Annotated in this window: 47 protein-coding genes and 1 pseudogene (1 of these 48 only partly in view); 26 read left to right on the plus strand and 22 right to left on the minus strand. The window is 33.4% G+C overall.

The annotated features are described in order from the left end of the window. From ACFQ0I_RS08305 to ACFQ0I_RS08315, 3 genes are all read right to left on the minus strand, one after another. Window positions 1–57, minus strand: partial view of a dihydroorotase gene (locus ACFQ0I_RS08305; protein WP_379941174.1) — the 5' end (the start) only. Its footprint begins 1,200 nt before the window's first position; the window shows 57 of its 1,257 coding nt (coding positions 1–57); it begins with the start codon at window positions 55–57; its stop codon lies beyond the left edge, outside the window. Further along, complete coding sequence (locus tag ACFQ0I_RS08310; protein ID WP_379941176.1) at window positions 54–1,979, minus strand: BatA domain-containing protein; 1,926 nt, start codon at window positions 1,977–1,979, stop codon at window positions 54–56. The genes ACFQ0I_RS08305 and ACFQ0I_RS08310 overlap by 4 nt, the downstream gene beginning before the upstream one ends. Before the next feature lie 89 nt (window positions 1,980–2,068). Then, entirely contained in the window at window positions 2,069–3,091 is a 1,023-nt protein-coding gene (locus tag ACFQ0I_RS08315) for a glycosyltransferase family 2 protein (RefSeq protein WP_379941177.1), read from the minus strand. Window positions 3,092–3,180: 89 nt separating this feature from the next. Here ACFQ0I_RS08315 and ACFQ0I_RS08320 point away from each other — a divergent pair, with 89 nt between their 5' ends. Next, window positions 3,181–5,073, plus strand: a complete 1,893-nt coding sequence (locus ACFQ0I_RS08320; protein WP_379941179.1) for a M61 family metallopeptidase — start codon at window positions 3,181–3,183, stop codon at window positions 5,071–5,073. A 157-nt stretch (window positions 5,074–5,230) separates the two neighbouring features. Here ACFQ0I_RS08320 and ACFQ0I_RS08325 read toward each other — a convergent pair whose 3' ends face one another. From ACFQ0I_RS08325 to ACFQ0I_RS08335, 3 genes and pseudogenes are all read right to left on the minus strand, one after another. Further along, a complete protein-coding gene (locus ACFQ0I_RS08325; protein WP_379941180.1) occupies window positions 5,231–6,037 on the minus strand; it encodes a TIGR02757 family protein in 807 nt (268 codons plus the stop codon). After that, the gene (locus ACFQ0I_RS08330) at window positions 6,006–6,491 is read right to left on the minus strand and encodes a glycine zipper family protein (RefSeq protein WP_379941182.1); all 486 of its coding nucleotides are present in this window, start codon (window positions 6,489–6,491) and stop codon (window positions 6,006–6,008) included. Before ACFQ0I_RS08330 ends, ACFQ0I_RS08325 begins: the two co-directional genes overlap by 32 nt. A 77-nt stretch (window positions 6,492–6,568) precedes the next feature. Further along, window positions 6,569–6,754: pseudogene (locus ACFQ0I_RS08335) on the minus strand (DUF2400 family protein); the annotation flags it as partial. Between the two features lie 193 nt (window positions 6,755–6,947). Between ACFQ0I_RS08335 and ACFQ0I_RS08340 the strand changes: the two are divergent. Continuing rightward, window positions 6,948–7,751 carry a hypothetical protein gene (locus tag ACFQ0I_RS08340; protein WP_379941184.1) on the plus strand — a complete coding sequence of 268 codons (804 nt, stop codon included), beginning with the start codon at window positions 6,948–6,950 and terminating at the stop codon, window positions 7,749–7,751. A 290-nt stretch (window positions 7,752–8,041) separates the two neighbouring features. Next, entirely contained in the window at window positions 8,042–10,756 is a 2,715-nt protein-coding gene (locus ACFQ0I_RS08345; RefSeq protein WP_379941186.1) for a phosphoenolpyruvate carboxylase, read from the plus strand. 58 nt (window positions 10,757–10,814) lie between these two features. Here the strand turns inward: ACFQ0I_RS08345 and ACFQ0I_RS08350 are convergent, their stop codons facing one another. Next, entirely contained in the window at window positions 10,815–11,477 is a 663-nt protein-coding gene (locus tag ACFQ0I_RS08350; protein WP_379941187.1) for an ABC transporter ATP-binding protein, read from the minus strand. 38 nt (window positions 11,478–11,515) lie between these two features. After that, window positions 11,516–13,951, minus strand: coding sequence for a DUF5916 domain-containing protein (locus ACFQ0I_RS08355; RefSeq protein ID WP_379941189.1), 2,436 nt, complete (start codon window positions 13,949–13,951; stop codon window positions 11,516–11,518). 212 nt (window positions 13,952–14,163) lie between these two features. On the opposite strand from ACFQ0I_RS08355, the gene folE reads away from it, so the two are divergent. Both folE and ACFQ0I_RS08365 read left to right on the plus strand, forming a co-directional pair. Beyond that, a complete protein-coding gene (folE, locus tag ACFQ0I_RS08360; protein ID WP_379941191.1) occupies window positions 14,164–14,751 on the plus strand; it encodes a GTP cyclohydrolase I FolE in 588 nt (195 codons plus the stop codon). Between the two features lie 54 nt (window positions 14,752–14,805). Continuing rightward, a complete protein-coding gene (locus ACFQ0I_RS08365; protein WP_379941193.1) occupies window positions 14,806–15,081 on the plus strand; it encodes a hypothetical protein in 276 nt (91 codons plus the stop codon). A gap of 38 nt (window positions 15,082–15,119) precedes the next feature. On the opposite strand, the gene ACFQ0I_RS08370 is transcribed toward ACFQ0I_RS08365, so the two are convergent. The 8 genes from ACFQ0I_RS08370 to ACFQ0I_RS08405 all read right to left on the minus strand — a co-directional run bounded on the left by ACFQ0I_RS08370 (window position 15,120) and on the right by ACFQ0I_RS08405 (window position 22,977). Next, entirely contained in the window at window positions 15,120–17,336 is a 2,217-nt protein-coding gene (locus tag ACFQ0I_RS08370; protein WP_379941195.1) for a TonB-dependent receptor, read from the minus strand. Between the two features lie 92 nt (window positions 17,337–17,428). After that, window positions 17,429–17,761: a hypothetical protein gene (locus ACFQ0I_RS08375; protein ID WP_379941197.1), complete on the minus strand. Its 333-nt coding sequence runs from the start codon at window positions 17,759–17,761 to the stop codon at window positions 17,429–17,431. After that, window positions 17,761–18,018 carry a DUF6787 family protein gene (locus tag ACFQ0I_RS08380; protein ID WP_379941199.1) on the minus strand — a complete coding sequence of 86 codons (258 nt, stop codon included), beginning with the start codon at window positions 18,016–18,018 and terminating at the stop codon, window positions 17,761–17,763. Before ACFQ0I_RS08380 ends, ACFQ0I_RS08375 begins: the two co-directional genes overlap by 1 nt. Window positions 18,019–18,293: 275 nt before the next feature. Next, window positions 18,294–18,731, minus strand: a complete 438-nt coding sequence (locus ACFQ0I_RS08385) for a DUF6146 family protein (RefSeq protein WP_379941200.1) — start codon at window positions 18,729–18,731, stop codon at window positions 18,294–18,296. A gap of 213 nt (window positions 18,732–18,944) precedes the next feature. Then, on the minus strand, window positions 18,945–19,583 hold the full coding sequence (locus ACFQ0I_RS08390; protein ID WP_379941202.1) for a DUF937 domain-containing protein: 639 nt from the start codon (window positions 19,581–19,583) through the stop codon (window positions 18,945–18,947). A gap of 122 nt (window positions 19,584–19,705) precedes the next feature. Further along, complete coding sequence (locus ACFQ0I_RS08395; protein ID WP_379941204.1) at window positions 19,706–20,656, minus strand: D-2-hydroxyacid dehydrogenase; 951 nt, start codon at window positions 20,654–20,656, stop codon at window positions 19,706–19,708. Between the two features lie 122 nt (window positions 20,657–20,778). Next, entirely contained in the window at window positions 20,779–21,843 is a 1,065-nt protein-coding gene (gene serC, locus ACFQ0I_RS08400) for a 3-phosphoserine/phosphohydroxythreonine transaminase (protein ID WP_379941206.1), read from the minus strand. 75 nt (window positions 21,844–21,918) lie between these two features. After that, window positions 21,919–22,977, minus strand: coding sequence for an acyl-CoA reductase (locus tag ACFQ0I_RS08405; RefSeq protein WP_379941208.1), 1,059 nt, complete (start codon window positions 22,975–22,977; stop codon window positions 21,919–21,921). A gap of 66 nt (window positions 22,978–23,043) precedes the next feature. Between ACFQ0I_RS08405 and ACFQ0I_RS08410 the strand changes: the two genes are divergently transcribed. Continuing rightward, a complete protein-coding gene (locus tag ACFQ0I_RS08410; protein WP_379941210.1) occupies window positions 23,044–23,397 on the plus strand; it encodes a 4Fe-4S dicluster domain-containing protein in 354 nt (117 codons plus the stop codon). 81 nt (window positions 23,398–23,478) lie between these two features. Here the strand turns inward: ACFQ0I_RS08410 and ACFQ0I_RS08415 are convergent, their stop codons facing one another. Next, a complete protein-coding gene (locus ACFQ0I_RS08415; RefSeq protein WP_379941211.1) occupies window positions 23,479–25,017 on the minus strand; it encodes a hypothetical protein in 1,539 nt (512 codons plus the stop codon). 74 nt (window positions 25,018–25,091) lie between these two features. Continuing rightward, entirely contained in the window at window positions 25,092–26,567 is a 1,476-nt protein-coding gene (locus ACFQ0I_RS08420; protein WP_379941212.1) for a carboxypeptidase-like regulatory domain-containing protein, read from the minus strand. 164 nt (window positions 26,568–26,731) lie between these two features. Here ACFQ0I_RS08420 and ychF point away from each other — a divergent pair, with 164 nt between their 5' ends. The 6 genes from ychF (at window position 26,732) to ACFQ0I_RS08450 (ending at window position 35,089) form a co-directional block, all read left to right on the plus strand. Next, window positions 26,732–27,826, plus strand: coding sequence for a redox-regulated ATPase YchF (gene ychF / locus ACFQ0I_RS08425; RefSeq protein ID WP_379941213.1), 1,095 nt, complete (start codon window positions 26,732–26,734; stop codon window positions 27,824–27,826). A 154-nt stretch (window positions 27,827–27,980) separates the two neighbouring features. Next, window positions 27,981–28,502 (plus strand): SRPBCC family protein, encoded by a 522-nt coding sequence (locus ACFQ0I_RS08430; protein WP_379941214.1) that lies wholly within the window; start codon window positions 27,981–27,983, stop codon window positions 28,500–28,502. Window positions 28,503–28,534: 32 nt separating this feature from the next. Next, a complete protein-coding gene (locus ACFQ0I_RS08435; RefSeq protein ID WP_379941216.1) occupies window positions 28,535–29,233 on the plus strand; it encodes a hypothetical protein in 699 nt (232 codons plus the stop codon). Between the two features lie 146 nt (window positions 29,234–29,379). Continuing rightward, the gene (locus ACFQ0I_RS08440; RefSeq protein ID WP_379941217.1) at window positions 29,380–30,285 is read left to right on the plus strand and encodes a DMT family transporter; all 906 of its coding nucleotides are present in this window, start codon (window positions 29,380–29,382) and stop codon (window positions 30,283–30,285) included. A 116-nt stretch (window positions 30,286–30,401) separates the two neighbouring features. After that, entirely contained in the window at window positions 30,402–32,264 is a 1,863-nt protein-coding gene (locus ACFQ0I_RS08445; RefSeq protein WP_379941219.1) for a DNA topoisomerase IV subunit B, read from the plus strand. Between the two features lie 143 nt (window positions 32,265–32,407). After that, the gene (locus tag ACFQ0I_RS08450; protein ID WP_379941220.1) at window positions 32,408–35,089 is read left to right on the plus strand and encodes a DNA gyrase/topoisomerase IV subunit A; all 2,682 of its coding nucleotides are present in this window, start codon (window positions 32,408–32,410) and stop codon (window positions 35,087–35,089) included. A 131-nt stretch (window positions 35,090–35,220) separates the two neighbouring features. Here the strand turns inward: ACFQ0I_RS08450 and ACFQ0I_RS08455 are convergent, their stop codons facing one another. Next, window positions 35,221–36,021, minus strand: coding sequence for a TerC family protein (locus ACFQ0I_RS08455; RefSeq protein ID WP_379941222.1), 801 nt, complete (start codon window positions 36,019–36,021; stop codon window positions 35,221–35,223). A 60-nt stretch (window positions 36,022–36,081) separates the two neighbouring features. Continuing rightward, window positions 36,082–37,350, minus strand: a complete 1,269-nt coding sequence (locus ACFQ0I_RS08460; RefSeq protein ID WP_379941224.1) for a carboxypeptidase-like regulatory domain-containing protein — start codon at window positions 37,348–37,350, stop codon at window positions 36,082–36,084. A 266-nt stretch (window positions 37,351–37,616) separates the two neighbouring features. On the opposite strand from ACFQ0I_RS08460, the gene bshC reads away from it, so the two are divergent. The 6 genes from bshC (at window position 37,617) to ACFQ0I_RS08490 (ending at window position 45,235) form a co-directional block, all read left to right on the plus strand. Beyond that, window positions 37,617–39,215: a bacillithiol biosynthesis cysteine-adding enzyme BshC gene (gene bshC / locus ACFQ0I_RS08465; RefSeq protein WP_379941225.1), complete on the plus strand. Its 1,599-nt coding sequence runs from the start codon at window positions 37,617–37,619 to the stop codon at window positions 39,213–39,215. A gap of 3 nt (window positions 39,216–39,218) precedes the next feature. Further along, window positions 39,219–40,589 (plus strand): pyridoxal phosphate-dependent decarboxylase family protein, encoded by a 1,371-nt coding sequence (locus ACFQ0I_RS08470; protein ID WP_379941226.1) that lies wholly within the window; start codon window positions 39,219–39,221, stop codon window positions 40,587–40,589. 60 nt (window positions 40,590–40,649) lie between these two features. Next, window positions 40,650–42,185 carry a glutamine-hydrolyzing GMP synthase gene (guaA, locus tag ACFQ0I_RS08475; RefSeq protein WP_379941228.1) on the plus strand — a complete coding sequence of 512 codons (1,536 nt, stop codon included), beginning with the start codon at window positions 40,650–40,652 and terminating at the stop codon, window positions 42,183–42,185. 284 nt (window positions 42,186–42,469) lie between these two features. Next, on the plus strand, window positions 42,470–44,413 hold the full coding sequence (locus ACFQ0I_RS08480) for a LysM peptidoglycan-binding domain-containing protein (protein ID WP_379941230.1): 1,944 nt from the start codon (window positions 42,470–42,472) through the stop codon (window positions 44,411–44,413). A gap of 110 nt (window positions 44,414–44,523) precedes the next feature. Further along, the gene (locus ACFQ0I_RS08485; RefSeq protein WP_379941232.1) at window positions 44,524–45,003 is read left to right on the plus strand and encodes a DUF922 domain-containing protein; all 480 of its coding nucleotides are present in this window, start codon (window positions 44,524–44,526) and stop codon (window positions 45,001–45,003) included. 4 nt (window positions 45,004–45,007) lie between these two features. Further along, a complete protein-coding gene (locus ACFQ0I_RS08490) occupies window positions 45,008–45,235 on the plus strand; it encodes a DUF3820 family protein (protein WP_379941233.1) in 228 nt (75 codons plus the stop codon). Between the two features lie 131 nt (window positions 45,236–45,366). Here the strand turns inward: ACFQ0I_RS08490 and ACFQ0I_RS08495 are convergent, their stop codons facing one another. Continuing rightward, window positions 45,367–45,912 carry a GNAT family N-acetyltransferase gene (locus ACFQ0I_RS08495; RefSeq protein WP_379941234.1) on the minus strand — a complete coding sequence of 182 codons (546 nt, stop codon included), beginning with the start codon at window positions 45,910–45,912 and terminating at the stop codon, window positions 45,367–45,369. Between the two features lie 224 nt (window positions 45,913–46,136). Between ACFQ0I_RS08495 and ACFQ0I_RS08500 the strand changes: the two genes are divergently transcribed. The 3 genes from ACFQ0I_RS08500 to ACFQ0I_RS08510 all read left to right on the plus strand — a co-directional run bounded on the left by ACFQ0I_RS08500 (window position 46,137) and on the right by ACFQ0I_RS08510 (window position 50,562). Next, window positions 46,137–47,777, plus strand: a complete 1,641-nt coding sequence (locus tag ACFQ0I_RS08500) for a CTP synthase (RefSeq protein ID WP_379941236.1) — start codon at window positions 46,137–46,139, stop codon at window positions 47,775–47,777. Between the two features lie 74 nt (window positions 47,778–47,851). Then, window positions 47,852–49,750: a membrane protein insertase YidC gene (gene yidC, locus ACFQ0I_RS08505; RefSeq protein ID WP_379941238.1), complete on the plus strand. Its 1,899-nt coding sequence runs from the start codon at window positions 47,852–47,854 to the stop codon at window positions 49,748–49,750. 110 nt (window positions 49,751–49,860) lie between these two features. Further along, a complete protein-coding gene (locus tag ACFQ0I_RS08510) occupies window positions 49,861–50,562 on the plus strand; it encodes a toxin-antitoxin system YwqK family antitoxin (RefSeq protein ID WP_379941239.1) in 702 nt (233 codons plus the stop codon). An 87-nt stretch (window positions 50,563–50,649) separates the two neighbouring features. Here ACFQ0I_RS08510 and ACFQ0I_RS08515 read toward each other — a convergent pair whose 3' ends face one another. After that, entirely contained in the window at window positions 50,650–51,612 is a 963-nt protein-coding gene (locus ACFQ0I_RS08515) for a fasciclin domain-containing protein (RefSeq protein ID WP_379941241.1), read from the minus strand. A 161-nt stretch (window positions 51,613–51,773) separates the two neighbouring features. On the opposite strand from ACFQ0I_RS08515, the gene mnmA reads away from it, so the two are divergent. From mnmA to ACFQ0I_RS08540, 5 genes are all read left to right on the plus strand, one after another. Further along, window positions 51,774–52,982, plus strand: a complete 1,209-nt coding sequence (gene mnmA, locus ACFQ0I_RS08520; RefSeq protein WP_379941243.1) for a tRNA 2-thiouridine(34) synthase MnmA — start codon at window positions 51,774–51,776, stop codon at window positions 52,980–52,982. Window positions 52,983–53,008: 26 nt separating this feature from the next. After that, entirely contained in the window at window positions 53,009–54,625 is a 1,617-nt protein-coding gene (locus tag ACFQ0I_RS08525) for a S8 family serine peptidase (protein WP_379941245.1), read from the plus strand. Further along, window positions 54,626–55,567, plus strand: coding sequence for an NAD(P)H-dependent flavin oxidoreductase (locus ACFQ0I_RS08530; RefSeq protein ID WP_379941247.1), 942 nt, complete (start codon window positions 54,626–54,628; stop codon window positions 55,565–55,567). It abuts the gene before it with no gap. Between the two features lie 282 nt (window positions 55,568–55,849). After that, window positions 55,850–57,229: an MATE family efflux transporter gene (locus ACFQ0I_RS08535; protein ID WP_379941249.1), complete on the plus strand. Its 1,380-nt coding sequence runs from the start codon at window positions 55,850–55,852 to the stop codon at window positions 57,227–57,229. Between the two features lie 81 nt (window positions 57,230–57,310). Continuing rightward, window positions 57,311–57,538, plus strand: coding sequence for a hypothetical protein (locus ACFQ0I_RS08540; RefSeq protein ID WP_379941251.1), 228 nt, complete (start codon window positions 57,311–57,313; stop codon window positions 57,536–57,538). The last annotated feature ends 133 nt before the right edge of the window (window positions 57,539–57,671 follow it).

The following is a 57,671-nucleotide window of genomic DNA, read 5'->3' on the forward strand; positions in this document are numbered from 1 at the left end:
GTTGTGATACTCGCTTTTTGAATCTAGTATGGTGGCAGATTTTATAAGTATGTTCATTTAAAGTATTTTAAGATGAGCATTTCAATAATCAATAACGCTAGTGCAAAAATAACAAACCATTTCCATAGCGCGTTAACTTTTGTATCACTTTTTATTGTATCGAAAATCTCATTTATTGAATTACTAACCGTTATGTTTTCTATGTCTGAAAGATTTCTGTATACTAGATTACTTTCTTTTCTGTCGTAGTTGTAACTTACATTTTGAATGCTTTCAGTATTGTTTTTTACTGAATAGATTGAAGCTTCAGAGGGCATTTCTAGCGTAGAGACCAAAACCTTATTATTAAAATATTGTTGTTTTGGTATCAAGCTTGTAGTTTCGTTAGTTAATGTTAAAACGGCATCTTGTTGCAATTTTGTGGCAACATCAAACGAATTTTCTTTTCCAATATTAAAATAGATGGGCGGATTTTTAAAACTGAATTTTCCAATATTATAAAGGGTTGGAACAATTAAGGGTGAATTTTTAAAATTAGAATTCTCTGAATGTAACGCCGAAGAAAACACAAACACATTACTGCTTTGGTGCAAAAATGGTCTTTTATCTTCAAATTGTAAAACAGCAGCCGTTTGTTTTGAACTAATATTGTAAAAGCTATTGACTTTAGGGTACTGAAAATTAGTAACCTCTTTTTCGAATACATTATTGCTATATAAAGGATGCGAATAATTTATCGTGGTTACTTGTTTCTCGCTATTTATTAACGCATCAAATTTTATATTGTAGGTATTAAGCAGCGCGTTATAAGAATCGTTATCAATGTTGTTTGAAGGAATAACCATGAGTGTACCACCTTGGGTTACAAATGATTTTAATGCATTAGATAAGGCGTTAGGTACTACATCTAATTCGTTTAATACAATGAGTTTTTGTTCGTTTAAAATATTGTAATTCAGCTGATTTATTGCCGTAACATTGTAATTAAACTCGTCTTCAGAATAAATGCGTTTTAAAAACGAATCGTTTTCTGCATTTATTACAAGCACATTTATTTTAGCCAATTTATTAATGTTGAAAAATAAGGTATTGTCGAACTGTAAAAAGGAATCCTCTATTGTAATTTTTCCATTAATAATGTCGCCCACGGGAATTGAAAATGACGTTTCAGCCTTTTTATTTAAAGCAACAGATGTTTTTGCAATAAGCGTATTATTGTTAAACAACGACACTGGTAAATTATCTATCGGCGTGCCTGAATTTTTTAAAATAACTTTCAGCTCCATGTTGCTAGCAGTAGTTTCAGAAATATAAGCACTATCAATAGCAATGTTATTTACTGAAATTGGTTCAAGTTTTACCAAATGTAAATCGGTTAAAGAGTCGGTGGTAATGTTAAAATTGCTGTTATCTTGTTGAAAATCGGAAATAAAAACCAGATTTTTTATAATACCTTTTTGTTTGCTGAAAAATGTTTTACTTTTTAACAAAGCTGCTTCAAGGCTTAGGGTGTTGGCACTATAATCTAGTTGTAATAAATCATTTTTTATGTTTTTTATGCTGGTGTTGCGGTATTCTGCATCGTTAGTTAATAATGTTATATTATCGTCTTCAGCAACGTTGCTAATAATATCTTGTATGGCACGTTTAAACAATTCGCCCTGGCTACCTTTTGCCTGCATACTAAACGAATTATCTAAATAAATAACCGTTTCTTTTTTTGCATTAAACGTATGGGTTTTAGCAGTAAATGGTTGGGCAAATGCCAATACAATACAGGCAAGCAACAGCAGTCTTGTAAACAGTAAAAGCCATTTTTTTATTTGAGAACTTTTACGAGTTTGTTGTGTGGCTTCTTTTAAAAAAGCAACATTTGTAAAAGCGATTTTCTGAAATTTACGTAATTGAAATAAATGAACAATTATAGGAATAAGCAGTAAAAATAGCGCGTAAAGAAGTTCGGGGTTTTTAAACTGCATTTTGATTTAGATTTTTCAAAAATAAACATTTTTTTATCATTATTTTTCTTTTGATTGAAAATGAATCTATTTATACTAACAAACCGAAATTAACAAAAGAATAGATAATCTTCAACTGGTTTCATATTTATATTTTTTAAAAATGCTCGAATTTCTATTTGTGCTGTTTTATTAGCGACCGTTATTATACTTTGTGCATTCTTTATTTTAGAAAGCGCTTGAAACGCCTTTAATTCTTTACCATAAATAGCTTTTCCTATTTTTTTGGGGTTATCGCAAATCCATTCAAAAGGAATTTGCTTTTCTAACAATAGTTTCGCGATAATCTTCCCTTTAGTGCCTGCTCCCCAAATGGTTAATGTTTTGTTTTTATTGTAATCGATATTTAAAAAATGATTTATTTTCAATTCAGTAAAATGATTTTGCGCGTAATGCACATGGGTTCTCGAGGTTCTGGTATCGTAATCGCGCCATTTATGTAACATTATATCACATGGAATGCATTTTATGTTGTTTTTATAAAATCGGAATGTAAGGTCGTAATCTTCCGGGTAAATTTTGGGATTAAACCCATCACATGCTATAAAATCCGTTCTATAAACCATCCAACAAGGAGATGGTATAACGCATTCTTTATAAATTTCATTGTAGTTAGTGCCTGCTTTGGTTAAATTATTCAACCAGGTTTCATAACTTTTATACCCTTCTCCAACACCTGTTTCGCTAAAATATTCTACTAAACCAATGGCAACATGTTTTTCTCCAGCATTAATTAAATGTGTTACTAACACTTCTAATTTATTGGGGAGCATAATATCATCGCTATCCATTCTGGTAATAAAACGGCCTTTACTATGCTTAAAGGCTAATTGAAGCGCATCAATAATGCCGCTGCCTTTATTTTTAAAAAGTTGAATCCTGTTATCGGTTGCAGCAAATGTTTCAACTATTTTATAGCTGTCATCCGTAGAATGATCATCAACAATAAGTAGTTCCCAATTTGTATAGGATTGTTTCAGAATCGAGTTTATACAGTCTTCTAAATAAGCCGCTGTATTTTTAAAAGGCGTAATTATACTTATTAGCGATGGTTGCATACTGCGAATATACATATTTCATCTTTTTAACATAACCTTAAGAGCGGTATGTGTAACATATTGGTAAATTGGACGTCAATTAACAGAATCTAAAAAACTCATTAATGAATACTAAAACTTTAGCCGCTTTGTTTGCGGGTATTATTCTAGCAAGTTGTACCGCTACTAAAACTTCAAGTAACGATTTAGCTATTAACTTACCAATTGAAACGTCTATTAATTTATCGCAAGTAGAAAACGATAAAGCACCTGTAGTTATAAATCCAGGACGTTTTACTACCGAAACTGTAACATACCGGCTACCTAGAGTGATACAAGGAACGTATTCGGTGAGTGATTTTGGAAAATATATTGAAAATTTTAAAGCGATTGATTATAAAGGGAATGAAATGCCCGTTTTAAAAACCGATACGAATACTTGGACCATTAAAAATGCCAAACAATTAGACAAAATTACGTATTGGGTTAACGATACTTTTGATGTCGAAGAAGAAGGTGGCATAGGTAAAGAAGATCCGTTTTCGCCTGCAGGCACCAATATAGAACCTTCAAATTATGTACTTAATTTACATGGTTTTATTGGTTATTTCGATGTGTTAAAAAACAATCAGTATAAATTAGATGTTACAGCACCTGCAAGTTTTGTTCGTACATCTGCTTTGCAAACCGTAGGTTCTAAAGCAAGCGAAGATGGTAGCAGCATAACAACTAGTTATTTTGCTACACGTTATTTTGATATTACCGATAACCCGATGATGTATGGCGATTTAGATGTTGAAGAATTTGAAGTGGGCAACATTAAAATTGTTTTAAGTGTTTATTCTCCTAATAAAGTGCATTCTGCAAAGACTTTAAAAGAAACCGTTTATAAAATGATGGCTGCACAAAAAGCCTACCTTGGAGATATTAACTCTACCCCGCGCTACGATATTTACTTGTATTTATCTGAAGGAAAAGACGATTCTCCTAAAGGCATGGGCGCTTTAGAGCATCATACCTCTACCGTTGTGGTGTTACCAGAATCTATGGATGAAGAAGGTTTAGCCGAAAGTGTGGTAGAAGTTGTTTCTCATGAGTTTTTTCATATTGTAACGCCATTGAGTGTACATTCAGAAGATGTTCATTATTTCGATTATAATAATCCAACATTCTCAAAACATTTATGGATGTACGAAGGGGTTACAGAGTATTTTGCAAATCTGTTTCAAGTCAACCAAGGCTTAATAGACGAGAGCGAATTCTACAATAAAATGATGGAAAAAATTCAATATTCAAAAAATATGAATGACGCCATGAGTTTTACCGCCATGAGCGAGAATGTTTTAAAAGCACCATATAAAGACCAGTATTTAAATGTCTATCAAAAAGGCGCTTTAATTGGGATGTGCGTAGATATTTTAATGCGTGAAGAAAGCAATGGTAATCGAGGTATTTTGTCTTTAATGAAAGAACTTTCAAATAAATATGGAAAAAATAAACCTTTTGAAGACGATAAATTAATAGATGAAATTGTAGCCATGACCTATCCTTCGTTACGCGATTTTTTCGATAGTCACGTTATTGGCGATATTCCAATTAATTACAATAAGTTTTTTAACAAAGCAGGATTAGAAATAGGCGAAGGAAAAATTAAAACAAACTTTATTCAAAACGAAGGGAATTTAATAATTGGTGGCGACGGACAAAAAGGTACCATATTTTTCACCGATTTAGTTACCGATAACAGCTTTTGGGCAGAAAACGGGGTACAACCAAACGATATTATTAAAACTATAGATGGTACCGATTTAACAATGCTAAATGCCAATAAGGTTTTACAAGAAGTTTACATGTGGAAACCAGGCAGAGATGTAGAAGTAAAATTAGACCGAAACGGTAAAGAAATCGTTATTAAAACAAAAACCACACAATCGTACACTACAGGTGCTGGTATCTTAGAAAAAGCAGATGCAACACCTAAACAAATTGCTATCCGCGAAGCTTGGTTAAAAGCCTAAATTAAATTTACGATTTATTATAACCAATAACGATTGATGAACAATGTTCGTCAATCGTTTTTTTTTATTTTTTTATGGCGTTACCCAAGGGTCGCGCTTTCCGCTATATCTTTTTCTCGTGCCTCAAAAAAGGATGCCGCTGCAATCGCTAACGCACTCAAAATCCTTCAAACACGCCTAAACCAAACAGGGCAAAATCATATTTCACAGGGTCGTTAGGGTCAAGTTTTCTTAAAGCAGTATCTAATTCTAATAATGCTTTAGCATCATTTTGTTTACGTTTTAGCAACCCAAGTTTTCTAGCCACATTGCCAGAATGCACATCTAAGGGGCAAGACAGTTGCGTAGGCGAGAGGCTGTTCCAAATTCCAAAATCAACACCAGAATTATCAGTTCTCACCATCCATCTTAAAAACATGTTTATGCGTTTGGCTGCCGAATTTTTTAATGGGTCGCTAATGTGCTTTTGGGTTCTTTGTAAATGCTCAACTTCAAAAAAAGTGTTTTTAAATTGAGATATTGTTGTTTGTAGCGAACTAGTTTCAGCATGTTTAGCAAAAACAGTTTCCAGTCCGTTATGGTTTAAATAAATATGTTTTAGAGATTTTATAAACTGAATGGCATCATCGCCATTAAATGTTCTGTGCACAAAAGGGTGTAGCTTATCTAAATCGGTAGATTCATGATTCATTATAAAATCATAAGGCGAATTATCAAGTAGTTTCATCAAGCGTTTGGCATTATTAATAATGCTTTTTCTGTTTCCCCAGGCAATGGTAGCTGTTAAAAACCCCGATATTTCAATATCTTCTTTCAGAGTAAATTGATGCGGAATTTGTATGGGGTCACTTTCAATAAACTTCGGGTTGTTGTATTGCTCTACTTTTTGGTCTAACAATTCTTTAATACTCAAATCTACATATCCTTTACGTTTATGGGTTTCCTCTTTTATTCTTTTCGTCATTTTCTCTATATTCCAATATGACAGGTTTTGTGTAGATACTTTTTTGTTGTTTAGAATTTTTTATTAATTCTTCTTTTAAATCACTATAAGAATTAATCTTACTTTTTTTATGGGTATTCTTCTCGTTTTCAGTTTTATTTACTTTGTCTTTAGCAAAAGTGCTTAAAAATGATTCTTTTAAATTTTCGGGTATTTCAAAAGATGATTTACAAGAGGGACATTTTGGTTTGTCAAATTTATTTCCGAAATCTTTACCGAATATACTTCCTAATATAGCACCTGGAATTGTCCCTGCAATTGCTCCAAGTGGGCCTCCGGCAATACCTACTTTAGCACCCAAGAAAGCTCCAGATAATGCACCACCAGTTCCACCCGCTATTTTTCCAATAAAATTTGGAGAATGAGAAAATTTATTTCCACAGGTAGGACAAAATAATTTAATAGTCTGATTCATTTTTTATTTTATTAATAATATAAAAATACTGATTAATAGTTAAAAGAAAATTAGTTTTCTAAAAATCATTATGTAAAACTATTTTTTATAATGCTTTTTCTGTTTCCCCAGGCAATGGTAGCTGTTAAAAACCCCGATATTTCAATATCTTCTTTCAGTGTAAATTGATGAGGAATTTGTATGGGGTCACTTTCAATAAACTTCGGGTTGTTGTATTGCTCTACTTTAGCCTCTAGAAATTCTTTAAGTTCTGTTTTGTTCAATGTAAGCTGATTTTAATAATCAAAAGTAAGTTTATTTTTAATAATGCTATGTCAATTTTAGATGTACATCGAGTTATTTTCGTATAAAAATAACCGATAAACGGTAATTTTATACGTTAATCGATTAATTTTAATAACTAATCTATAACAATTTCAATTTTTTAACGTTATTTAGCAGATAAACAAATGTATTATGAGAAAAATTATAATTCCAATTATCGCACTTTTTTTTATAAGTTGTGAAGATGATTTAACAAAAACTGTCGATTCGGCAACTGCAATCGAAGCGTTAACCGAATATGCTACCATTAACAAAGTATTTCAAGACGTTGGTAATAATAGTGGCGACGGAGTTTTAAGCGCAGAAAACACCACTACTGGTAAAATGTATGGTACTAAAAACAATGGACCAATAATTACAATCGCGCCATTCGATTTAACAACATTTCCTAAAGAGATAACAATCGATTATGGCACTGGTATATTATGTGAAGATGGTATTACCCGCAAAGGAATCATTAATATCAGGTCAACAAATTGGTACGGTGTAGAAGGTAGTGAACATACAACAACGTTTACCAATTTCTATCATAACGATTATAAAGTAGAAGGCACACATTTCACTAAAAATTTGGGTGAAAATTCAGAAGGCTTTTTAGAATATAGCGTTATTATCGAAAATGGAAAAATTACCACTAAAGAAGGTAAAACTATTACTTTTAAAGAGAATACTACAAGAACATGGGTAGCTGGATTTAACACCCCATTTAATATTTGGGATGATGAATATAAGTTAGATGGTACCCAATCTGGAGTAAGTTCTAAGGGTGTGGAATATAGCTTAACTATCGAAGAATCGCTTCATTTTGTACTACTGCCAAGAAGTATAAAATCGGGTATCCTAGATATTGATGTTGCTAATTTAAAAGATATTAAAATTAATTATACCACATCTACAATTACCATATTAGGAGTTACTTTTCCATTTGATGTTTAGTACAATATAATTTAAAAGTTAATTTTAAAAAAAGGACTGGTTGCCACGTGTAACAAGTCCTTTTTTTATTTAGTAAGATTGAAAAAATCGGTTTTTTAATCTTACTTTCTTCAATTTAAAATACTGCTTTACGAAATATTTTTGTTACTGAAACTAATTTTTGTCACCCAAAGTTTTGGTTAAAATCAATTATTTCGCATAAATTTAAATCGAATTTATTATTACATGTTTCAAGCAACATATCAGATGTTGGTAAGGAAACATATTTAACAACTATACAGAGAGAATTAATGAAAGAAAAAGTGAAAACCAACGAATTTCAAAAAATTATTGATGATAGAAGTTTTATACTATCGTGTTATGAAGACATGTTAAAGCGTATAAATGAGCATGAAACTTTAAAGCTATTGCAATTAAATAATTTTTCTGAAGAGGAAATTAAAAAGCTCGCCGTTTCAGACGAAAAAAAGATACAAACCTTAGGAATCTATTTTCAGCTAATTAACTTGGTTGAAGAAAATGCCGCAACACAATATCGCAGACAATTAGAAAACCAAGAAGATGTGTCGGCAATTCGTGGTTCATGGGGCGAGACTCTAAAGATTTGGAAAAATCAAGGGTTGAGCGAAGACCAAATGGTAAACATTATTTCCAAGGTAAATGTCATGCCCGTTTTAACCGCGCATCCCACAGAGGCAAAACGAGTTTCTATAGTCGAGTTGCACAGAGAATTATATTTACTTTTGGTACAGAAAGAAAATACTTCCTTAGCAAAAACCGAGCAATATGCTATTCGCGAAAAAATTATCAACCTATTAGAACGCTGGTGGAGAACGGGAGAGATTTATCTTGAAAAACCAGATATAACCTCAGAACGCGATAATATTGTGTACTATCTGAGTCATATGTTTCCAGTTGTGGTTGAAAAAAGCGACCAGCAATTAAAAAATTCATGGGTTGCTATGGGTTTCGATTTGGAAAAATTGAGTTTACCCGAACAATTTCCACAATATAACTTTGGTAGTTGGGTAGGTGGCGATCGCGATGGGCATCCGTTTGTAACACCGAGTATTACACAAGATACGCTGTTAATACATCGTAAAAAAGCCCTAGAAATTATTCACGCCAAATTGGTAACATTAGCATCACGCTTAACATTGTCTGCTATTAGTAATCCTGTGCCTTATGTATTAACTGAAGCGGTTAATAAACTGGCCAAAGCCCTTGGTTTAGCTGGAGAACATGCATTAAAGCGAAATCCCTACGAACCATGGCGTCAATATATAAGTCTGTTAGTCATTAAATTAGAACATACCATTGCGCAAAATGATAGTGATTCTAATTCTTACTACAGATCGAGTAAGTTTTTACAAGACGATTTGAAATTCATTAGAAATGTCTTAATTGAAAATGGAGCCAAAGGTATTGCGGCAGATTTGGTATTTCCGGTAGAACGCGCAGTGCAGTGTTTTGGCTTTCATCTTGCCAAATTAGATATACGTCAGAATAGTACATTTTATGAAAAAGCTGTTGCTCAAATTTTAAGTAAGTCTGGATTTGAAAAATATGATTTTGATAAATGGGATGAAAAATCGAGAGTTGAGTTTTTAACTAAAGAGTTGAAAAATCCAGCGCCTATTAGCGATATTACGATTTCTTATGGTAATGAAGCCGACAATGTGTTAGATTGTTTTAGAGTTTTAAGGCAGCATATTAATTTATTTGGCACCGATGGTATTGGGTCTTTAATTGTAAGTATGACACGCAGTTTAAGCGATTTATTGGTCGTTTATTTATTAATGCGCGAAACACAATTACTCAACACCAATTTACGAGTTACTCCACTATTCGAAACCATTCCCGATTTAGAGTCTGGCGATACCATTTTAGAAGCATTTTTAAATCATCCTGTTACAATTAGCAGAAATAAATTAGTATCCAACACCCAAGAAGTCATGCTTGGATATAGCGATAGTAATAAAGATGGAGGTACTTTGGCAAGTAAATGGAATCTTTATAAAGCTGAAGAGCGTTTAAGTAAAGTAGGTGAGAAGTACAATGTAACGGTTTTCTTTTTCCATGGTCGAGGAGGTACTATAAGTAGAGGTGGTGGCAAGTATCATCGTTTTCTTGAAAGTATGCCACAAAACACCGTTAATGGTCAAATTAAATTAACAATTCAAGGAGAATCTATTGCGCAGCAATTTGGAAATCCACTTACAGCCACCTACAATTTAAATATGTTAACATCTGGGGTGGCGCGTCAAACTATGCCAGCTCCTGCGAATTTAAAAACTGAAAAATATCCTGCCGAAATTTTAGATGAGGTTACCGAAGCATCATTAAAGTATTATAAAATGATGATTGAAGATCCCGATTTTATACATTTTTTCAGTACGGTTACATCTATAGATGTATTAGAAAATAGTAAAATTGGTTCGCGTCCCGCAAGACGAACAGGACAAAGAACCTTAAACGATTTACGCGCTATTCCATGGGTGTTTAGCTGGAATCTGTCTCGATTTACATTAACGGGCTGGTATGGTGTTGGTCAAGCTTTAAAGGAACTTAAAACCGAAAAACCTTCAAAATTTAACGAGCTAAAACAGTTTATTGAAAAGTGGCCATTCTTGAAATTTTTATTTATTCAAATAGAAACCAATTTAATACTTGCAAATTCAGACCTCATGAAGCGCTATGCAGCGATGGAACCTGATACCAGTATTCGGAAAAAGCTTTTAGACATGATTCTGAAAGATTTTGAAGAAGGCATTGCAACTATTGAAGAGTTACTCGGAGAACCGGTAGAAGTTAGAAGATTAGGGCAAATAGATAATTTAAAACGTAGAGAAAAAGAGTTACAGGTGCTGCATGAACTTCATATAAAATATTTGAAGGAATGGCGTGAAATAAAAGATACCAACTCTGTTGATGGCGATAAATTATTAACCAGACTGTTATCTATAATTAACTCGCTTTCTGGCGGATTAAAGAATACTGGTTAAAAACAAAACACCCTTATTTTAAATAAAACATTATTAATTAGCTCGATAATATATTGGGCTAATTAATAATTTTACCATCTACCATAACCAATTTTCTATCTGCTAAATTGGCAAGTTCTTCGTTGTGGGTTACAATAACGAATGTTTGACCGAACTCATTACGAAGTTTAAAAAACAAGCTGTGTAAATTTTCGGCAGATTCGCTATCTAAATTTCCTGAAGGTTCATCGGCAAAAATTAAATCCGGGTTATTAATTAACGCTCTAGCCACGGCCACACGTTGTTGTTCACCACCCGAAAGTTCATTGGGCTTATGGTTATAACGGTGCGATAATCCTAAAAAGTCTAAAAGTTCTTTAGCGCGTTTTTCGGCTTCACTTTTTTTAGTGCCTTTTATAAAAGCAGGTAAGCACACATTTTCTAAGGCCGTAAATTCAGGTAATAATTGGTGAAATTGAAAAATAAATCCAATATGTTCATTTCTGAATTTTGCTAAAGCTTTATCGTTTAGTCCATTAATTTTACTATCGTTTATCGTGAGTTGGTAAGGTTCATTATTTGAAGCACTATCTAAGGTGCCTAAAATCTGTAGCAAGGTTGTTTTACCAGCTCCAGAAGCACCTACAATAGAAATAACTTCGCCCTTTTTTACCTCGATATCTACACCTTTTAAAACGTGTAAATCTTTATAATATTTATGGATATTTTTTGCTTGAATCATGCTCACAATTTAGCACTTTAAGTGATTACTGGCAATATTCAGGAGTTTTTCTTATTGAAAATATTTTTAACACTGTTGTAGTCGATATAATACTGTATTCGTAATGAAAATGTATGCTGAATGGGTTGATTAAATAAGGTGTCCAAACTTTGGCTATAAGAATCTGTAGAGTTATTGTCATAATTAAATAACTGATTTCTATATAATGCCGTTATAAAACTACCTGGAGCAAATTGCCATGAATAGCTGAGATCTAAATTCCATGTGTTAAAATTTACATTCGGATTATATTCTAAATCGCTTAAAGTATAGCCAGAATCCCCATTTAAGGCTCCGTTTTCTTCTAAAGAAAATAAATTGTTTTTATAATCTACCAACGACCAGTAGTTTCTAAACGTTAAAGACAAACTGTGAAACGAACTAAAGGTGTAATTTCCAGAAATGGCGTTTATCATTGTTTTTCTGTGTCTTTCACCAAAAATGATTGTTTCATCTTTATTGGCTGTAAATCCAATATCATTAAATTCTTTGTTATAACTAAAAGAATAGTTAGCAGAAAATTTACCATTAAATCTAATTCTTGGGTCTATTCCAAACCAATATTCGCTTGTGTTTCTATTAGGGTCGAAGTAGGTGGCGCCACCTAAATTGCAATCAATAGCAAATGTTTTGTTGTAATTAGAAGAATACCAGATGTTTGAATCCAAACCATTTTCATAAACAAAAAAACGACCAGGAGTTCTGGGTTCAAAATAATCATACTGCTTGCCTGCTGCAAAGTTTAAGTTAGCACCATACGAATTAATTTTTCTAGTCGTTGCGTTGTAGTTAAACCCAAAATTGTTACCCGTATAGACCGATGGATCTGCTAATCTGGTATAATTATAATAAAAGCTTACATAATAACTGTTTAGTTTTTTTATGGGCTCGAAAATTTGATACGACATATCTACGCCAAAATTGTTGTAATTATTTCTGTAAATCAGTCCTAAATCGTTTATGTCATATTTGGTGTCGGCATAACTATGGTCAAAACTATATCTAAATTTACCATGAGATTTTCTGGCCAAAAAGAATGAGCTGAAACCTGTTGAGGTGCCATCTTCTAAATTAAGATAACTCATTTTAGATTCACCATAAAGATTATATGTGTTTCTTTTGTTGGAAAGATCAAAAACAAGTCCGGTTACGTTAGCATCTCTAAAATTTCCAGACCTAGTAACATTGGTATTAATAAGACTAACCGACGAATTTTTTTTAAACTGTTGGTCTAAAACCAAAATGCTATAATTAGCTAATGGTTCTACAATTTGCTCCTTTATTTCATTGGTTTCAGTATGTCGAATACTAGCTTTTGTTTCTTCGGTGACGGCATTAAAAACACCAATTCCGAGGCCATTTTTTGTTCGTCCAGATAATTTTAAAGCATTTAAAACTTTTACCGTATTCGGATAGTATTTTAGTTCTTCGTTATCCTTTAAATCTACTTTGCCAATCGGACTATTTCCTACCCGTCTTGAAAAGAATAAATCGCCTTTACTAAATAAATCGACACCTTCTGTAAAGAATTGTCGTTGTTCTGAATACGTTTGCTCAAAGGGTCCAAGGTTTAACTCTAAATTATCGAAACCGGCTTGACTAAAATCGGGAACCAAAGTGGCGTCTATCGTAAAATTTTCGGTAATGCCATATTTAACATCTAAGCCGAAATTTAAATCGGTATCGGTATTGTTATCATAAAAATTCACTAAACCAGAAGTAAAGGGATAAAAACTTAATCGGATAGGTGCTTTAACATTCTCAATACCTATTAGTTCGCCATGATATAAGCCTATATTACCCTTTGTTCTGTCTATAGGATTCCAGGTATATTGAGAGCGGTCTCTTCTAAAATGTCTGTGGAATTGAACGCCCCAAGTTTGTACATTCTGGTTAGAAAAGCGTAAGGCACTATAAGGAATTTTAATTTCTACAATCCAACCGTCGCTTACAATTTTCACGTTGCTTTCCCATACGGCATTCCAACCAAAATCTTCACCAATACTGGGGTTAGCAATGGCATCGGCTTGCGTTCCCGATGGGAAAATGAAAAATTCGGTATCGTTTTGTGCATCATTATTTGGGTTTAGAACTATGCCAAAAAAATCTGATTGTCCAAAATTATCTCGTGTAGTTATCTGATTCATAATTTTAGACGCATCGTCATATAAATAAGCCCCGAAATAAATAGCATCATCATCATACGTTACTTTTACAATCGATTTGATGCCTACGGTGTCTTTAATACCCATTTCAGGTCTGAATTGCGTAAAATCTTTGGCTTCGTTGGCTGATAACCAAGCGTCGTCATTTAAAATGCCATCTATTTTTGGAGGCGTGGTGGTTTTTTGTATTTGAAGTGATTTTTTTTCTTGAGCCAGTATTGATGAGATACTAAAAAGCACAAAAAGAAACATTTTGATGATTGGTTTCATTGATTTTTTTGATTGATGCGTTTTAATCTGTGCTATTTAAGACGATAAAAAGCTAAACTTGTTACAGTTAAATAGTACAAAAATAAAGACCATTTAAAGGTAGTCTATAAAGTTTAAACTTAAAAATATTTTGTAGTTGTTAATGTTAAGTGTTGATTCTGTTAATTGATAGCAAAAAATAATGCTTACTTTTATAGAATAAAACATAAACAATGTCTAGTAAAAATTTTGAAGAATATAACTTTCGCGTTACCGAGGAAGTTAAAAAACGATACGAAAGCATTATTGGTGATCTGGGTGAAAATACGAAGCGAGAAGGATTATTAAAAACGCCAGAACGTGCTGCCAAGGCGATGCAGTTTTTAACTCAGGGCTATCAACAAGACCCGGTTAAAATTCTAAAAAGCGCCATGTTCGCAGAGAGTTATAACGAAATGGTAATTGTAAAGGATATTGAATTGTATTCGCTTTGCGAGCACCATATGTTGCCATTTTTTGGGAAAGCACACATTGCATATATTCCTAATGGCCACATTGTAGGATTGAGTAAATTACCAAGAGTTGTAGACGTTTTTGCAAGACGCTTACAGGTTCAAGAACGTCTTACCGAACAAATTTTAGATTGTATCAATGATACCTTAAAACCGCAAGGGGTTGCTGTTGTAATAGAAGCGTCGCATATGTGTATGATGATGCGTGGTGTTCAAAAACAAAACTCGATTACGACTACCTCGGGATTTAGAGGTCAGTTTGAAAAAAATGAAACCCGTAACGAATTTTTAAAACTTATAGGGAAGTAGTTTTTGGTATGTTTCTTGTAATGTGTTAGATATCAACACATAAATTAATATTACATGACATTAGAAAAATTACCAAAATATAAAAAACTCGCATTAAGTATCGTCTTTGATATTATTGGTTTTATTACAGTTATAGACATTATATGGGCGCCACTTTCGGGGTATTTAATGACTAGAATGTATAAAGGAAATAAAGGTAAAATTGCCGGGGTTGTATCTTTTCTAGAAGAGATTATTCCGGGTTTAGATTTTATTCCAACCTTTACCATTATGTGGTTAATTACCTATGTATTTAGCAAGGAAGAAGCGGTTGTAGAAATAGAACAATAAAAAAATCCCTTTCAAATTTTGAAAGGGATTTTTTGTGTTTATAGGTTGTAAGTTAATCCAATACTAATGTTACTTCCCATGTTAAAAATGCCATCAGGCTTTAATCGGGATAAATGATTAATATAGGTTTTATTTGTTAGATTAGTTCCAGAGATTGTAAAAGTTGCTTCGTTTTTAAACAGACTGAAACTTCCGCCAAATCCCGCACTTAAAAGATTATATCCAGGCGTATTAGTTTCGAATGTGCTTATGTTGTTTTGAGAAAAAGTAGATACTAATTTCACAAAAGAATACCCTTTTTTCAACCAGGGTTTTTCAAATTCAATTCTTAAAATATTGGTGATTGAATTAGCCGGAATTAAAGGTAAATAACTGCCGCCAGTTTGTTTCCCTGTAACGGTTTCAAAGCTAGATTCAAGGTGTAACCAATCTAAAGGGTGCGGATGCAAATGCAATCCAATTTCACCACCATATAAATTAGCATCATTTTGTAAATAAACAAAAACCGGGTCATCATCAATTGTCTCCCCATTAGGTGATAGATAAATGTAATTGTTAATGCTGTTGAAAAATCCGTTAACAAAAAATTCTACGTGCTCATTAGAATATTCTATAGCGATATCGGTTTGAAAATTTTGCTCACTTTTTAAATTTTCGTTTCCTATTTCGTAACGGTTGGTGCCTTCATGAGATCCATCGGAAGTTAATTCGGATAGATTAGGCGCTCTAAAACCAGTAGCTAAATTGACTCTCGCCGATACATTTTTGGCTATATCTGTTTTTATTCCCAAAGCACCATTAAAACTATTAAAGTCTTTTGAAAGACCTGAATCTATATTAATAGTACGGTTGTCAAATCGCGCTCCAATTTGCATGCCTACTTTTTCAAAATGGATATGAGAAGTTGCTAATACACCAATATCGTTGGTAGTCGCATTCGGGATTAATTCTTCTTCACCATAATTGGTATTTACTTGGTTCATGCCTTGAACACCAACAATAGTTTCAAATTTACCTAAATTAGGCAGGTTGTATTTGATATCGTAATTAGCTGTTTTTAGCTTCATATGTAATGCCGGCTCTAAAATTTCGGCTTCATGTTCTTCTTCGTCTTCATCTTCATCTTCATCATGATGGTGTTCTTCAAATTCTTTTCGGTCATTATAAATATATCCCAGATTAATATCGAGTCTAGAATTATTAAAGAAGACAGTCGATTTAGAACTGAAAATATGATTTGTAATGTTCTGATAAGGCAGCAATGGCGTTTTCGACAACGATTGTTCGCCAATTTCTTCAGGAATGCCCAGCTTAGAAGCATTTAAGTTATATCGAAACTCGGTTTTAATATTGTTTTTTTGGTACCCTAAACCAGCTTTAAAATCCTGTTCTTTAAAACGTGTATTCGTTACGCGGTAATCGGTGGTTTTATAGTCTGAATGCTCGGTTAAACTTCCTCTAAAAAGGAGTTTAAAATTGTCCTCAGACCATTTATAGCCAACATTGGTGTTGTAACCTTCTGTATTGCTAAAGTAATTGCCATTAATATCGGTGTTGGACGTGTTACTTTGAGCAAATTTTTCGGGATTTAAATACAATACACCACCTAGGGCATCGCTACCATAGAGTAGAGAAGCAGGTCCTTTGATGACTTCAACGCTTTCAATTCCAGAATCGCTAAGGCCTAAACCATGTTCGTCTCCAAATTGCTGATTTTCCAAACGTACGCCTTGTGCATAAACCAATACTCGGTTGGAGCTTAAACCACGAATAACGGGTTTCCCTATGCTTAAACCAGTTGTTACAGATTCAACGCCAGCAATATTTGAAATACCATCCGATAAATTTACCGCGCCTGTAGCTTTTAAATGTTTCATGGTTTCATGCTCCACTTTCATAACGTTTTCGCTTTGAAGTTTATGAAAAGGAGTTGAAACTATAATGGCTTCCATTTCGATGGCAGAAGGGACGAGGCTTACTTCAATAGTGCTCGTGTTTGGAATGCTGATAGTAACTGATTTTGTTTCGTAACCCAGCAACGATACTAATATTTTGTAATTACCTGAGGGTAAATTTTGAATGCTAAATGAGCCTTTTTCATCGGTTGAAGTACCTCGGTCTATATCTGGAAAATAGAGGTTAGCAAAAACTAAACCTTGTTTTGTGTTGGCATCAACAACAGTTCCTTTTATTGAATTTTGGGCATATATATTTGTAAATGCTAATAATAGCATGGCCTTTATAAATAATTTCATGAATAAATTTATATTTTAAGTTCCGTGACTACGGAAAATGGTTTATTTAATAATGATTTGTAACTGAATCATAATTCAGTTAGGTATACATATTAAATGAAAGCCGGCGGCCCACGAAGTGTGGTTTGTAAGCGTTGAAACTTACTTAAAAATTGGTATTGTGATACTATTTCTAAAGAAGGTTCTTCAGAGGGAATTAATTCAAAATTAAAAAATGTAATGGTGAATGGATTGCTTATTTTGAATTTATAAAAATCACAATCAGTATTTAATTCATGTAAATGTGTAGTTTTTTTTCCATAACAAATGTCGTGTTTATGGTGCGCAAACATATGTGCAAATTTAGCACCATAAGGTAACAACAGCGTTATTGCCAATACAAACGTAATAGTTTTAAATAGGATATGTTTTTTAACGTTTTGCACTAATTTAAAAATCGTTTAAACCCTAATCTGCTCAACATCTTTTTTTCGAAATTCCAAAAAAATTGAAACTGTCCAAAAATCCATCCAATACAAACAAGTAGTATTTGATAAAAAATAAAGCCAATAATAATATATAATATCCAGTAAAGAAAAGAATTTAAGTTTTCTTTAGTAATTCCTATGAGTACTAAAATAGGTCGGCCTACAAATACAGAGGATGTGCCGGTAAAAGCAAAAACCAGAAAAATGCTTATCATTTCCCATCGATAATTTACTTCCCATTTGTTTTCTAACTTGTTAAAAATGAATAACGTAAATTTTAAAAGCAGGTAAAAAACAATAGCGCTAATTAGTAAATTGGGTATAATATTTTCGCTTTTATTAAAAAGAAAAGACAATTTATAGGAAGAATATGCTAGAACAAGAACACCTAAAGTAGGGAATAAGAGTTGCCAGTTTTTTTGTATCTCCCAGTATGTTTTAAATTTTATCACCTATTTACTTTTAGCTGGCAAAAGTAATTAATTTAGACTTAAATACGAGGCACAAATCCAGCTAATTGTTGTTTGTAGGTTAATTGAAAATAAATGAAGTAGTTATATAGTTTGTAATTAACCTCGTAGCCATAATCAATACCTGGACTATAATCTATGCGCATTTCATACAAATTAGGATTAAATCTGAATGGCTGCATTACGCGATTATTCCACTCGGTAACATAAATTAAATTTCTGTTTTCCAAATATTGTTGTGAATAGAAGCCTTCTGGTCTTGCTCTACTTGCTAGCCAGTAATTAAACCCAGGTTCAATAATTATAATTTCATATTCTAATTCATCATTAGAAATGCTAACCGTATCGTTAAGTTTAAGACTTGCTAGTTTTTCGTCATTCTTTGTAGCCGATTGTTTAGTCGTGTTACAACTAAATATCAGGAATCCAATTAATAGTATTGAAACGAATGTTTTCATGGTACCTCTTTTTAGAAACATATTATCAATGCGATTTACTGTTTTATAGTTGAAAATTATGATTAAACGTTAAGCATATTTTCAATCAGTAAAAATTGATTATATGTACTTAAATTTACAAAAACCGTTCCTTAAATGCTTGTTTTTAAGGTATTTTAACAAAAAATGCCAAACAATTACGTTTGGCATTTTTATATCTAAGAGTATAATATTTTATTTTCCTCCAAAAAGACCTCCAAGTAATCCACCAAGACCACCTTTCTTTTTTGATCCACCAAGTACCATACCAGCAACATCGTCAATAACACTACCGTCGCCATCGGCATCAAGAATAGATTCTAAAAAACTTTGTTCGTTTTTCGATGAGCTACCACTTAATAAACCTCCAAGTAATCCTTCTATACCACTGGCATTATTTACATTTTGTTGTTTAGCCTGACTACCTAACATCCCCATTAAAATAGGAGCAGCCACTTTTAAAATTTGAGATACTGAATCAGCATCGATACCGGCTTTTTGACTTAGAGCGTTGGCAACGTGTTGCTGCTTGCCACCTAAAACATGACCAAGAATTTTTCCACCATCGTCTAATACATTCGAATCTACACCACCACCAAACAATCCACTAAGATTATCTAAGATACTTCCGTCATGTTTACTGTTTAGTGCCCCTAATAAGCTTTCGGCTCCTTGAGGAGATGCTGCATTTCTTTTCATAGCTTGCATTAAAACAGGCATCGCCATAGTAAGCACACTGCTTGTTTTGCTTTCGTCTTGTCCTGTTTGTCCCGCAACACCACTAATGATTGATTTACCAAGGTCACTGTTTAATAAGTCTAAAATTCCTGTCATAATAATTGTATAGTTTTAAATTATATAAAGGTAACTAATTTTGAAAAGTTTAAAGCACAAAAAAAGTCCCAACTATTAGTTAGGACTCATTTATATCTATTACGTCACAAATTTTATCTTAATTATTTTAAGATGCTTATAATTTGTTCAGCTAATTCGGTTCCAATTCTGTCTTGAGCTTCGTTAGTAGCAGCACCTGTATGTGGTGTTAAAGACAATCCTGAATTCATTAATAATTGAATTTCCGGTTTTGGTTCTTTTTCAAAAACGTCTAAGGCAGCTCCAGCAACTTTACCACTTTCAATAGCAGCAACTAAAGCAGCTTCATCAACAACACCACCTCTTGCAGCATTGGCAATAAATACACCTTTTTTCATGATTTCGAATTCTTGAGCACCAATGACATACTCTTTTTGTGCAGGCACGTGTAACGTGATAAAATCTGCTTGTTTTAAAACCTCTTCTTTAGAAATTGTTTTAATTTCAAAATTAACTTTTTGGCCATCAAAAAATTCTAATTCTAAATTAGCTTTTTCAATAAACGGATCGAAAGCAATGACTTTCATTCCAGCTCCTAAAGCTACTTTTGCAGTGGCTTGACCAATACGTCCAAATCCTAAAACACCTAAAGTTTTTCCTTTAAGTTCAGATCCTTTTGCATAGGCTTTTTTTAATTTTCCAAAATTAGAGTCACCTTCTAATGGCATATCTCTGTTTGAGTTATGTAAAAAACGTGCTAATCCGTAAAAATGACCAAAAACCAATTCGGCAACAGAGTGCGATGATGAAGCCGGTGTATTAATTACGTGTAAGCCTTTACTTTTTGCGTACTCAACATCGATGTTATCCATTCCAACACCACCACGTCCAATAATTTTAATACTTGGACATGCATCAATTAAGTCTTTACGTACTGTGGTTGCACTACGTACCAATAAAACACTAATTTGATTTTGGTTTATGTAATTTGCTAATTGTTCTTGTGCTACGGTTGTTGTAATCACTTCAAAACCTCCTTTTTCAAGAGCTTCTTTCCCTGTTTGTGAAATTCCGTCGTTTGCTAATACTTTCATTTTTTATGTTTAATGTTTAAAGTTTAAAGTTGTTAATACAGTTAACTTTTTACTTCAATTTATAATTTGTTTTTTAGCTTGCGTAAGCACTGAAAACTGTTACTGCTTACTGCAAACTGATTTTAAGCTTTACTTTCTAATTCGCTCATTACTTCTACTAATGCTTTTACACTTTCTATTGGTAATGCATTGTACATAGAAGCTCTGTATCCACCAACACTTCTGTGTCCGTTAACACCGCTAATTCCAGCTTCTTTAAGCATGGTTTCGAAAGTTTCTTTTAAATTTTCGTTTTCTAAAGTAAAAGTAGCATTCATGATAGAACGATCTTCTTTTGCTGCAAATCCTTTAAATAAAGGATTCAAATCGATTTCAGAATACATTACTTCTGCTTTTTTCTTGTTTAGTTCTTCAACAGCTTTTAATCCACCAAGATTTTTCAACCATTCTAACGTAAGCATAGAGGTGTAAACAGCAAATACTGGAGGTGTGTTGAACATACTACCGTTGTCGATATGAACTTTATAATCCATTATTGAAGGGATGTTACGAGACACTTTTCCTAAAATATCTTCTTTAACAACCACAAGCGTAGTACCTGCAGGTCCCATATTTTTTTGAGCACCAGCGTAAATTAAACCAAATTTAGAGAAATCTAATTCGCGAGAAAAAATATCGCTACTCATATCGCAAACCATCGGAATTGGAGAGTTTGGAAATGATTTTATTTGGGTTCCAAAAATAGTATTGTTTGATGTACAATGGAAATAATCATAATCTGTTGGAATGTCGTAAGACTTTGGGATATAATTAAAGTTAGCTTCTTTTGAAGAAGCTACTTCGTAAATATCATCCAATTTTTTTGCTTCTTTGATAGCTTTAGAACTCCAAGCACCTGTGTTTAAATAGCCAGCTCTTTTTTCTAAAAGGTTCATTGCTACCATTAAAAATTGTGTGCTAGCGCCACCTTGTAAAAATAATGCTTTATAGCCTTTACCTTCTAACCCCATAAGCTCTAAAACTAAAGCTCTGGCTTTTTCCATTACATCGATAAATGCTTTACTTCTATGTGATATTTCTAAAATAGATAATCCTTCGTTGTTAAAGTCGAGAACCGCCTGAGAAGATTTAAGGATTACTTCTTGTGGTAAAATACTTGGTCCTGCACTAAAGTTATGTTTTTTCATTTTTGAGTAGAATTTTAAGATGCAAAGGTGCTAAATTATTAGAAAAATAGTGGTGAAAATTCAATAATTTTTTCGTCAAATTGCTAACAAAAATTCAATGGAATCAACGCTATCCGCATAATCCCAAAGTTGCGGATTTTGAGTGTTGCCAAAAGCGATTTCATTTTCTATCAATCCTTTAGAAACTATGCACTGAATTTGACTTTTTTCTGCATTTAATTTCTCTTTTAACTGATTTATATCCGAATAATACTCATAAAACACCGTCGCAATGGGCGAGGAGTAACTTTTGTCTTCTTTTATCATTAAAAAGCCATTTTCTAACATGTCAAACTCGCTCATTAGATACACTGCTTTGTTGTAATCGTAGTTGTTGGCGTATTTGGCTTTTTCTATTATCGGGTGCCAATGGTACATGGCATTAAAAAAGGCTTCGAAATTATAATTTTCTGGAACAAAAAGTTTTGATACGTTGCGGCAACCTAAACCGTAATATCTAAAAATATCTTCCGATAGGTTTTTTAAATCATCTTCAGTTTCTTGTCCGTTTAATACAGCAACAGAATTTCGGTTGTTCCTTATAATAGATGGTTTGTTTTTAAAATAGTATTCAAAATAGCGTGCCGTATTATTGCTTCCGGTGGCTATTACAGCATCAAACCCCGTTATTTTATCTTCAGTAAAACTTATTTTTCCTTTAAACTCTGGTTCAATATATTCTAAATATTTTGCCAGAAAGGGTAGCAAATGCTTGTCGTTCGACGATTGTTTTACCAGTACATGATGTCCAGAAATCAACACCGACAGAAAATCGTGAAATCCCACCAAAGGAATGTTTCCAGCCATAATGATGGCAACAAGTTTTGGATTGCTCACATTTATAGCGTAGGGTTTTAACCAAGTATTTAAATTGCTATTGGTTAAAGAATCCGACCAGCCTTTTATAGCGAAATGTATATTTTCTGGTGTAAACCAACCGTTATACTCTTCTGCTAATTTTAATTGATGCTTAAAACCATCGAAGAACATGTCGTTAAGTTCAATATTCTCTTTTTTTTGAATTTCTTTATTAGAAAATTGACTTAAAAATTCTCCTAATTTTACAAATGCATTAATTCTTTGTTCTAATTGCATGCGGAATTTGGTTATGAATACTTTTGGCTTTATTTTAGCGCCACAAAGTTAGAAAAAGAAAACACTATGGCAATAATTATAACAGATGAATGTATTAATTGTGGTGCATGCGAACCAGAATGTCCAAATACAGCAATTTATGAAGGCGCAGACGATTGGCGCTATAGAGACGGAACGAGATTAAAAGGCAAAGTTGTTTTGCCAAATGGTAATGAAGTGGATGCCGATGAGGCTCAAGAACCAATAAGCGACGAGCTTTATTATATAGTTCCAGATAAGTGTACAGAATGTAAAGGATTCCATGATGAGCCACAATGTGCTGCAGTTTGTCCAGTAGATTGTTGTGTGCCAGATGATGCGCATGTGGAAACCGAAGATGAATTGTTAGCAAAACAACGGTTTATGCACCCAGAAGGGTAATTAACAATTGACAATTGAGAATTAACAATTGACAATTAGTAATTAAAAAATATAGAATCCTGAGCATTTGCTTAGGATTTTTTATAGCTTAATTTTTATAAAACGCTGATTTTTTAAATTATCTATATCTTGTCCGAACATTAATAATGTGTTGTCATTTATCCAGTTGTAAAGAGATGGTCTTATCGTAATGTCTTCAAGTTGAGAGCTGTTAATTAAAATTTTTCTTTTATAATTACCAGTATTTAAGTCTAAACTTGTAGCGATAAATGCTCGATCAAAATCTGTAAAATAATTTGCTAAATAACCTTTGGAATGATTCAAATTTTTAGCACTACAATTGTAAAGTAGGTATATACTATTATTTTTGTAAACAGGAAAATAAGAGCTGTAAATAGGAACATTTGGTTTGTCGTTTTTTTTGCCAATTTTGTTTGCCCAGAGCATATTCCCATCTTTGTCAAGTTTTATTACGGCTATGTCATGATGATAATAGGTGATGGAATAATTATACGCATAAGACCAAATTTGTTCTGCTAATACGAGCAACTCGTTGTTGTCTAGTTTTATAGTTTGTTTTAAAACATAGTTAGGGTTTTCAAGTTTTCCATCATTGTATTTTGCTTCAGCCTTATCTTTCTTTTTCCCATCTTCTAATAATTTAACATAGAAATCTGATGATAATTTATTGTACTTTGTGTACACTATATTTCCATTATTTAAATCTATTTTAGAAGCAAAAACCCCCGCCATAGCGTACATGTCTTTGTTTGAATATATTCCTGTTAATATTAATTCATTTTCATTTACAATAGAGGTGTTTAAAGCTCTTAAATGAATGTTATTGGGTCTTATTTTAGTTAATAAGTCTAAGTGTTCTTCATTAACTTTATATAATTGGAATTCATAATTATGATTGTTTTCATCTTTTAATATATTATTAGAGTCGTATTTTTTAGCAAGAATAAACAAATCATCTTTTTTCGTTAAAAAAATATTCCGAATTGATAGTTCATCATTATTATATGGGAATTCATAAGAATTATTTGTTTTTTCATTGAAATCAGCATCGAAAGTTTGCACCTTTATTTTAGCAATCTCTTTGTTTTTATTTGGTATGGTGTAAAAAAGCACAATAGTGTTTTCGTCATTACCTTTCATAAACCTACTTATGGAACTTTTTGCACTTTTGGTATCATTCTCTATAATAGTGATAAGTTTTTTTTCGCCTAAAGAAAACGTCTTTAAATTAACGCTTTGATGATAAAAAGTTTTGCCTTCATCAGTTAATAAATAAAAAACGTGTGTTATTTTTTCTTTTATTTTAATTAGGCCTAATGAGTTGAAGTTGCCTTCGTAAGTTTCATTTTTTAAATTTACTTCTTCGCCAGACGGTGTTAAGTCTAGATTAAACCTTCTTAAAAACATATCATCGCCCTGACCAAACTTTCCCTCAGAATATAGCAGATAATACCAATTCTCATCATTTCCAATAATGTCTACAGGAATTTCTCTTTTTTCATTTTTAAAAATAGATCCAAATTCAACGTCAATATTTTCTTGAGAATAATTAAATTGAGAATAAAGTACAGCCAAGAATATTAAAAAGTGTTTTTTCATTTAAGAAAATATTAGGATATTTTTGAAGCTAAATATAAATATTAAACTGTAAGATAATTATATTGTTCAAGGATTTATTTCTTAATATTAAATCTTTTCATTTCCTCTAAAGGTTCTAGTGTTTCTTCATTATTCCAAATGCCTTTATCAAACTTATTTAAAATCTGGTAGGGAGCTGTTTTCTCTTGTTTAATACTATTGAATTCCTCTTGCGTATTGGTGCTTGATGATGTAAATAGAATTTCTACTTTTTGTCGCCCATTGCCTTCAATTTTAAAATTGGAGCTAACTTTATTTCGATTTTTACTGTTTTCAATTAAGGTTAAATCTCTATTTACATAAAAATAACTTCCTGTTTCTTGTTTTATATATTTGGGTTGATAGATGTTGTCTTCGTTTTTCTGATAGATAATTAAACCTCTTTTAAGGTTTTCAATGTATTTAACGCCTAACAATAATTTTAAGTTTAGTTTGCTGCCATATCGGTCTTCAAAAAAAGTATAATCTAATTTGCTAATAGCATAATTTTCGTCGTTTACATAAAGTTTTCCAGTATATTTAGCTTTGCCTTTTTTTGGTTTATAGGAAATTATATAGGTAATCTCATCATTATAATAAGCGATAGCCGCTAGACTATACTGGTATAAGTTACTGTTTAAAATACTTGATAAAAAGGAGTTTTCTCTAAGCTGTGATTTATAAAGTAAATTGTTGGTACTATTTTTTAAATCATTTAATTGTAGTTCATTTTTTTGCTTGTTCTTGATAGCTTCATTTTTTAACGACATGGAGTCTTCAACCTTAAATAGTCCTGATTTTACTTTGTAAGTTTTTGTTGTATCTAAATATTTAAGGACAATATGTTGTGCTCGTTTTTCAACTTGATTTAAAGAGAAATCATTTTTCTGGTCAATTAATTTAGTGGCTTTGGTAATTACAAGTTTGCTGTTTTCTTTGTCTTGCGTGTAAAAGTTGGCTTTAAAATCTGTAAAATGAATGGTTTTGCTATTTATTATATCCCTACTTAAGCCGTCTAAATCGGAGTTGGCACGTTCAAGCTGTTGTTTTTTAACATGCGATGCTTTATCAATTTCAAAATCTAAATTTTCAAAATCTATATAATCTGTAGCTCTGTAAAAAATGTTGTATGTTTTAAGGCTGACGTTGTAGTTCTCAGAAAATTTTCTTTTTACACGAGCAATAATAGAATCTGCATTTGGCTTTCGGTTACTTATATAGATTTCATTAAGCTGATTAAAGGCTTCGTCTAATGCTACAATAAAATTTAAAGTTTTCAGGTCTTTAATCGTTAAGCTTTTAGATTTATATCCGAGACAAGAAATGTTTAATATAGTGGACTCTTGATTTTCGTCACTTATTGAAAAATAACCTTCTTCGTTGGTAATAACACCGCTATAATCTCCTGTTTTTATAGAAGCAAAGGGGATTGGGTTTTTGGTGTTTTTATCAATGAGTTTTGCTGTGATGTTTTGGGAAAAGCCTAATGTGCTAACTAGAAAAATAAAAAAGAAAAAATACAATTTAATCATAACTGATGGTTTCTAGAATACAGACGATTTCGATATGAATTTGTTACAAATATAATTGAATAGATATCTACAGCTTATACTTTAAATAATTAATGAATTAACTACATTTGCACTCGCAAATTATAGATTTTCGTTTTAGCGGAAATAAAAAAAATAAATTTTCAATGAAAGCAGGGATAGTAGGATTGCCAAACGTAGGGAAATCTACGTTGTTTAATTGTTTGTCTAACGCAAAAGCGCAAAGTGCAAACTTTCCGTTTTGTACAATCGAACCAAATATAGGTGTTGTAAATGTACCGGATAAGCGATTAGAAAAATTAGAAGAATTGGTTAAACCAGTACGTGTGCAACCTGCCACTGTAGAGATTGTAGATATTGCTGGTTTGGTAAAAGGAGCTAGTAAAGGTGAAGGTTTAGGAAATCAGTTTTTAGCAAATATTCGTGAAACCGATGCGATTTTACACGTGTTACGTTGTTTTGATAACGAAAATATTGTGCATGTTGATGGTAATGTAAATCCTATTCGGGATAAGGAAACTATCGATATGGAATTACAACTGAAAGACCTTGAAACCGTTGATAAAAAACTTGAAAAAGTAAAGCGCGCTGCTAAAACAGGAAATAAAGAGGCGCAAAAAGAAGAAGCTGTCCTTTTAAGAATAAAAGAAAATTTAGAAGCCGGCATTTCTATTCGTGCTCTAGAGTTTAGCGAAGATGATTATGAAGATTTTGTAAAACCATCTCAGTTTATTACAGAAAAGCCAGTGATGTACGTTTGCAATGTAGATGAAGGTTCTGCCGTTTCTGGAAACAAGTATGTCGATTTGGTAAAAGAAGCTGTTAAAGATGAAAAAGCTGAGGTTTTAGTATTGGCGGTAGGAACTGAGGCCGATATAAATGAATTAGATGATTACGAAGAGCGCCAGATGTTCTTGCAGGATATCGGTTTAGATGAAGCGGGTTCAGCAAAGTTAATTCGCGCTGCCTATAAACTTTTAAAGCAGCAAACGTATTTTACTGCAGGCGTTAAAGAAGTTCGTGCTTGGACCATAGATATAGGTGCTACGGCGCCTCAGGCAGCAGGTGTAATTCATACCGATTTTGAGAAAGGATTTATTAGAGCCGAAGTTATAGCTTACGACGACTACGTTGCTTATGGTAGCGAAGCCAAAGTTAAAGAAGCAGGGAAAATGCGTGTGGAAGGAAAAAGCTATGTTGTAAAAGACGGCGACATCATGCATTTCTTGTTTAATGTGTAATTTTTTGTTTTAGAGCTTTTAATCTTAATTTATCGATAAAAGGCTACATATTTAATTTTTTTTGTATTATTTTAAGACGAAGCGGTTAAATTTGTAGGCAAATTTGTATTTTCGAAATAGTTTTGTAATGCTATTGCCCCAAAAAAATACAACAATGCCTCTCATTAAAACCGAAACACTTATCAAAGCAGATGTTAAAACCTGTTTTAATTTAGCACGGAATATAGATGTTCATCAAGAATCGTTAAAACACACCCAAGAAATTGCCGTTGATGGTAAAACTACAGGGTTAATCGAACTTGGAGAAACCGTAACCTGGGAAGCCAATCATTTAGGGTTTGTTCAACATTTAACATCAAAAATTACAGAATTTGAAGACTCTCGGTATTTTGTAGACGAAATGGTTTCCGGAGCGTTTAAATCGTTTCGACACGAGCATATCTTCCGCGAAAGCGACAATAATACATTAATGATTGATGTGTTTTATTTTGAATCGCCTCATGGTATTCTGGGAAAGGTTGCCGATTCCTTATTTTTAAAAAGATATATAGCCAAACTTTTAAAAAGAAGAAATGCTTTTTTAAAGATGAGAGCCGAGGAAATGACCAATTTAATATCCTTAAAATCATCACGAATAAATAACAAAAGTCTAAACTCCGCTTTCATTCGTATTTAAATTTAGAAATATTAAATTTAAACCTCAAATCTATGAATGTAAAGCAATTTTACGCAACAACGTTGTTATTTTTAATTACTTTTTTATCCTACGCTCAAATAGAAGGTAGTAAACAAAATTTCGCATTAGGTGTTTCAACGGGTTATAATCGAGGATTAGGATTTCAAATAAGTCTAACTGCTTTGAAACCTTTAGAATCGCTTCCTGTACAAATGCGATTGGGAATTGGATTAACCAGTCTGAACCCTGGTAATGCTTCCGATGCAAGACGTATTTTTATAAACAATGCTACCAATGGTGTTCCTGAAGAAAAAGCAAGATCTTTTGATTATCGATTGGATTTTTTGTTGGACTCGAATATTCTAAATTTAGAAAATTCTAAATTGGTTTTCGGTCCGCGATATTCAAGTTTCAAAGCCAATTTTAAATATATTGGTGGAAACGAAGATTTTGATGTCACCTCTAAACAGTTTGGAATAGGATTAGGTACTGAAAGTCAGTTTAAAATTAATAAAAACTTAAATTTATTGGCAGCAGTAGGATTAGATTATTTTTTTAATAATACCTTAACAGGGCATGATACGTCGTATAGTCCGGATAATGACAATGTAAACGCAAGAAATGATAATGCAAATGATAACGTTGAGTTTACATATAAAGATGCAAATGAAGCTATTAAGCAGCCTAGTTTAATGCCACGCGTATTATTAGGTGTTGTTTATTTTTTATAATAAGCACAATTAAATTTTTAAAAGCCTAATGTTTTAAAACTTTAGGCTTTTTCATTTTTAGTTTAAATTGAAGTAAAAAAGTAAGGCGTTTAACTTTTCTTGAAGATTTACTAAGTTGAATGCTATGCTTATTTTATATTAGCCCAATGCAATCTAACAATAGGTTTATTTCGGGTATTTTAATTGGGATTTTAGGCATAGTTCTGTTTTCTTCTAAAGCCGTTATGGTAAAACTTGCGTACCAGTATCAAGTTGATGCCGTAAGCCTGTTATTGTTACGCATGCTTTTTTCGTTTCCATTTTATGTAGTTATTGCCGTAATTTATAGTCGGAAAGAAAACAAAAGTGTCATATCAACAAACGATTATGTTTGGGTGGTTTTTTTCGGATTGGTAGGGTATTATTTGTCTAGCTACTTCGATTTTTTAGGCTTACATTACATTAAAGCAAGTTTAGAGCGCATTATCTTATTTCTATATCCTACAATGGTTATTATTTTAAACAGATTGTTTCTTAAAAAAGCAATATCATCCATACAGGTGTTGGCTATATTTTTAACCTATGTCGGAATTTTTATAGCATTTTTCGGGGAAGTGGTTATTTCTGGTAAGGATACGTATTTAGGTGGGTTCTTCATATTACTCTGTGCGATAACCTATGCCATTTATTTAGTAGGTAGCGGTTGGCTCATTCCAAAATTTGGCGTCGTGAAATTTACGGCCTACGCCATGATTGTGTCTTGTTTTTGTGTATTTATTCATTTTGGTTTATTTTCTAAGACAGATATTTTAAGTTTAGAGTGGCAAGTGTATTTATTAGGGTTTTTAATTGCTATTTTTGCTACTGTTATTCCATCATTTTTGGTGTCGGAATCCATTAATAGAATCAGTTCTTCAAATTTTGCAATCATCGCCGGATTTGGTCCTGTTTCAACCATTATTTTAGCCGGTATTTTTTTAAATGAAGTACTTACTTTATTACAATTATTTGGTGCATTGATTGTAATTTTTGGTATCTTAATGGTTTCTTTAAAAAAGCAAAAGAACCAGTAATTACGGGTTCTCAACAAAAAGATTTTGTTTTGTTAACTACTTTGTGAAATAGCAGTTTTATTTTTTTAAAGGTTTGTATTATCTTAGCATCGAAACACGATATTTTACTTAATTCTATGGCAGAAATAACCAATTATACCGAAGACAATATACGTTCATTAGACTGGAAGGAGCACATCCGTATGCGACCAGGAATGTATATAGGTAAACTTGGTGATGGTTCTTCGCCAGACGATGGTATTTACATTCTACTCAAAGAGGTTTTAGATAACTCTATAGATGAGTATGTTATGGGTGCTGGTAAGACCATTGAAATATCGATTCAGGGAAATAAAGTCACTGTTCGAGATTATGGTCGTGGTATTCCATTAGGAAAAGTGGTAGATGTGGTTTCTAAAATGAATACCGGTGGAAAGTACGATTCTAAAGCCTTTAAAAAATCTGTAGGTTTAAATGGGGTTGGTACTAAAGCCGTAAATGCCTTATCATCTTTTTTTAGAGTAGAGTCTACCCGAGATAATAAATCTGCGTCTGCAGAATTTAACCAAGGTAATTTATTAAATCAGGATTTATTAGACGATACCACACGCCGTAAAGGAACCAAAGTGTCTTTTGTTCCAGACGACACTATTTTTAAAAATTACAAGTATCGCAACGAGTATATCGTTAAAATGCTTAAAAACTATGTGTATTTAAACCCTGGTTTAACCATTGTTTTTAATGGTGAAAAATATTTTAGCGAGCATGGATTAAAAGATTTGTTGTCTGAAAACATAAATGAATCAGACAGATTATATCCTATCATTCATTTACGTGGCGACGATATTGAAATTGCATTAACACATAGTAAAACACAATATAGCGAGGAGTACCATTCTTTTGTAAACGGACAAAACACTACACAAGGTGGTACGCATTTAAATGCATTTAGAGAAGGCTTGGTTAAAACCATTCGAGAGTTTTACGGAAAGAATTACGACCCATCTGATATTAGAAAATCGGTGGTGAGTGCCATTGCTATAAAAGTTATGGAGCCTGTTTTTGAGAGTCAGACAAAAACCAAATTGGGTTCTACAGATATGGGTGGTGAGTTACCAACTGTAAGAACCTATATTACCGATTTTTTAAAAACATATCTAGACAACTATTTACATAAAAATCCGGAAACAGCCGAAAAGATTCAGCGTAAAATTCTTCAGGCAGAACGCGAGCGTAAAGAACTTTCAGGTATTAGAAAGTTGGCAAAAGACCGTGCAAAATCGGCGAGTCTTCACAATAAAAAACTCCGCGATTGTAGAGTTCATTTTGGAGATACAAAAAACGATCGTAGTTTAGAGTCCACACTTTTTATCACTGAGGGTGATTCGGCGTCTGGAAGTATCACAAAATCGCGCGATGTAAATACACAGGCTGTTTTCAGTTTAAAAGGAAAACCTCTAAATTGTTATGGGTTAACCAAAAAGATAGTTTACGAAAACGAAGAGTTTAATTTATTACAAGCGGCGCTTAATATTGAAGAATCGTTAGAAGATTTAAGATATAATAATGTAGTTATCGCTACCGATGCCGATGTGGATGGGATGCACATCCGCTTATTATTAATTACATTTTTTCTTCAGTTTTTCCCAGAAGTTATTAAAGAAGGACATTTATATATTTTGCAAACACCGCTGTTCCGTGTTCGAAATAAAAAAGAAACGATCTATTGCTATTCTGATGAAGAACGCGTAGCGGCCATAGAAAAATTAAAACCAAAACCAGAAATTACTCGATTTAAAGGACTTGGTGAAATATCGCCAGATGAGTTTAAACATTTTATAGGTGAAAATATTCGATTAGACCCTGTAATGCTAGACGAAAACATGTCTATAGAAAATTTATTAGAGTTTTATATGGGAAAAAACACACCAACCAGACAAGAGTTTATCATAGACAATTTAAAAGTTGAATTAGATATCATTAAAGAAGAACAAAACTAAATATTATGTTATACAACAAGGACGAAAAGATTAGAGGTATTTACGATCATTTAAGAGCACCTGTAAGCAATGAGCATTTACTAAAAAACAAAAAAAAAGGACAAAGAATTTTTACTAGACTCCCAAAGAAATAAAGGTAATTAATGATTGAAGAAGGTGACGATTTAATTAACGAGCAAGACGAACCCAAAGAAACCATTACCCGTGTTACGGGCATGTATAAAGAGTGGTTTTTAGATTATGCATCGTATGTTATATTAGAGCGTGCAGTACCCGCTATTGAAGACGGTTTTAAACCCGTTCAACGTCGTATCATGCATTCCATGAAAGATTTAGACGATGGACGGTACAACAAAGTGGCAAACATTGTTGGTCATACCATGCAATACCATCCCCATGGTGATGCTAGTATTGCAGATGCTATGGTGCAAATTGGCCAAAAGGATTTATTAATAGATACGCAAGGTAACTGGGGGAATATTTTAACCGGCGATAGCGCCGCAGCCTCACGTTATATTGAAGCGCGTTTATCTAAATTTGCCTTAGACGTTGTTTATAATCCGAAAATCACCGAATGGCAGGCTAGTTACGATGGTCGCAGAAAAGAACCTGTTAATTTACCGGTTATGTTTCCGTTGCTATTGGCACAAGGTGGCGAAGGTATTGCTGTAGGGCTTTCAACAAAAATATTACCTCATAATTTTATCGAATTAATAGATGCTTCCATTAAGCATTTACAAGGCAAACGTTTTACCATTTTACCCGATTTTCCAACGGCAGGAATAGCCGATTTTTCAAACTATAACGATGGTTTGCGCGGAGGTCGTGTACGTATTCGTGCTAAAGTTTCGCAGTTAGATAAAAATACGCTTGTTATTACCGAAATTCCTTTTGGAACCACCACATCATCGCTAATAGATTCTATATTAAAAGCGAATGATAAAGGTAAAATTAAGATTAAAAAGATTGAAGATAACACCGCTGCCGAAGTGGAGATTTTGGTGCATTTACCTTCAGGATTATCGCCAGATAAAACAATTGATGCCTTGTATGCTTTTACAAGTTGCGAGTCGTCTATTTCACCTTTAGGTTGCGTTATTGAAGACAATAAACCCTTGTTTGTTGGTGTAACTGAAATGTTACGTCGCTCGACAGATAATACGGTGCAACTTCTAAAAAGCGATTTAGAAATTAAGCTCGATGAATTAGAAGAGCAGTGGCATTTCGCTTCATTAGAACGTATTTTTATTGAAAACCGTATTTATCGCGATATTGAAGAAGAAGAAACTTGGGAGGGTGTTATAAACGCCATCGACAAAGGCTTAAAACCTCATATCGAGCATTTAAAACGTGCTATCACCGTTGAAGATATCGAGCGATTAACCGAAATTCGAATTAAACGTATTTCAAAATTTGACATCGATAAAGCCCAACAAAAAATTGATGCTCTAGAAGATCAAATTGCCGAAATAAAACATCATTTAGCAAATCTTATAGAGTATGCGATAGCCTATTTTACGAGACTAAAAAAGGACTATGGTGCAGGGCGCGAACGCAAAACAGAAATACGTGCCTTCGATGATGTAGATGCTACTAAAGTAGTTATTCGAAACACCAAACTTTATGTAAATCGAGAAGAAGGCTTTGTTGGAACCTCACTTCGTAAAGACGAATACGTTTGCGATTGTAGCGATATAGACGATATTATCGTGTTTACTAAAGATGGTAAAATGATGATTACCAAAGTAGATGCTAAAACCTTTATAGGTAAAGATATTATTAATGTTGAGGTGTTCGATAAAAAGGACAATCGAACCATTTACAACATGATTTATCGCGATGGTAAAAGTGGTCCGTCTTATATAAAACGCTTTGCGGTAACGAGTATTACACGCGATAAGGAATACGATTTAACCAATGGCAACAAAGGTTCTACGGTATTGTATTTCTCTGCAAACCCTAATGGGGAAGCAGAAGTGGTTAGTATCATCCTTCGTCAGGCAGGAAGTATTAAAAAGTTAAAATGGGATATCGATTTTGCTGATATTTTAATAAAAGGACGAAATTCTAAAGGGAATCTGGTAACTAAATATTCTATTAAAAAAATAGAATTAAAAGAAAAAGGAATCTCTACTTTAAAACCACGTAAAATTTGGTTCGATGATGCTGTACAACGCTTAAATGTTGATGGTAGAGGCGAGCTGGTAGGGGAATTTAGAGGCGAAGACCGTATCTTAATTATCAATCAAAAAGGCATTGCAAAAACGATTATTCCAGAAGTAACTACACATTTTGATAGCGATATGATTGTGATGGAAAAATGGATTCCTAAAAAGCCCATTTCTGCCATTTATTTTGATGGTGAAAAAGAACGCTATTTTGTAAAACGTTTTGTTATTGAAAACGAAAATAAAGAAGAGTGTTTTATAACAAGTCATGATAAATCGCATTTAGAAATCGTTTCTACCGATTGGATACCGATGGCCGAAATAGAGTTTACCAAAGAACGTGGTAAAGAACGAAAAGATAATTTAATTGTAAATCTAGAAGAATTTATTGCAGTTAAAGGTATTAATGCGTTAGGAAACCAGCTTACCAAAGATAAAGTAAATCAGATTAGTTTATTAGATCCACTGCCATATGAAGCGCCAGAAGAAGTGCATGCCGATGATTTGGAAGTAGTAGATGAAGAAGATATCTCATCAGAAAATAATGAGAACACCGAGAATAGCAAAAAAAAGCAGGTCGATTCAAATGAAGAAGACGATGATGATGCTTCTAATGATAGTAATCTCGATGATAAAGGTCAGACTAAGTTGTTTTAATAACCCACTCTTATGATATTTAGAGTTGTAATAGTTGTGCTACTTGTATTGATAGCCTACTACCTGTATCGTATCTATAAAGCAAATAGGTAAAACTTGGTTATTTTGCTGTTTCTGTTACAGTTAAATTTTTACAATTTTGTAGATCGCTTTTTTGATTCAATTTTTAAGTTTAAAAATTCAACAAATAAAGAGAACGCAATGGCAAAATATAAATAACCTTTAGGAATAGCACCAACACTATTACCAAATAGTTGCGTGTGAGATAAGTGAGCAGCTTCTGTGATTAGCATAAAACCAATTAATATTAAAAATGATAATCCGAGGAGCTGAACACTTTGGTAAGTGTTTATAAATTTTCGAATCGGGTTGGCAAACGCAATCATAATAATTATTGAAATAACAACTGCAATAATCATTAAAACCAGTGTGTAATTGTGATTAGGATGTAAACCGTTTGTCATACCAACAGCAGTCAAAATAGAGTCGATAGAAAAAATAAAATCGATAATCATTATTTGAATAATGGCTTGCGCTAAACTTTTTATTTTTTTTCCTTGAATTGCATTTTCATCATGGTGAGGCATTTCAACTTTTTCATGAATTTCAGAAGTACTTTTATAAATTAAAAATAACCCACCTACAAATAAAATGATCGCTTGCCAACTTATAGAAATCGTTAACCACGATAATTCCAGATGGTAAAAGGGTTCTTTTAATCCAATTAAAAAAGTTACAAAAAACAGCAAAATTATACGCTGTACCATCGCTGCGATTAAACCAATAGTTGTGGCTTTGGCTTGTTGATGTTCAGGGAGTTTATTAGCTGCAATAGATATAAAAACAATGTTGTCTATACCTAAAATTATTTCTAAAAAAGTTAAAGTTAAGAGCGCCATTATGGCATCACTTGTTAGGAGAAAGTCTATCACGAAACAAAAAATTTAGGAGTTAAAATTAATTAAAAATAGTTTGTTTAACTCATTTTTTAATTAAATATTTTCATCCTTTTTTAGCTGCTTTTTTATTTTTTCGATAGCGGATTCAATCGATTTTTCGGGTTCTATAATATTATATTCGCCCCAAAACTCAGGATCAGAAAAACCAGAGGCTTCTTCAGTAAGAATAGTAGTTGGTTTTATGGTCTGTTCTTTTTTTCGATCTAATTTAGAATCTAAAATTTCCCAATCGGTTACTGCCATTTCACTGTTCAACGTATAGACGCTGTTAAATAATTTCCCTTTCCAATTCACTTTAAAAGTAAGCAAAATATTGCTGTATGCGTAATGCCATTTGCCGTTTTTTGTTCTGTAATTTACTCTGTACGTAGCTTCGGTTGGATATACCTCCACACGATTAGGTTTTTTTCTAATATACATTCTGCTAGAAAGCTCTCTGTTTGTAACATTTAAGCTATATACGGCATTGGTTAAAGCTAATGTTTCGGCATCTATATAAAGTTTTCCGTAATAAAGAGGCTCATTAATATTTGGTTTTTGCTTAAAGTTAATTACATAAACCAGGTTGTTGTTAATGCGTGTAGATTTGTCGAAACTAAATTGGTAAAGCGGAATGGCCTCGTTTGTAAAAATAAATTCTGGATACTTAATAATGTCTGTATATAAATTGCTAAAAGGTCCTCCTTGCAGTTTAATAGCTAAAGTGTCTAATCTCGAATAATCGGTTTTTTTTCTTGATTTAATAAGGTCTATGGCATCATCTTTAGAATTGCTATAAGGTTGTTTATGTATATGTACAACCGCTTCAGCAAGAGATGCATTTTTGTTTCTTTTTTTTATGGTTTCTCTATAAAAGGCCGTCATTAAGGTGTTGTTGTTGTTATAAACAGTACTACGATTTTTTAGAGTTAATCTTAATAAGGCTTCGGCATCTTTAAATGTGGTGACTTCAATTTCTTTAAGCGTTGTAATCGCTGGAGTTAAGGTTATTTTCGAATCGTTTTCAAAAGAAGAAATTTTAATTTCTTTTTTTTGATATCCTAAATGGGTAATTACAAGCGTTTTATTGATGAGTGAATCGGGAACTTTTATCGCAAACATCCCATCTGAATTTGTGATGGTACCAATATTAGTGTCTTTAATAATTATATCGGCAAAGACTAAATCATTTTTAGATTGTTCATCAATAATCCTACCTTTTATTTCTGTAAATGATGTCGTAATTTGAGCCGTTAGTGTTTGGAAACCGCTTGCAAAAAGCAGGCAACTTAAAACGATATATATGTAAAATTTATGTTTCATGATTTGTTGATATTATGCTAATAACCTGACTATTAAGATACGGAAATTATTCCTTTTTTTTGAAAAAGTAAAGTTAAATTTAGCGTTGATGCATTAGGTTGAACATTAAAGAGCGTGTTTAGTGAATTGTTACTTTATGAATCGAAAGAAATAGGATTTATGCATCATTTTTTTTAGAACCTTAATCTTATGGAATTCTTAACGTATTTTTAGAATTCAAAAATTAGAATAACCGTATATTTACACTTTAATTTTCAAGTAATAATATGCCAGCTGAACATATTTCATTTAAAAAAACAGGATATTTTTCTTCACTTATCTGTGATTATTTAGATGAAAAACCAGAATTACAAGCTTTTTATAATCGTTTTCCGAATCTCGATAATTTTAAAGCGCAGATAGAAGAACGAAAGGCGTCAGGACTACCAAAATCTAGATCTGTTTTAGTATCAACTTTAAAAAAGCAATATCAGCATTTCGAAACTTCTGAAGCTACGTTTAAGAATATTGAAAGTTTAAATTCCGAAAACACATTCACTATTACTACCGGGCATCAGTTAAACCTGTTTACTGGTCCGCTTTATTTTCTATATAAAATTGTATCGACCATAAATCTTTCAAAAGAACTATCAGAAACGTATCCTGAGAATCATTTTGTACCAATTTATTGGATGGCCACTGAAGACCATGATTTTGAAGAAATAAATTATTTCAATTTCAAAGGAAAAAAAGTACATTGGAATAAAGAGGCTGCAGGCGCGGTAGGCGATTTATCTACCGAAGGATTAGAGGCTGTTTTTAATTTGTTTGCTTTAGAATTGGGAGGCAGCACCAATGCAAATTATTTAAAAACACTTTTTGAAAATGCTTACGTAAAGCATGATAATTTAGCTGATGCGACACGTTTTTTGGCGAATGAATTATTTAAAGACTACGGTTTGGTAATTATTGATGCCAATGATACCGATTTAAAAAGACAATTTATTCCTTATATAGAAGAGGAGTTGCTGCAGCAAACCTCATTTAAAAATGTGTCGGAAACTAACGAGCAAATCAATAAATTATCTAATTATGGGATTCAAGTAAACCCACGGGAGATTAATTTATTTTATGTAACAGAAAATCTTCGCGAACGCATCCTTTTTGAAGACGATGTTTATAAAGTTAACAATACTAACTTATCGTGGACCGAGAGCGACATGCTTAAACACCTCGCTGAGTTTCCGGAGCGATTTTCGCCCAACGTTATTATGCGGCCATTATACCAGGAAGTTATTTTGCCAAATCTATGTTACATTGGCGGTGGTGGCGAATTGGCTTATTGGTTTCAGTTAAAACAATTTTTCGATAAAGTTGAAGTGCCTTTTCCAATATTGTTGTTGCGAAATTCGGTTTTAATCCAATCTGAAAGTCAGCATAAAAAGCTTCAAAAGTTACAGATTTCTAATGAAGATATATTTTTAAAACGACATGCCTTTATAAATAAAAAAGTTAGAGATATTTCGAACATTTCACTTGATTTTTCTCCACAAAAAGAAGTGATAAAAAAACAATTTGAGAAGCTGTTTAAATTAGCAGAGCAAACAGATAAATCGTTTATTGGCGCGGTAAAAGCACAAGAAGTGAAACAATTAAAAGGCTTAGATACCCTAGAAAAGCGATTAATTAAAGCTCAAAAACGCAAGTTGTCTGACGAAGTTTCAAGAATGACCGATTTGCAAAATGCGTTATTCCCAAATCAAAGTTTACAAGAACGCAATACTAATTTTTCAGAATTTTATTTGGAATATGGTAATCAGTTAATTCCAAAATTAATAGAACATTTAAATCCTTTACAAGGAGAATTTATAATCTTAAATCTTTAAAGAATGCATAAGGCCGATATTGAATTAGTTGAAATGTCTATGGATATCATGAAATATGCGATTGATAGACTGTCTTCAAAAAAAATAAAAATAGGAAAGCCTAAAAAAGAAGAGGAGTTAAAAGCGTTGGTAGGAGAAACCATTACCGAAAAAGGTATTGGGGGCGAGGTGGCTTTTAATCTCTGGAAAAAGCATTTGGTTAAAGCCAATGTCTCTATCGATCACCCAAGGCATTTAGCCTTCGTTCCTGCGTCTCCAACCAGAGCTGCCATAATGTTCGATCTGGTTACTTCGGCTTCCAGTATTCATGGTGCCTATTGGATGGAAGGCGCGGGCGGTATTTTTTGTGAAAATGAAGCCATGCGATGGATCGTGTCTTTAACGGGTATGCCAAAAGGCGCCTTTGGGGTTTTTACCAGTGGTGGTACAGCGGCCAATTTATCGGCCATGGTTACCGCTCGAGAACATTGGAGAGAAAACGACTTGTATAAAAATGAAAAAGGACTTATTATTACATCTGTTGGAGCACATTCTTCCATAAAAGCGATGGCAAAAGTAATTGATGCCGATGTGTTATTGGTAGATACCGAAGATAAATTACTTGGTATAGAACTGCAGAATGTTATAGATCAATTATCAGCACAACAACGAAAACGACTTTTTGCGGTGGTTGCTACAGGTGGCACAACAAACGCCGGAATTATTGACGATTTAGAAGGTATTGCCACAGTTTGTGAAAAAGAAAAACTATGGTTTCATGTAGATGCAGCTTATGGAGGTGGTGCATTAGCCGCCGATTCGGTAAGACATTTGTTTAACGGCATTGAAAGAGCCGATAGTATTACCATAGACCCACATAAATGGATGTTCTCTCCCTACGATTGTGGTTCGGTTATTTATAAAAAACCAGAATTAGCTAAAAAGGCACATGCCCAAGAAGGTTCGTATTTAGATATTTTTAAAGATGAAGGGTCTCAAGGTTTTAATCCAACCGATTATCAAATTCAGTTAACCCGACGTGTTAGAGGCTTGCCATTATGGTTTTCGCTAGCAATGCATGGAACAAAGCGCTACAAACAAGCAGTAGAACGTGGTTTGGCATTAGCGCAGATAGCAGGTAAATTAATTGAAGAAAATCCACATGTAGAGTTGGTACGGGAACCTAGTTTATCCTGCGTATTATATAGAAGAATAGGGTGGAAGCCCGAAGATTATACGCATTGGACTTACGAAAATCATAAAAAAGGATTTGCTTTGGTAACACCAACAAAATGGAAACAAGGTGATAATTACGAAACCGTATCTCGTTTCTGTTTTATTAATCCGGATACCACAAAAAAAGATATTCAGTTAATTTTGGATTCTATGCGCTAATTTTTTTTTAAAAATTGTGTTTGGTAATTGCCATTCTAAAATCAATTATTACTTTTGCGCATGCAACATGACAAGGTACTTATTTTAGACTTCGGTTCGCAATACACACAATTAATTGCGCGTAGAGTTCGAGAACTCAACATTTACTCCGAAATACATCCATTTAACAAAATTCCGGCAAACTTAGACGAATACAAAGCTGTTATTCTTTCTGGTAGCCCATTTTCTGTAAGAGGCGACGAAGCTTTACATCCAGATTTAACCGATATTCGTGGCAAAAAACCATTATTGGCAGTGTGTTACGGTGCACAATATTTGGCGCATTTTTCTGGCGGAAATGTAGCACCTTCAAACACACGAGAGTATGGTCGTGCTAATTTATCGTTTATAAAAAGCAACGAGCCATTTTTTGCACATATCCATACTGGAAGTCAGGTGTGGATGAGCCATAGTGATACCATCCAAGAGTTACCAACTAATGGTGTATTAATTGGTAGTACACACGATGTGAAGAATGCAGCGTATAGAATTAACGGAGAAGAGACCTATGCCATTCAATTTCACCCAGAGGTGTATCATACAACAGATGGGAAACAATTGTTAGAAAACTTTTTAGTAAGTATTGCGGGACTTCATCAAGATTGGACACCCGATTCTTTTGTGGAGGAAACGGTAGCCTTCTTAAAAGAAAAAGTAGGCGACGATAAAGTCGTTTTAGGATTGTCTGGTGGTGTAGATTCTACAGTAGCAGCAGTACTTTTAAATAAAGCTATAGGGAAAAACCTGTATTGTATTTTTGTTAACAACGGGTTACTTCGTAAAAACGAATTTCAAAGTGTTTTAAATCAGTACGAAGGCATGGGGCTAAACGTTAAAGGGGTCGATGCTTCTCAACGTTTTTTAGATGCTTTAGCGGGAATAGAAGATCCTGAGTTAAAGCGTAAAGCTATAGGCAACGCCTTTATTGAGGTGTTTGATGATGAGGCGCATAAACTTACAGATGTAAAATGGTTAGCTCAAGGTACTATTTATCCAGATGTTATAGAAAGTGTGTCTGCTTCTGGTGGACCATCGGCAACTATAAAAAGTCATCATAATGTTGGAGGTCTACCTGATTTCATGAAACTTAAAATCGTAGAACCATTACGTGCTATTTTTAAAGATGAGGTGCGTCGTGTTGGTGCTACCTTAGGCATAGACCCCGAGCTTTTAGGGCGTCATCCATTTCCAGGACCAGGTTTAGGCATTCGAATTTTAGGTGATATCACCGCCGAAAAAGTGCGTATTTTACAAGAAGTTGATGCCATTTTTATTAATGGATTAAAGGAATGGGGATTATACGATAAAGTATGGCAAGCAGGTGCTATGTTATTACCAGTAAATAGCGTGGGAGTTATGGGTGATGAGCGCACGTACGAAAAATGCGTCGCACTTAGAGCTGTAGAAAGCACCGACGGAATGACTGCCGATTGGGTAAACTTACCTTACGAATTTCTTCAAAAAACATCAAACGATATCATAAATAAAGTAAAAGGCGTTAATAGAGTAGTGTACGATATAAGCTCCAAACCACCTGCAACCATCGAGTGGGAGTAAAATAGTCGTGACTTTTTAAAGCTATTTGTGTCTTAAAGATTAGTATATGGGTTTTAAGTATTTGAGCAATTCAATATTTAAAAACTATATTTAGTACAATAAGATATCTTTTATTAATAAAATGAACGTATATAACTAAGTATATAAAATAGTGTAGTGCTTTAGTGCATCCTGAGGGAAGACGAAGCGCTATATTTTTTTGGCACGTTATATGCACTTACGAAGGATAAATAAAAATATAAGGATGTTGCCATCATCCGTAATGCAAATAAAATTACATTTTCATGATTAGATTCTTTTCCGTTTTATGTTTGGTATTTATATTCAGTTTCAATAGTACAAACGCACAAAACTTTAGTACACACCCTGTTAAAAAAGGAGAAACCATCACAGGTATTGCGGCACAATATGGCGTTACAACGGCTGATATTTATGCTTTAAATCCAGATGCAAAAAAAGAATTAAAAGTTAATACTATTTTAATAATTCCTATTTCAAAAGCAAAAAAAACTGAAGTTATCGCTCCAGAGGTCACTACTATTAAAGAGTTAGTAGGGTTTAAACAGCATAAAACAAGTAGGAAAGAAACTATTTATAGCATTACAAAACAGTATAATATTACAGAAGACGAACTAAAAAAGTATAATACGTTTTTATATGCCAATACTTTGCAAAAAAACGATGAACTAAAAATACCCGTTTTTAAAATAAAAGAAGTTGAGGTAAAACCTGCTACTAAAACCTATATTGTTAAATCAAAAGAAGGTAAATGGCGAGTCGCTTATAAATTTGGAATTACTGTGGCCGAATTGGAAGCCCTTAACCCTGGATTGGGCGACAGTTTACAAGATGGACAGCAAGTGAATGTGCCAAATATTGGAGGTTCTGAAGAAAAGGTAATAGACGAAAAATATAGTTATTATAAAGTACTTCCTAAGGAAGGATTTTATCGTTTGAAAGTTAAATTAGGTCTAGATCAAGAGCAATTAGAAGCATTAAATCCAAGTTTAAAAGATTCGGGTTTAATAGATGGCATGGTGTTGAAAATACCATATACCAATAAATTTTTGGGTAGCGACGAAGGTACTGCCACCAAGGTGAGTTTAGAAAACCGAACAATAAATACTAAAACTAAGCACTTAGCGGTTATGTTGCCGTTTAGGTTAAATCGCGTAAGTTTCGATTCCATTCAAAATACTAAGAAAAGTATAAAATCCGACCCATATTTAAATGCGTCTCTTGATTTTTATTCTGGGGTTTTAATAGCTTTAGATTCCTTGAAAAAACTTGGCGTTTCATTAAAGGTTGATGTTTATGATACGAAATATCAGGTAAGCGAAGTAATTAAGATTTTAAACGAAAATGATTTTAAAAATGTCGATGCTGTTATTGGCCCCTTAACTCCAGAAACTTTTGAAAAAGTGGCAGTAGAATTGAAAGGTTTAAATGTGCCCGTGGTATCGCCAATTGGTACGAATATTAAACTTTACGACAATGTTTTTCAGTCTAGACCTTCAGACGATTTGTTAAAAGCAAAGATTATAAATTATGTAAAGGCAGATTCGTTATCTAAAAATGTGGTAATTATTTCAGATTCTAAAAATAGTACTGTTGCCAACGAACTTAAAGGCGAATTTGCTGGCGCTAGAATGGTATATTCTAGAAAAAATAAACAAGGAGCAGATGTTAACTTTGTATATGTAGAAGATGTTCGAGCTACCTTAAAACCTGGAAGGAACTACGTGTTTTTAGAAACTACAAACGAAGGGTTTGCATCGAATGTTACCAGTATTTTGGCATCGTTACATTCTAAATCGGATAGCAATCCTTCTGGAACCGAAATTATTTTAGTAACCTCTAATTTTAATCCGGCGTTTGAAGGTGATCAGGTATCTAACGAGCATTTGGCAAAACTGCAATTGCATTACGCAACAACTTCAAAAACATATAAAGAAGAAGACCATAATTCATTTGTTGTTAACTACACAAAAACCTATAATATTACACCAAACAAACGTGCTGTAAAAGGCTTCGATTTAACCATGGATGTGGTATTGCGTTTAGTGACTTCAGACGATTTGTACGCCTCTGTAAATAAAGCACCATTAACCGAATACATCGAAAATAAATTCTCGTATAAAAAGAAACTTTTTGGCGGGTATATTAACGATGCCGTATATTTAGTAAAATACGATTACGATTTGTCGATTGTTGAGGTTAAGCAATAAGCATCTTTACTTAACGTTTTAATTTTATCATATTTTAAAACTAAAACAGCTAAGTGTATAAATTTGCCCTATTTTTTTGTTGTGTGTATTGTTTTGCACAAGAACAAAACATGATGTCATGGAATGATTCCTATAAATTAGCTTGGACCGATTTTAAAGATCAACCCGATAAAAATGCGCATGCCGTTGCTATTACCGCTTCGGGCATTACATTTGGGTATACTTTGAAACAGGCAGATAAGCAGGTAATTAGTTTTACAACCAGCGTTGTGGCTCATTTTTATCCAGAAAAATCGTGGCGTAAAACAGAGGCCGATGCGCATGTACTGGAACACGAACAATTACATTTTGATATAACCGAATTGTACGCCCGTAAATTTAGACAACGCATTAGTAAGCTTAAATTGTCGAACACGATTGGCGAACAATTAAAAAAAATACATAATACTATTAATAAAGAGTTGGCAGTATTTCAAGATGTCTACGATACTGAAACAGATTTTTCTCGAAATCCGGAACACCAAGCACGTTGGAAAGCAGAAATAGCCAACCAACTTGCGGCACTATCCAAATATAAATTGGTAGATTAGCGGCATGCTTCCAGATAAAAAATTCTTAATAGATTTAGCGCATACAAAAATGCCTTTTGGTAAATATAAAGACCGCTATTTAATAGATTTACCCGAGTATTATGTGGTTTGGTACCACCAAAAAGGATTTCCTAAAGGTAAGTTGGGTGATATGCTTAAACAGGTGTATGAGTTAAAATTAAATGGGTTAGAAGATTTGATACGAAATATTAAGAAGCAGTATCCAAGGTAATGACTTTGATTCTTGCAGAAGGCTCACTTAATCGTTAATGAAGGATTTAATTTTCTGATTTTAATTAAGAATATGTTTTATAAAAGCAGGGGCGATTTGGATATAGTCGAATCGGTGATATTTGCATTTATTTATTGTAAACGGCTGGTATTTACAAGTTCATATATTATATTGGATTCATTATCAGAATCTTTTCTTTCCGCATGAAGATAAAACCCATTCTTTTCTAAAAGTATTTTAGAGCTCTCGTTTGCAATATGTGTGAATGCTTCAATTTTATCTAGTTTTAATTTTTTAAAACCAAATTCAATAATCATTTTTAGTGCTTCACTCATAATTCCTTTTCTATGAAATTTTGGGTTTAAATCATATCCAACTTCAGCAGTTTTATTGTTTTGAGAAAAATTCCATAAACAGATTGTTCCAATAATTTTTGGGCTATCTTCAAAAGTTATTCCCCAAGCTATCGATATATCGTGTTCGACAAACTGATTTAGTTCATTTATAAATTTTATGGCATCTGAAATGTTCTTAGTTTGTCTGCTTTCAGGTCTTTCTATAAATTTATTGATAGTTTTATTAGAACGAAGGAATAAAATTTCTTCACAATCAGATGCTATTATGTTTCTTAAAAAAATTCTTTCCGATTTTAATTCTGGAAACGGTGTAAATTTCATTTTATTTTTATTTGCCGCTAGCCATAAAGATATGAATTTGATATAATAATTAATATGAGATGCTATTTGAAGCTAGTCGTTTTTCATATAATCAAATTTGACATTGAAAATAAACTTATTTTTTGTCCTGTTAGTATTGTTAAAAACTAGATTTAAATTACTAAAAACTTATTCGGTAATAACTATTTAAATTTTGTAAATTTGCCTGCGTTTATAAGCGCAACATGACAACCAAAGCAAAATACATATTCGTAACCGGTGGGGTTACATCGTCCTTAGGAAAAGGCATTATAGCTGCATCGTTAGCTAAACTTCTTCAAGCTCAAGGCTATAGAGTTACCATTCAAAAATTAGATCCATACATTAATGTAGATCCAGGAACCTTAAATCCATACGAACATGGCGAATGTTACGTTACCGAAGATGGGGCCGAAACAGATTTAGATTTAGGACATTACGAACGTTTTTTAAATGTTCCAACCAGTCAAGCTAACAATGTTACTACGGGTAGAATTTACCAAAGTGTGATTCAGAAAGAACGTCGTGGTGAGTTTTTAGGTAAAACAGTACAAGTTGTGCCTCATATTACCGACGAAATTAAAGAGCGCATTCAGCTTTTAGGAAAATCTGACGATTACGATATTATCATTACAGAAATTGGAGGTACTGTGGGTGACATTGAGTCGTTACCGTATATAGAAGCGGTGCGTCAGTTACGCTGGGATTTGGGCGAAAACAATGGTATCGTCATACATTTAACATTAGTGCCTTATTTAGCTGCAGCGGGAGAATTGAAAACAAAACCAACGCAGCACAGTGTTAAAACCCTCATGGAGAGTGGGGTACAAGCCGATATTTTAGTGTGTAGAACAGAGCACGATTTACCATACGATTTACGTAGAAAACTTGCACTTTTTTGCAATGTTAGAGAAGAAGCGATTATTCAATCTATCGATGCTTCAACTATCTATGATGTGCCTAATTTAATGCTGGAAGAAGGCTTAGATAAAGTGGTGCTTAAAAAATTAGATTTAAAAAGTTCTACTCCCGATATCAGTAAATGGAATGAGTTTTTAACGCGTCATAAAAACCCGAAATCCGAAATCACAATTGGTTTAATTGGGAAATATGTAGAATTACAAGATTCTTACAAGTCTATTTTAGAGGCGTTTATACATGCTGGTGCCGAAAACGAAGTTAAAGTAAATATAGAATCTGTACATTCAGAATATTTAAACGAAGATAATATAAAACTAAAACTAGCTCATTTAGATGGTGTTCTGGTAGCGCCAGGTTTTGGAGAGCGCGGTATTGAAGGAAAAATTGATGCGGTACGCTATGTGCGAGAAAACAATGTGCCATTTTTTGGTATTTGTTTAGGTATGCAAATGGCGGTGATAGAATTTTCTAGAAACGTTTTAGGTATAAAAGATGCCGATTCTACCGAAATGAGTCCTGATACTAAAAATCCGGTAATAGATTTAATGGAAGATCAAAAAACCATTACCGATAAAGGCGGTACCATGCGTTTAGGAGCTTGGGCCTGCGATTTAAAATTAGGAAGTGCTGTTCGCGATATTTATAAAGCGGAAAGTATTAAAGAACGTCACAGACACCGTTACGAGTTTAATAGTAAATACAAAGCCCAAATGGAGGCCGCAGGATTATTGGCTACAGGTATAAACCCAGATACCGGATTGGTAGAAATTGTAGAATTGCCAAGTCACCCATGGTTTATAGGTGTGCAATACCACCCAGAGTATAAAAGTACGGTGGCTAACCCGCATCCGCTATTTGTAGCGTTTGTAAAAGCTGCCTTAAATTTTAAGAAAAAGAAATCTAGTGCCAGATTGGCACAAAATTAATATTGGATAGTTTATTGTTATAGATTTGTGCATTACTTTTGCACCACAATTTTTATAAGATATTTAAAGAATACATGGAAGAAAAAAAATTAGACATTAATTCGGTTATAGGTTTTGTACTTATTTTCGGAATATTAATGTATATGCTTTGGCAAAATCAACCAACGCCAGAAGAACTTGAAGCGCAACAAAAAGCTAAACAAGAACAGGTTGAAAAAGAGCGTAAAGCCAAAGAACAAGAACAAACTAAGGTTGTAAGCACTGAAGATTTTGCTGTTGGTACAGGTAACGATTCGCTTCAGTTAGTAAATTTAAAAAACAAATTAGGCGCTTTCGCGTATTCTGCAGCTACTGCATCAAAAGAAGAAACGCTTGTTGAAACGGATTTATTCGAATTAAAATTCAACAGTAAAGGTGGGTATCTTTCTGAAGTAAAACTTAAGAAGCACACCGATTTTAAAAATAACCCTATTTATATTATTAAAGACAACAACGCGTCTTTTAATATTAATTTCGGTACAACCGATAGCAGAATTCTTAATACTAAGGATCTGTTTTTTCAACCAACGGTAACAAAAAACGGAAATAATACGGTAGTTTCAATGAAACTTAAAGTATCAGAAAGTAAGTTTTTAGAATACCGCTACGAGTTGAAAGAAGGCGATTATATGATGGAATTCACCATCCGTTCGCAAGGTCTTAGCGATGTTATTAACAGTGCTCAACCTGTTAATTTAGATTGGAATTTAAAAACCTATCGTCATGCCAAAAGTATTTCTTATGAAAACAGGTATACTGAAATTGTATTTGAATATGAAGATGGTAAAGATGATTATTTAGGGCAAAGTGAATTGTCTGATGATACTGCCGAAGAAGTTACCTATGTAGCCTTTAAGCAACATTTCTTTACCTCTATTTTATTAGCGGATACACCATTTAAAACGGCATCTTTCGAATCTAGAAATTTGGTTCAAAACGAAGATGTTGATACTATTTATACCAAAGCATTTACTACCAAACTGCCTTTAGAGCTTACAGGTGGCGAGATTAGTAAATCTATGGATTGGTATTACGGTCCAAGTGATTTTAAAATTTTAAATAAATACGATAGAAATTTAGACGAAGTAGTGCCCTTAGGATGGGGTATTTTTGGATGGATTAATAAATATCTATTTATACCATTATTTGCACTTTTAGGTAAATTTTTACCTTACGGTATTGCAATTATTGTAATGACCATTTTAATAAAACTTTTATTGTCGTTTGTACAGTATAAACAGTTTTTATCGCAGGCTAAAATGAAAATTCTAAAACCAGAATTAGAAGCTATTCGCGAAAAACATAAAGACAATAAAATGAAAGCACAACAAGAAACCTTGGCGTTGCAAACCAAAGTAGGTGCAAGTCCTATGGCAGGATGTTTACCTGCATTGGTGCAATTACCGGTGTTTTACGCCTTGTTCCAGTTTTTCCCTTCGGCTTTCGATTTACGTCAAAAAAGTTTCCTTTGGGTACAAGATTTATCATCATACGATACTATTGCAGAATTACCTTTTAGTATTCCGTTTTATGGTGATCATGTTAGTTTATTCCCAATATTAGCCTCTGTTGCAATTTTCTTTTATATGCGTTTAACAACTGGCGATCAAATGGCATCGCAACCAACGCAAGAAGGGATGCCAGATATGGCGAAAATGATGAAGTATATGATGTACTTCTCTCCAATCATGATGTTGTTTTTCTTTAATAATTATGCATCCGGATTAAGTTTATATTACTTTATTTCGAACGTTATTAGTATAGGTATTATCCTAGTTATAAAGAATTATATTCTTGATGAAGAGAAAATTCATGCTCAGATGCAAGAAAATAAAAAGAAACCGAAAAAGGAAAATCGTTTCCAAAAGAAAATGGCAGAAATGATGGAGCAGGCTGAAAAACAAAAGCAATTGCAACAAAAAAAGAAAAAATAATTTATAAGCTGCCTTAAATGGCAGCTTTTTTGTTACACACAATTTGAAACTTATTGTTTCGTTATTAGGTTATTCGTCATTTAAAAAAAATAGTTTTATAATTAAGTTTTATGAAAACAGCTTTTGCAACGTTATTTTTACTGGTTAGTACCGTCGTTTTTTCGCAAGAAATCAATCAATTAGATGCTAGTGGCAAACGTCATGGCGTTTGGAAAAAAACGTTCGATAATTCTAATGTATTAAGGTACGAAGGAGCGTTTTTACACGGTAAAGAAGTTGGATTGTTTAAATTTTATTTGAATGTAAAAAACAAAGCAGTATTATCGGCAACCAAAGAGTTTAGTGAAAACGATAATAGAGCGTATGTTAAATTTTTAGCTTCTACAGGTAAGGTGATTTCTGAGGGCACTATGGATGGTAAAAAGTATGTAGGTGAGTGGAAATACTATCAAAAATCAAACAACAAGTTGTTAATTGTAGAACACTATACAGATGCCGGCGTGTTAGATGGGGAACGTCTTGTATATTATCCAAATGGGCAAGTAGCGGAAAAACAATTCTATAAAAACGGATTAAAAGATGGCGTTTTTACGCGATATACTGACAAAAATGTGGTGTTAGAAGAACTTGTTTACGTTAACGGTGAACTGCATGGTTATTCTAAATACTATTCGCCTAAAGGAGAATTGATTATAGAGGGCGCTTATAAAAAAGGAAAAAAAGAAGGTGTTTGGAAATACTACGAAAACGGGAAACTTAAAGAAGAAAAAGATTTAAGTGAGACACCCAAATACATAAAAAAGACTCCTTAATGCCTTAAGGAGTCTTTGCTTTATAGATAATTTAAAAAATGTATTTAAGAATAGTTATCTATAAAACCAACCAAACTAAAATTTATTTTATAACGGAGGTAGAATAACTTTATCTATAGCGTGTATTACGCCGTTCGCTGCTTGAACATTTACGGCAACGATGTTACTCATTCTATTGTTAGAATCTGTTAATGTAGCACCACCGGTAATATTTGCTGTAATATTTCCGCCTAAGGTTGAAATATTCATATTATTAGTAAGTGCTGTAGATTGTACATTGGCACCAGCCACTACGTGCATGTTTAATGTTGCTGTTAGTGTCGCCGTTGGAATCGCTGCTAAATTAGCTGCGCCCAACTCGGTTAACAAACTTACAAACGCCGCGTTTGTTGGTGCAAACACTGTAAATGAAGCAGGCGTTGTAGATTGTGATAATGTGCTAGCAAATGTATATGATGATTCTCTTGTTAAAGCAGCTACTAAAGTTGAAAATGTTGGGTCTGCTGTCGCGAATGTTACAACTGTTGGTAGTCCAATAACAGCATCAACCACATGAATTACGCCATTAGTAGCCATAATATCTGGCGTAGCCACGTTCGATACACCGTTTATTTTTACACCACTTGTCGTATTGATAAACATACTTAGATTTAAACTCGTATCTCCATAAGTCGCTAAACTATTAACATAACCAGTTATTAGTCCGCTCGAAATATTTTTACCCGCTACTACATGATTTAATAATACTTGCTTTAAAACATTTACAGGGATAGCTTCTAAATTCGCGAAATTGTTTGCTGTTAAAAAGGCTTGAAAAGCGGCATTTGTTGGAGCAAATACGGTGTATTCACCAGGACTATCTAATGTGGTTACTAAATCTGCGCGCACTAAGGCTGAAACTAAAATACTTAAGTCTGGTGTTGCTGCAGCAATTTCAGCAATGGTTTCAGGGGTAGCCATAACGTCGTCATCATCATCACTACATGCGGTCATTAAGGTCAGTCCCATAAAAAGGAACGTAAAGATTTTAAGAAGTTTTAAATTTTTCATAGTATGCTATTTTTTGATTATTGTTCAACAAATATATAAAAAGATTAAACAAAAAAGCAAATAAATGTTTAATTTTTTATAAAAAATATTAAACAAAACAACTATAATTATTTGTTAATCTAAGTGTTTACGGGTCTTAAGAACGTTTTAAATTTATATCTTTGTGCCTAAAATTGATAAACATGAAACGGGTTATTATTGGACTTTCGGGGGGCGTAGATTCTAGTGTGGCAGCTTATTTGTTGCAACAACAGGGATATGAAGTTATCGGCTTGTTTATGAAAAACTGGCATGATGATTCGGTCACTATTTCGAATGAATGTCCGTGGTTAGACGACAGTAACGATGCTATGTTAGTTGCAGAGAAACTGGGCATTCCTTTTCAAACGGTCGATTTAAGCGAGCAGTACAAAGAGCGTATTGTCGATTATATGTTTCATGAATATGAAAAGGGCAGAACGCCAAACCCTGATGTGCTTTGTAACCGAGAGATTAAGTTTGATGTCTTTATGAAAATCGCCTTAGAACTTGGTGCCGATTATGTGGCCACCGGGCATTATTGCAGAAAAGGTACCATTCAAAAAGATGGTAAAGACATTTATCAGTTATTAGCTGGAATAGATGATAATAAAGATCAGTCGTATTTTTTATGTCAGTTATCCCAAGATCAGTTGGCAAAATCGTTATTTCCAATTGGGGAGCTTACCAAACCACAGGTACGTGACATTGCCATGGAATTGGATTTAGTAACTGCCGAAAAGAAAGATTCTCAAGGACTTTGTTTTATCGGAAAGGTGAAACTTCCCGATTTTCTTCAGCAGCAATTAAAACCCAAAGAAGGTGTTATTATTGAAGTTCCGAAGGAACAAGAGGTTTTTAATGAAACGGAACCAATTTTTAATTCGGAAGAAGAAAAACTAAGATATTTTTCCCGTAAAATTAAATATCAAAAAGATTTTGGAAAAATTGTGGGCAAACATCAAGGTGCGCATTATTTTACAAAAGGACAGCGTAAAGGATTGGCAGTTGGTGGTACTGTAGAACCGTTATTTGTAATAGACACCGACGTTGAAGAGAATATTATTTACACAGGCCAGGGAAAAGAACATCCCGGATTATTAAAAAAAGCCTTGTTTGTTACCAACGAAGAATTGCATTGGATTCGTGAAGATTTAGCACTTCAATTGGATGAAACAATGCAAGTAATGGCAAGAATTCGCTACCGTCAGCCTTTGCAAAAGGCAACACTTACCAAAGTTGATAGTGGTTTATATGTGGAATTTGAAGAATTTCAGTCGGCTATCACCGAAGGACAATTCGTTGCATGGTATTTAAATGACGAATTGGTTGGTTCGGGAGTAATTTCTTAAATTGCAAATACTTAAATCGTTTTGCTATGAAGAAGTACCTACTGTTTTTATTATTACTTTTCTATTGTTTTAATGTTTTTTCGCAACAGGATGCCTGGGTATATTTAGTGGACAAACAAAATGTTTCAAGTGCGGTGTCAAATCCCATTAGCATTTTAACACAAAAAGCCATCAATCGAAAAAATTCGCATGGCGTTGTTATTGATGCACGCGATGTTCCGGTAAACGAATCCTATGTTTCGCAGCTAAAAAACGCTTCAGGAATTACTGTTATGGCTAAATCGAAATGGTTAAACGCCATTCATGTTCGAGGTAGTGAAATCGCTATAAAAAATTTAACAAGTTCATTTTCATTTATAGATTATATAGATTTTGCTGATAAAAGTTTAAACGACTTCAAAAGAGTAAAAGAAAAAAAACAATCGAAATTAGAAAGTATCTTAACATCGTTTAATTACGGTAGTGCTGCCAATCAGATTCAAATGTTTAAAGGCGAGCAGTTGCACTTAGCTAATTATACAGGTTCAGGAATGACGGTGGCTGTCTTGGATGCAGGTTTTCCTAATGTAAACTCTATGGCGGGTTTCCAGCGATTACGAAATGCCAATAATATAAAGGGCACATACAATTTTGTAAATCGAAATTCTAATGTGTATACCAATACAACTAGTAACCACGGCACCTTGGTTTTAAGTACCATGGCAGGTTATGTCGAAAATCAGTATGTGGGTACAGCACCCGATGCGTCTTATTATTTGTTCATAACAGAAGATGCTCCTAATGAAAATCCAGTTGAAGAAAGCTATTGGGTGGAAGCAGCAGAGCGTGCCGATAGTTTGGGAGTGGATATTATAAACACCTCGTTGGGTTATACCACCTATGATAATCCGAATTATAGTTATTCGCCATCGCAAATGAATGGAAATACCGCATTTATAACACGCGGTGCTAATATTGCTTTTGAAAAAGGGATGTTATTGGTGAATTCTGCAGGTAATTCTGGAAATGATAGTTGGGGAATAGTCGGAGCACCTGCCGATGCTGCGGGCGTATTAAGTGTTGGAGCTGTTACTTCTGCTGGGTTGTATGCCTCCTTTAGTTCGAGAGGAAACAGTTTACAACCTACACGTAAACCAGATGTGGTAGCGCAAGGGCAGGCAAGTATTGTAATTACAGAAAACAATGTGATTGCTTCGGCTAATGGCACATCTTTTAGTTCGCCCATTTTAGCTGGCGGCATTGTGTGCTTATGGCAAGCGCTACCCAGTTTAAAAAACAGCGAAATTATGCAGTTAGTAAGAGAATCGGCCTCACAGTATGCAACACCCGATTATTATTTGGGTTATGGTATTCCAAATTTACAAATGGCACTAAATTCTGGCATCGCCTTAACGGATGCAGAAAGTAATACAGAAGTTAAACTGTATCCAAATCCAGCGAGTTTCAAGGCTTATATAAAGATTCCTTTAACTGAAGAATCTGTGTCCGTCTTAATTTTTGATGTGTTAGGAAAACTAGTGAGCAGTACTGCAATTACGCCGCTTAACAATGAAGTGGATTTGTTAAGCTTATCGAACGGGCTTTATTTGGTAACTTTGAAATCTAAAAATATATCTCAAACTATTAAACTTATAAAACAATAAATGGCTAATAAAATAACCAAACTATTCAATATAAAATACCCAATTGTACAAGCTGGAATGGTTTGGAATAGCGGTTGGCGCTTAGCTTCAGCAGCAAGTAATTCAGGAATTTTAGGTCTTATTGGTGCAGGCTCCATGTATCCAGAAGTATTGCGGGAACATATTCAAAAATGCAAGAAAGCTACCGATAAACCTTTTGGTGTAAATGTGCCGATGCTTTATCCGAATATTCAGGAAATTATGGATATTATTGTAGATGAAGGCGTTAAGATTGTATTTACATCTGCTGGAAATCCGAAAACATGGACAAGCTGGTTGCAAGAACGCGGAATTATTGTGGTACATGTTGTGAGCAGTGTAAAATTTGCATTAAAAGCACAGGAAGCAGGGGTAGATGCGGTGGTTGCCGAAGGTTTTGAAGCAGGTGGACATAATGGTCGTGATGAAACAACTACTTTAACGCTGATTCCGATAGTAAAAGAACAACTAAAAATACCATTAATAGCTGCCGGTGGAATCGCCACAGGTAGAGCCATGTTAGCCACTATGATTTTAGGTGCCGATGGGGTACAAGTTGGAAGTCGATTTGTAGCAAGTGCTGAAAGTTCTGCGAACCAAGCATTTAAACAAGTGGTTGTAGATGCCAAAGAAGGCGATACCCAATTAACTTTAAAAGAATTGGCTCCTGTACGCTTAATAAAGAATAAATTTTATCAAGACGTTCAAGAATTATATGCCAAGGCAGCATCTGTTGATGAATTAAAAGCATTATTGGGTAGAGGGCGCGCCAAAAAAGGTATGTTTGAAGGTGATTTAGTAGAAGGCGAATTGGAAATTGGTCAGGTTGCAGCTTTAATTCACGATATAAAACCCGTTGCCGAAATTGTGGACGATATCATGAAAGAATTTGAAGAAGCTAAAAAACAAGTAGCCAATTTATAGGTTAAGGCAACAAAATATAATTGTTAAGATAAAAAAAAGGAGGAAATTATTTTCCTCCTTTTAATATTGAAACAATTACTCCTTTATTTTAAATCCCTATAAAATAATCACTAAATGTTTCTATAAATTTTACAGATACTTTTTATTAAAAGACAAAGTTACCTTAAAATAACACTTGATTATAAGAAAGTTATCCTAAATTATTAACATATGTTAATTACGTAATTTTAAAAGAGCTTTTTTATATTGGTTTATACTGCGTTGAAAGTTTACTTTTGCAGGATGCAATTAAAGGATTACACAAAAGAATTTAAATATAATTGGCAATTGGCAGCCCCGGTAATGATGGGGATGTTAGGCCATACGTTTGTTGGATTTATCGATAACGTTATGGTTGGGCAATTAGGAACAGCAGAACTTGCTGCAGTATCTTTAGGTAACAGCTTTGTGTTTATTGCCATGTCTTTAGGTATTGGTTTTTCTACAGCAATTACACCTTTAATTGCTGAAGCCGACGCAGAACAAAATTTTGAAAAAGGTAAGGCCACGTTTAAACATGGTCTGTTTTTATGCACTGTTTTGGGCGTTACTTTGTTTTTATTGACACTATTGGCAAAACCGCTCATGTATTCAATGAAACAACCTTTAGAAGTTGTAGAACTTGCCATACCGTATTTAGACTTGGTGGCCGTTTCGTTAATACCACTTATTATATTTCAAGGCTTTAAGCAGTTTAGCGATGGCTTATCCATGACCAGTTTCCCCATGTATGCCACTATTTTGGCAAACATAATAAATGTGATTCTAAATTATTTGTTGATTTTTGGAAAATTCGGTTTCCCCGAACTAGGAATTGTTGGTGCCGCTTATGGTACCTTAATTTCTAGAATAGTGATGGTTTGGTATTTATGGGTATTGTTGAAGAGTAAAGAAAAATCGAAAATATTTGTAACAAACATTAAATTTTTTGTACTCGATAAATTGATGCTAAGAAAATTATTGGATTTAGGAGCACCAAGTGCGATGCAGATGTTTTTTGAGGTCGGAATTTTTACAGCAGCGGTATGGTTAAGCGGCTTGTTAGGTAAAAATCCGCAAGCAGCAAATCAGATTGCTCTAAATTTAAGTTCCATGACATTTATGGTGGCAATAGGTTTAAGCGTTGCCTCCATGATTAGAGTTGGTAACCAAAAAGGATTGCAAAATTTTGTTGAATTGCGCCGTATTGCATTTTCAATTTTTTTATTAGGTATTATTCTGGCTTCTGTTTTCGCCATTATATTTTTTGCGTTTCACAACTATTTGCCCATGTTGTATGTAGATTTTGATGATACTAAAAATTTAATAGATAATACCGAAGTGGTAGAAATTGCTTCTAAATTGTTAATTGCGGCAGCTATTTTTCAATTAAGTGATAGTGTGCAAGTGGTTGTTTTAGGGGCGTTGCGAGGGTTGCAGGATGTTAAGATACCAACTATTATTACATTTGTTTCTTATTGGCTTATTGGCTTCCCAATAAGTTGGTTTTTAGGTAAAGAATCTGCCTATGGTAGCTTTGGTATTTGGTTAGGATTGCTTGGAGGTTTAACTACTGCCGCAATTTTATTGTTTATTAGGTTTAATTATCTTTCAAAAAAACTAATTTTGTCGAATCAAAAATAAATTTGATATTGTTGTGAGGGCTTGGTTTTATTACCATATCACTTAGCACCAAAAAACAATTAAAAAATAAACATACGCAATATGAATCTTCCAAAATTTATTCTAGGTGATAATTCTGATTATCCAAATGCTATTTATGTAATTCATACAGAGTTTCCAAGATTTATTATTAATCTGGAAGATGATGAAATTGAATGGTTTGAAGATTTTGATGATGAAGATGAAAACGAATTGCTGGCAGAAACAGAAAACATGATTAAGCTTGCCACCGAGTTTTATGATAATGAAATTTTAAAATACGAAGAGTAATTGCGTTAAGGATTGAAGCGGCATCCTTTTTACGAAGGGTTGGAAGAATAAACATTTTATGAATTTTAAATTTTAAGCATAGTAAAATTTCGAAACAAGTTCGGAATTGCTTCGTAAAAAGATATAGCGGAAA

The sequence above is a fragment of the Mariniflexile aquimaris genome (assembly GCF_042676825.1).
GTDB classification, from domain to species: domain Bacteria; phylum Bacteroidota; class Bacteroidia; order Flavobacteriales; family Flavobacteriaceae; genus Mariniflexile; species Mariniflexile aquimaris.

Bases quoted from the DNA above. Each gene is read 5' to 3' on its own strand.
- ACFQ0I_RS08310 (WP_379941176.1), bottom strand. From the start codon at position 1,979: ATGCAGTTTAAAAACCCCGAACTTCTTTACGCGCTATTTTTACTGCTT.
- ACFQ0I_RS08315 (WP_379941177.1), bottom strand. From the start codon at position 3,091: ATGTATATTCGCAGTATGCAACCATCGCTAATAAGTATAATTACGCCT.
- ACFQ0I_RS08320 (WP_379941179.1), top strand. From the start codon at position 3,181: ATGAATACTAAAACTTTAGCCGCTTTGTTTGCGGGTATTATTCTAGCA.
- ACFQ0I_RS08325 (WP_379941180.1), bottom strand. From the start codon at position 6,037: ATGACGAAAAGAATAAAAGAGGAAACCCATAAACGTAAAGGATATGTA.
- ACFQ0I_RS08330 (WP_379941182.1), bottom strand. From the start codon at position 6,491: ATGAATCAGACTATTAAATTATTTTGTCCTACCTGTGGAAATAAATTT.
- ACFQ0I_RS08340 (WP_379941184.1), top strand. From the start codon at position 6,948: ATGAGAAAAATTATAATTCCAATTATCGCACTTTTTTTTATAAGTTGT.
- ACFQ0I_RS08345 (WP_379941186.1), top strand. From the start codon at position 8,042: ATGAAAGAAAAAGTGAAAACCAACGAATTTCAAAAAATTATTGATGAT.
- ACFQ0I_RS08350 (WP_379941187.1), bottom strand. From the start codon at position 11,477: ATGATTCAAGCAAAAAATATCCATAAATATTATAAAGATTTACACGTT.
- ACFQ0I_RS08355 (WP_379941189.1), bottom strand. From the start codon at position 13,951: ATGAAACCAATCATCAAAATGTTTCTTTTTGTGCTTTTTAGTATCTCA.
- folE (WP_379941191.1), top strand. From the start codon at position 14,164: ATGTCTAGTAAAAATTTTGAAGAATATAACTTTCGCGTTACCGAGGAA.
- ACFQ0I_RS08365 (WP_379941193.1), top strand. From the start codon at position 14,806: ATGACATTAGAAAAATTACCAAAATATAAAAAACTCGCATTAAGTATC.
- ACFQ0I_RS08370 (WP_379941195.1), bottom strand. From the start codon at position 17,336: ATGAAATTATTTATAAAGGCCATGCTATTATTAGCATTTACAAATATA.
- ACFQ0I_RS08380 (WP_379941199.1), bottom strand. From the start codon at position 18,018: ATGATAAGCATTTTTCTGGTTTTTGCTTTTACCGGCACATCCTCTGTA.
- ACFQ0I_RS08385 (WP_379941200.1), bottom strand. From the start codon at position 18,731: ATGAAAACATTCGTTTCAATACTATTAATTGGATTCCTGATATTTAGT.
- ACFQ0I_RS08390 (WP_379941202.1), bottom strand. From the start codon at position 19,583: ATGACAGGAATTTTAGACTTATTAAACAGTGACCTTGGTAAATCAATC.
- ACFQ0I_RS08395 (WP_379941204.1), bottom strand. From the start codon at position 20,656: ATGAAAGTATTAGCAAACGACGGAATTTCACAAACAGGGAAAGAAGCT.
- serC (WP_379941206.1), bottom strand. From the start codon at position 21,843: ATGAAAAAACATAACTTTAGTGCAGGACCAAGTATTTTACCACAAGAA.
- ACFQ0I_RS08405 (WP_379941208.1), bottom strand. From the start codon at position 22,977: ATGCAATTAGAACAAAGAATTAATGCATTTGTAAAATTAGGAGAATTT.
- ACFQ0I_RS08410 (WP_379941210.1), top strand. From the start codon at position 23,044: ATGGCAATAATTATAACAGATGAATGTATTAATTGTGGTGCATGCGAA.
- ACFQ0I_RS08415 (WP_379941211.1), bottom strand. From the start codon at position 25,017: ATGAAAAAACACTTTTTAATATTCTTGGCTGTACTTTATTCTCAATTT.
- ACFQ0I_RS08420 (WP_379941212.1), bottom strand. From the start codon at position 26,567: ATGATTAAATTGTATTTTTTCTTTTTTATTTTTCTAGTTAGCACATTA.
- ychF (WP_379941213.1), top strand. From the start codon at position 26,732: ATGAAAGCAGGGATAGTAGGATTGCCAAACGTAGGGAAATCTACGTTG.
- ACFQ0I_RS08430 (WP_379941214.1), top strand. From the start codon at position 27,981: ATGCCTCTCATTAAAACCGAAACACTTATCAAAGCAGATGTTAAAACC.
- ACFQ0I_RS08435 (WP_379941216.1), top strand. From the start codon at position 28,535: ATGAATGTAAAGCAATTTTACGCAACAACGTTGTTATTTTTAATTACT.
- ACFQ0I_RS08440 (WP_379941217.1), top strand. From the start codon at position 29,380: ATGCAATCTAACAATAGGTTTATTTCGGGTATTTTAATTGGGATTTTA.
- ACFQ0I_RS08445 (WP_379941219.1), top strand. From the start codon at position 30,402: ATGGCAGAAATAACCAATTATACCGAAGACAATATACGTTCATTAGAC.
- ACFQ0I_RS08450 (WP_379941220.1), top strand. From the start codon at position 32,408: ATGATTGAAGAAGGTGACGATTTAATTAACGAGCAAGACGAACCCAAA.
- ACFQ0I_RS08460 (WP_379941224.1), bottom strand. From the start codon at position 37,350: ATGAAACATAAATTTTACATATATATCGTTTTAAGTTGCCTGCTTTTT.
- bshC (WP_379941225.1), top strand. From the start codon at position 37,617: ATGCCAGCTGAACATATTTCATTTAAAAAAACAGGATATTTTTCTTCA.
- ACFQ0I_RS08470 (WP_379941226.1), top strand. From the start codon at position 39,219: ATGCATAAGGCCGATATTGAATTAGTTGAAATGTCTATGGATATCATG.
- guaA (WP_379941228.1), top strand. From the start codon at position 40,650: ATGCAACATGACAAGGTACTTATTTTAGACTTCGGTTCGCAATACACA.
- ACFQ0I_RS08480 (WP_379941230.1), top strand. From the start codon at position 42,470: ATGATTAGATTCTTTTCCGTTTTATGTTTGGTATTTATATTCAGTTTC.
- ACFQ0I_RS08485 (WP_379941232.1), top strand. From the start codon at position 44,524: ATGATGTCATGGAATGATTCCTATAAATTAGCTTGGACCGATTTTAAA.
- ACFQ0I_RS08490 (WP_379941233.1), top strand. From the start codon at position 45,008: ATGCTTCCAGATAAAAAATTCTTAATAGATTTAGCGCATACAAAAATG.
- ACFQ0I_RS08495 (WP_379941234.1), bottom strand. From the start codon at position 45,912: ATGAAATTTACACCGTTTCCAGAATTAAAATCGGAAAGAATTTTTTTA.
- ACFQ0I_RS08500 (WP_379941236.1), top strand. From the start codon at position 46,137: ATGACAACCAAAGCAAAATACATATTCGTAACCGGTGGGGTTACATCG.
- yidC (WP_379941238.1), top strand. From the start codon at position 47,852: ATGGAAGAAAAAAAATTAGACATTAATTCGGTTATAGGTTTTGTACTT.
- ACFQ0I_RS08510 (WP_379941239.1), top strand. From the start codon at position 49,861: ATGAAAACAGCTTTTGCAACGTTATTTTTACTGGTTAGTACCGTCGTT.
- ACFQ0I_RS08515 (WP_379941241.1), bottom strand. From the start codon at position 51,612: ATGAAAAATTTAAAACTTCTTAAAATCTTTACGTTCCTTTTTATGGGA.
- ACFQ0I_RS08525 (WP_379941245.1), top strand. From the start codon at position 53,009: ATGAAGAAGTACCTACTGTTTTTATTATTACTTTTCTATTGTTTTAAT.
- ACFQ0I_RS08530 (WP_379941247.1), top strand. From the start codon at position 54,626: ATGGCTAATAAAATAACCAAACTATTCAATATAAAATACCCAATTGTA.
- ACFQ0I_RS08535 (WP_379941249.1), top strand. From the start codon at position 55,850: ATGCAATTAAAGGATTACACAAAAGAATTTAAATATAATTGGCAATTG.
- ACFQ0I_RS08540 (WP_379941251.1), top strand. From the start codon at position 57,311: ATGAATCTTCCAAAATTTATTCTAGGTGATAATTCTGATTATCCAAAT.